Below are 57,671 nucleotides of genomic sequence, written 5' to 3' on the forward strand. Positions count from 1 at the left end.
GCGGATATCGAGCGTCCGGTCGCGGTGGTTCGGATGGGTCGAGAAGACGAAGATGCGATCAAGCTCCTTCTGCGACAGCAGCCGCAGGAAACGGACCTCGACCGTGTTGTTGGCGAAGGTCTTCATCAGCAGGCAGCCGACCTTGGTGATGCGCGCGTCCGGAATATCGAGATAGAACTGCTGCGGCAACGTATATTGCGTGAGGATGCCGAGAATGGCCCCGCTTTGGGAGATGCGCAGCACGTCGCAGCGGCGCTGCGCCATGTTCATCACACCCTTTTCGGTATACTCGATGCGGGCGGCATTCATGGTGTCTTCCATCTTGAACCGGGCCTCCCGGTCGTACATGAAAGACTCTTCCTTGTTCAAAAAATGATTTTTGGTCGGAGCAGCACTCACGACAAACCTCCTATTCTTCAATAGGAAAAGACTAGCCGGCGAAGTTTAACAGAAGGTTTGGAAGTCCCGCCCTGGAACAATTCTGCGCAGAGACCACAACAACATGGTAAACACCCCTTCACTCACGCAGTGCGATAAGTCTTACCCTGCGCGTCAAAAAGATGCAGTTTCTTCGGATCGGCCGAAAAGCGCATCGCTTCACCCTTGCGCACATTCAGGATGCCGGGAATTTTGACGATAATCGGCTCCTGATCGGCAAGGCCCTCGATATAAAGCAAGGTCACCTCGCCAAGCGCCTCGACGATCGAGACCCGCCCTTCAAAAAGATAGTCGTCACCGGTTGCGACCGAAAGATCCTCCGGGCGGACGCCAAAACTTGCCGTCTTGCCAGCTTCCGACGCGGCAGTGGCTACCGGCACATGCACCGCCTTGCCGCCCTTCAGGGCAACGGTCGTCACGTCGCCTGTCTCCGTGACGGTCGCGGGAATGATGTTCATCGCCGGCGAACCGATGAAGCGGGCAACGAAGAGGTTCTCCGGAGATTCGTAGAGTTCAAGCGGTGCGCCGACCTGCTCGATCCGACCGGCCGAAAGCACGACGATACGATCGGCAAGCGTCATCGCCTCCACTTGGTCGTGGGTCACGTAAATCATCGTCGTGTCCGGCATCTGCTCCTTGAGCTTGGCGATCTCAATGCGGGTCGCGACGCGAAGTGCCGCATCAAGGTTCGACAGAGGTTCATCGAACAGGAAGACCTTGGGATCACGGCAAATAGCGCGTCCGATCGCGACACGCTGGCGCTGGCCGCCGGAAAGCGCCTTCGGAAGCCGATCGAGATAGGGGGTAAGCTGTAGGATTTCCGCCGCTGAACGGACACGGCGGTCGATCTCCTGCTTGCTCTCGCGGGCGATCCGCATGCCGAAGGCCATGTTGTCGTAAACCGTCATATGCGGATAGAGCGCATAGGACTGGAAGACCATGGCAATACCGCGCCGCGAAGGTGGCACCTCGTTCACGAGCTGGCCGTCGATATACATCTCCCCGCCAGTGATGCTCTCCAGGCCGGAAATCATCCGCAGCAGCGTGGACTTGCCGCAACCAGAGGGGCCTACGAAGACCACGAACTCGCCCTGGCTGATGTCCAGGTCGATGCCATGCAGAACCTTCACCTGTCCATAGGCCTTGCGGATATCCTTCAGAACGACGCCAGCCATGATCACCTCCCCTTTTTGTTAGGCTTGACGGGCAAAGAACGCCCCCCAAGCCGGTAACTCCACTCGTCTGTCTTCCAGGCTGCTTTCAAATCCGTGACCGGTCAGAACTTCCCATTCGCCGACCGGAAGTTCCGTTATTGCTGCGGCCGCACTCATATTGAAAACGCAGAGCACAATTTCGTTGCCATGGCGCCGCTCGTATCCCAGGACTGTACCGTCTTCCGGCAGGAAAAGGATATCGCCCTTGGCGAAAGCCGGGTGCTGTTTGCGGAAGGCGAGGAAACGCCGGTACTGCTCCAGCACCGAAGCCGGATCGCCGTATTGAGCCCCCACAGCCCGAAGCTGATGCTCGACAGGAATCGGCAGCCAGGTCTTCTCGGCCGTAGAGAACCCCGCTTGCAGCGCCTGAGAATCCCACACCATCGGCGTACGGCAGCCATCGCGGCCCTTGAATTCCGGCCAGAACTGAATGCCGTAGGGATCCTGGAGATCCGCGTAAGCGATATCCGCCTCGGTAAGCCCCAATTCCTCCCCCTGATAGATGCAGACCGAGCCGCGCTGCGTCATCAGGATTGCGGAGGTCATCTTGGCATAAGCATCCCGGTCAAGAATATCGGAGCCCCAGCGCGTGACGTGACGCACGACATCATGGTTCGAGAAGGCCCAGCAGGCCCAGCCATCGGGTGCCGCCAGGGAAAACGCATCCTGGACCGCGACAACACGAGCCGGCGTCAAAGGATCGGGTGCCAGGAACTCGAAAGCATAGCACATATGCATCTTGTCGTTACCGGACGTATATTCCCCGACGATCTCCAATCCCCGCTGGCTGTCGCCGACTTCGCCGACCGCAGCGATCGCAGGGAACTCATCGAGCACCGCACGAAAGCGCCTCAGGAATTCCAGGTTTTCCGGCCGATTCTTGTCGTAGAGATGTTCCTGGAAGTTGTAGGGGTTCACCGCCGGCGCGGTGGAGGCGTTGCGCCGCGACGGTTCCAATGCCGGGTTGTCGCGCAGTTCCTTGTCGTGGAAATAGAAGTTGATCGTGTCGAGGCGGAAACCGTCGACGCCGCGCTGCAGCCAGAAGCGGGTCATGTCCAGCAACGCGTCCTGCACTTCCGGATTGTGGAGGTTCAGATCCGGCTGCGAGGTCAGGAAGTTGTGCATGTAATACTGCATGCGGGTCGGGTCCCACGCCCAGGCCGACCCACCGAAGATCGACAGCCAGTTGTTGGGCGGCGTGCCGTCCGGCCTGGCGTCGGCCCAGACATACCAGTCCGCCTTGGGATTGAAGCGGCTGGACCGGCTTTCGATGAACCAGGGATGCTGGTCCGAACTGTGCGACATCACCAGGTCGATCATCACCTTGATGCCGAGACGGTGTGCCTCGGCGATCAATCCATCGAAATCCGAAAGTGCGCCGAACATCGGATCGACATCGGTATAGTTCGACACGTCGTAACCGAAATCCTTCATCGGCGACGGGAAGAAGGGTGAAATCCAGACGGCATCGGCCCCGAGCGCGGCCACGTGCGGCAGGCGTGCCGTGATTCCCTTCAAGTCACCGATGCCATCGCCGTTCGAATCCTGAAAGGAACGCGGATAGATTTGGTAAATCACGGCTCCGCGCCACCAATCCTTATCGGGTGTTGCGGGGGTTTCTGCCGAAATGGTCATTCAATATCCTGTTGTTGTCAGATGAAATATCGGCTCAGCCGCCCTTGACCGAACCAGCAAGCAAGCCGCGCACGAGGTAACGCTGCAACGCGAAGAAGACAATCAGCGGCACGAGGATGGAGATGAAAGCAGAGGCCGTCAGGATTTCCCACCTTCCACCCATCGAGCCCAAAAGCGCGTTCAGAGCACCGGTCAGGACGAGCTGCTCCCTGTTGGTTCCGAGGAAGACCATGGCGACCAGGAGGTCGTTCCAAGTCCACAGGAACTGGAAGATCGAGAAAGATGCAAGGGCCGGGAACGACAGGGGAAGCACAATCCTGATGAAAATCTCGAAATCGCTTGCGCCGTCCACTCGGGCCGATTCGATGATCTCCTTCGGCAGCCCGGCGATATAGTTGCGCAGGAGATAAATGGCGAGTGGCATGCCGAATGCGGAATGCGCCAGCCAGATGCCGGCGTAACTTCTCGACGGCACGCCGAAGAACGTGCCGATCTCGTTGTACATCCGCAGCAGCGGAATGAGCGACATCTGCAACGGTACGACGATCAACCCCACGACCATTGCGATAATCAACGCACGGCCGGGAAACTCCATCCAGGAAAGCGCATAGGCCGCAAAGGCGGCGATCAGGATGGGTATGATCGTCGAGGGAACAGCAACCGTCAGCGAATTGACGAAAGACTGCCCGATCCCCTGGGATGTGAGCACGGTATTGTAATTCTGCGTGGTGAAAGTCGGCGGCGTAGCGATCGTGAGGTACACGCGTCGTCCGCGCTCGCTCTCGAATGGACCGTTCTTCGTGTAGGTGTAGCTACCATCCTCATTGACGGTCAATGTCTCCCCTTCTCCGAGATCTGCCGGCTGGCCGGCCTGGAACTCCCCTGGAGCAGCGACACGCGTGCCGAAAGCCCGCACGGTTCCGCCCTGCCCCGCCTCGAAAACCGAGCCGGAGATGACATAGTTCGGCCCTTCCTGCCGTGCGGCAGACGGGTCTGCCAATCGCGACGCCGTGGTTTGCGAGGCGCTACTGAAGGCGGTCCACCACCCCGACGATGTGATCTGCGCCGGATCGCGGAAGGAGGTGACGAGGATACCGAGCGTCGGGATCAGCCAGATGATGCAGATCAAGAGCACCGACAGGTGAACGATGAGACGGGGAAGTCCGATACGGCGAAGACCAGCAACAGCATTCATCTCAATGGCCTCCCGTTTCCTTGTTCGCCTGGCGGATATTCCAGATCATGATCGGTGTCACGGCGGCCATGATGACAAGCGCGATAACTGCACTTCGGCCGGAATCGCCTCCGCCCCGGAACATCCAGTCGAACATCAGGTTCGCGAGTACCATCGTGTTCCACTGGCCGTTGGTCATGGTCAGCACGATGTCGAAAACCTTCAGCACCAGAATGGTGATGGTCGTCCAGACGACGGCGATCGTGCCCCAGATCTGCGGCACCATGATCTTCCAGAAAATCTGCCAGCCGTTGGCGCCATCGATGACCGCCGCCTCGATCGTCTCCTCGGGAATGCCACGGAGCGCTGCCGACAGGATGACCATGGCAAAGCCGGTCTGTATCCAGATGAGGATGACCATGAGGAAGAAATTGTTCCAGAAGGGCATCGCTATCCAGACCTGCGGATTGCCGCCGAAGAACTGTACGACGGAGTTCAGGAGGCCGATCTGCGTCTCGTTGCTGCCGCGATACTCGTAGATGAATTTCCAGATGACCGAGGCGCCGACGAAGGAGATCGCCATCGGCATGAAGACGAGGCTCTTTGCGATATTGCCCCACCAGATGCGGTCGGTCAGGACAGCGATGACGAGGCCGAAGAAAGTGCAGGCCGCCGGAACGACGGCGAGCCAGAGGATGTTGTTGAAGATCGACTGGCGAAACTGATCATCGAAGAGCGCCCATCGGTAATTCGCAAAACCGACGAAACTGCCGCCGGACCGATCATAGAAGGACAGGATGAAGGTCGCGACGACCGGGTAGACCAGATAGACCCCGAGCAGGATCAGCGCCGGCCCCAGGAACAACCAGGGACGGACGACGGCCCGGCGATTGAGATTGACAGACGCCGTCCGGACATTCTCCTTCGGCACCGGAAAGATGATCTGGAGCAGCTTGTCGGAGAGCCAGTAATAGAGCGCACACGCAAAAACGCCGGCGATTACCACGCCGACGGCCGAGACGATCTGCGATACCATGTCCCCTCCTTGTGACCAGCATCGCAGGAGGATGCTGGTTCTTTTTGGCGGCTATCCGCCCGCTGTTATAGTCGAAGAACAGTCAATCTTTTGAAAATCAATCTGTTGGAAGCCGCGCCGGTCTCGCCGGCGCGGCAATAAGCGGATTTACTTCAGGCCGTCCCATGCCTTCTGAATGTCGGACGCGACCGTCTTGGCGTCCTTGCCGCCGACATAGTCGACCATGCCGGTCCAGAAGGCACCGGCGCCGATCTTGCCCGGCATAAGGTCGGACGCGTCGAAGCGGAAGGTCGTGGCGGTCGTCAGGGCCTCACCCTGCTTCTTCAGGACCTCATTGGCGTAGGCATCGGGATTGGCGCCCTTGAACGGCGTCAGGAACGATGACTGCGCCATCCAGACCTCATGCGCGATCGGCGTCTTCAGGAATTCGATGAAGGCCTTGGCGGCTGGCGAATCCTTGGTGATCGCGAACATCGTGCCCGCGCCGAGGACCGGCGTTCCCAGTTCCGGCTTCGAAGCATAGGTGGGCAGGTAGAAGAAGTCGGCATCGGTGCCGAGCTTCGTATCGGGCGGAAAAAAGGACGGAACGAAGGAAGCCTGGTGATGCAGGTAGCATTTCGGCGGAATACCGAAGAGACCCTTGGGGCTGTCGCGGAAATCGGTGGAAGCCACTGCCGCCACGCCGCCGCTGACATATTTCTCATTTTTTGCGAACTTGCCGAATTCCTCGATCGCGCCAACAACGGCCGGGTCATCGAACTTGACCTCGTTACTGACCCACTTGTCATAGACCTCCGGCTTCTGGGTCCGCAGCATCAGGTCCTCGACCCAGTCGGTCGCCGGCCAGCCGGTCGCGCCGCCCGAACCGAGGCCGATGCACCATGGAACGCCACCATCCTCAACGATCTGGTCGCTGAGCTTGAAGAGGTCCTCCATGGTCTTCGGGACCTCGTAGCCCGCTTCCTCGAAGTTTTCCGGCACGTACCAGACCATGGACTTGAAGTCCGCCTTGAAGGGGAAGCCGAAATAGGCCTCCTTGCCATCCTTGCCCTTGTAGGTGCCGTAGCGGATCCAGTCGGCGCCCGAGCCGTAATTGCTCTTGACCCAGTCGGAATTCTCCTGGCCGAGCGGGGTCAGGAGGCCCTTGGCGGCGAGATCGGCCAGCAGACCCGGCTGCGGAATGATGGCGATATTCGGAGGGGAGCCGGCCTGCGTATCGATGACGATCTGCTGCTCGTAATTTTCCGAGGAGGAATAACGGCCGTCAATGCCGGTTGCGGCATTGAAATAAGCGAGAACGCTGTTGAACAGGACCTCGTCTTCGCCACGCCAAGGGCCGAACAGCGTGAGGCTCTGTCCTTTCAGATCCGAGTGAGCGGCCTTGAAATCCTCATAGCTCTTCCAGTTGAAACGCGAATCCTCACCCGGTGCGAACTTAAGTTCCTGGGCGGCTACACTGCCTGCAAGGAGTGTCGCAAGCGCCGCGCCGATCCAAAATGATGTCTTCATAAAATCATCCTCCCATTGCCCCGGCTTTTGCTACCCTGCCGGGAGTTCCCAAAAACATAGGAAGAGATTTAACGCTCTGGCGACGGAGTCAAGCCCTCCGCCGACAGCATGTCGAAGATCGCAAACGCTCAATGCTACCCTAAAACTTCGGCGCCGGCTTTCCCGCGGCGCGATAGGCCGCGATTACCGTGTTGGCCATCAGCATGGCGATGGTCATAGGGCCGACGCCACCGGGAACCGGCGTAATCGCGCCTGCGATGTCAACGGCTTCGGCATAGGCAACGTCACCGACAAGCCGGGTCTTGCCCTCGCCCTTGTCCGGCGCCGGTACGCGGTTGATACCGACGTCGATGACCGTTGCGCCAGGTTTCACCCAGTCTGCCTTGACCATCTGCGGACGTCCGACTGCAGCGACGAGGATATCCGCGTTGCGGCAGATCGTGGCGAGATCCCTGGTCTTCGAATGCGCCATGGTGACGGTCGCATTGGCAGCGAGCAGCAGCAGCGCCATCGGCTTGCCAAACAGATTGGAGCGGCCGATGACGACGGCATTGAGGCCCGAAAGGTCACGGCCATGTATACGGTTGACGAGCAACATGGCACCGGCCGGCGTGCAGGAAATGAGACCGGTATCGAGATCGCCGGTGGCAATCTTGCCGGCATTGACGACATGCAGGCCGTCGACATCCTTTTCCGGCGAGATGGACAGGATCACCGGCTCGGCATTCAGGTGCTTCGGCAATGGGAGCTGAACCAGGATACCGTGGATGGCCGGATCGGCGTTAAGCTCGGCAACAAGCTTTTCCAGTTCCTCCTGCTTCGTGTCTTCCGGCAAGCTGTGCTGGATCGAGTTGAAGCCGCACTGCTTGGCCATCTTGCTCTTGGAATTGACGTAGGCATGGCTCGCCGGATCGTTACCGACGATGACGACCGCCAAGCCCGGCTGGACGCCTGTTTCCCTTTCGAGCGAAGCAGCTGCTTCGGTCACGGCCGCAATGACGGACGCTGCCGCCTCTTTTCCATCGATCACCACAGTCACGCGTACCTCCCGCTTGAACCGTTGCCAATGTATACACGGGCACGTATTAAATTTGCACGCCAACGCCTATGCTGGTCGCAGACGGCAAATGCAAGAGGATTCGATGTCGCGGGGCCTTATCTTGCGGATGCGCTCCGGCGGGCGGAGTGCAACTGCACACGGTCTCGTAGCTCGGTCATGTGACGGCGCAGCTCACGAACCTCTTCAGCCCTGCGAATATCCTGTTGAGAAACAAGCGGCCTCGCATGGCTCGTTTCTTCCGCGAGGCGGGCGGACGTAATGGCCGAGACCAGCGGCGGAAGGTCTGCCTCCTGCGCCGGCCTCCGGTTAGCCATCAATACTTCGCGGATATGATCGACGAGCGGGCGATCATTGGCGGGAGCCGGATAATGCGGGCGCCGAGGGTGTTGCGACTCATGGAAAGGATCATCGTAGGGCGGGTCATGGAGTTCTTCAAGAGCATTTTCCCGCACGGGAACGTCCTCCCGCCAGTCCGGTTCAACTGTCAGCTCTGGTTCAGTTGTAAATTCTGCTTCAGCGCCATCTACCGGAACCTCGACCGGTTTGCGACGCGTAAAAAAGACGAGCATCAAACCGAGGCAGAAGCCGGCCAATGCACCTGCACCCGATATCTCCGCGACCGACAGGCCGCGCGCTTTCACCCTCTCGACCGTTGCCGGAACGAGAACCTCAACCTTCGCTGCCGCAGTTTTCGGGTGCGTCTCGCCGCGCTGAAGCGCATCGAGATAGTTCCTGCGCGCCTCACCGACCGCGGCTTCGAGACCTGCGAGCCTCGCGGCGGAATCGACGATCTCCTTGTCACCCGGCTTTCTCGACTTCGCCGCCTTGAGTTCGGCCAGATGTATGGCAGCCGCCTTCTCCTGCTGGCCAAGTGAAGCCGAAAGCTGCTTCAGAGCCGTCTGAATGCCGGACCGCGCATCCTCGAGCGCCGCTCGGGCTGCGAGCAAGCGCGGGTGGCGAGGGCCGAGATCGCCTGCAAGCCGATCGACGGCGAGCTTTGCTTCGATATATCTCTGCCGCTGATAGTCGAGGCCGGTATATTCCAGGCTATCCGGCAACGGTTTGCTCAGAATGTCGTCGAATTTCATTTCAGACGCCTGCACGGCCTTCTGCTTCAGCTCTGCAAGCTGAGCTTCTGCGCCAGAGATCTCCGCAGTCAGTTGTTGTTCTTCGCTTTCCGCCCGGCGCAGTTGGGCAAGCTTTTGCTGGTCCGTTTTCGCGATGAAGCCGGAAAGCGACGCCTCGGCATGCTCAAGAGTCTGACGCAGCTTTTCCACCAACGGCTCAGACGCGCCGCCCCCCGAAATGGCGATCTCGTCACTCAGCGTGTCGCCGAGCATGTTGGCGATTTTCACCGCCTCGTCCGCTTCCGCGGCGGTGACTGAAACCGTGAGTTCGCCTGCCTGGCGGTCGTAGCTGGTCAAGATCGCCTGAGAAAGCCGGTCACGCAGCCGGTTCTCAGCCTGTGATACCGTCATCGCCTCGCCGGAGACGATATCGGAGGCCACACTTAGGAGGCTCGAACGATCAACGGCGAATTCGCTGCCGCCTCCCAGGTTGAGAGCGCGGATCAGATTGTCCAGACTCCGCTTCGAATGCAGCGCCGCAGCGGCATCGTTGATCGCGCGCTCGCTTGCTGCTTCGATCTTCAGCCGGGTTTCAGCTTCGAACTTCTGCGGAACCGAGGCAGCCATTGGAAACGCCAAGGCAGCACCAATCAGTGTAATGACGCTGACCTTGAGGAGAGTGAAGCGCATCGCGGCACGGATCGACCCGGCGTCGGCGGGTATGGCCGACGCCTCCGGATTCCGGTCTTCTATGATTTTCACCGACTGATACATGGATGACCACATAAATCCATGCCGCCGGCATCCTCGCAGGCAGCCTTTGATTAAGGCAGTCTAAATTTGTATGGCAAAGAAAGAGTTAACTTGTCAGGCGAAAGACGCTTTGGCCGGCATCGACGGAACTTTCGCTCCAACCCGAACCGGCGCGTCTTCGATGAAGCCGGATAAGCCAGATCCCGCCATGACGACCAGACCAGCGGGAACCGACGATAGACGCCGCTCCATCCGCCTTTCCGCAGCTGGGTTTGCCGCGTCGACGATGATGAGATCGCAACGCTGCACGATCTCATCATCGGGAGCGATCGTCACGATATCGTGCCAGGGGGCATGGCGGGCGAAATGGCCCCGCAAAGCGTCGATACGGGCGATGTCCTCGCCGGCGATACCGATCCGGCGGCCCTTTTCCAGGAACGTCAGCAGCGCGGGAACGAATGTACCCGCCGAGAACCGGACGGGCGTGGGCTTTGCCTGCAGCGCATTTGCCAACAGGCTAAAGATACGGCTTCCGCCCGGCAACAGCAGTCGACGGCTCAGCTGATCCCGATAAAGGGCATCGATAACCTGACGCAGAACCGTTCGCTCATCCAGAAATGCAAGCGTCGTGCGGTTGCCGCGCAATGAAATCAGCCCTTCCGCGAGACCGAGCACCGCGTTCCACCCGAGGTCGCAGGTGCGTAAGCCGAACAAAGTTCGGGATGACGCGGATACCAGGAATTCTCCCGATGCATTCATCGGTGCGCTCCACGATGAGGGACGAACAATCCCATCGACCCCTAAGGGAGCGCGCTGAAATTCCGCTTAAACCAATTGTTAAAATTCGAGCGATCCGTGCATTTCCGGGACTGCTCATGAACGAGGAGCCGACCCATAAGGCCGACCCCACCAGGTATCGCCGACATCATTCAATGGCCTGAGGACTGCGGCGCCTCGATTTTCACGCCTTCGACGATCTTCCGGCCCGGATTCGGATTCTTGTTACCGCGCGAAGCATTGTTGCGAATATCTTCCTTCGAAAGATAATCAAGCTGTTCGACCAGCACTTCTGCCACAAGGCCCTCGCCGAGCTTCCTGTTCATGCCATCCTTGATGCTCGAACGGAACTTTTCGAGATCGAAGGCGCCAGGCTTGCTGAGATCGACCATCTTGTTGCCGATCAGCAGGGTGAAGAGCTCATCGGTCGTCACTTCCGTTATCGGGAGCTTGACGCCCGTGATCTTCTGCTTGTCCATCATGAAGGAAACGCGACCCAGGAAGTAGCCGGTGATCGCGCCATCCGAAATCACCGGAATAGTGATCGATTCCCCAGGCACCAGTTCGAGAAGCTCCTTCTTCTTGGCCTCCTCATCGACCGGCGCCGGCGCAGCAGACATCTGCACGGAGAAATATACTGCTCCGAGCGTTACGACGCAGACCCAGAGACCTGTGAGAAGGAGCTTGATCATCAGACCTCGCTGTAGGTGAACTGTTCCTGGGTGTAGGTACCATCACCATCGGCATCGCGAGCAGCGCTCTTCAGGAGATCAGCGACTGCGCGCACAGCATGCAGATGCGCCTCGACCCGGCGAGCGTTGAGGGCAAGCTTGTCCTTCAAGCCATGCATCTGGTCGACATAACCGAGGGCGATTTCCCTGGGATCGGTGCCGCGGAAGAGCATGGTCAATTCATAGAGGCATCGGCTCTTGTGGGCGTTCGAGACCTTCAGATCAAATTCCGGGTCGCGGCCGATCCGCTGATTTTCATTGTCGATTATCATCTCCAACCGGCCAAGCACGGTCTTGATGCGATAATCATTCGAAACGACTTCCATATTTTCTGCCCCAGTCTGAGTCATGTCAGGCCTCATTGCTCTTGCCGACGCCGAGAACCTGACGTTCAAAATCGGTAATCATGCTCATCGCGCGGCTGCGATCATTCTCGTCGGTGGTGGTGTTGACCGTCCCGTGCCGTTCAGCCCGTGCGAGTGCCTGTGAATACATCTGCTCGGCGATGCCGATTCCACCCTTCTCGGACATCTCGTCAGCAATCTTCTCGGCCATCATGCTCTTCCAGAACTCACCCGCCGAGCCCTTGCCGTAAACCTCCTCGGTTTCCTTGGGGAGCATGGAATTCACGAAAGTCTGCAACACCGAAGCTTCGAACTTGCGGTATTCGTCCGGCATTTCGGCGATCTCTTTCGGCATGACCGGGTTGCCGAGGCCTGCTTTCGTCGCAGGAGTGTCGATGATGTTCATGGCGGCGCCGAAACCCTTGCCGACTTCCGCGAGACTCGTCGCAGCAAAAGCCGCCTTGCTCGCCTTCAGCTTCGCCTGCGCCTCTTGTACGGCGGCAGGGTCGGCGGCACGGACGACATCCAAAACCAGATCGCTTGGAGGTGAAATCGCCACGTCAGTTCCTTTCAATGAATGCCGTGAACTGCATCCAGGAAAGGCGCAGGGCACAGCAGCAAGTTTGCAACGGCACATGATCCTGTCGGAATCCGATTCGCATCGGGTGATCTGCGCAATGAGGGGACTATGGCGTCCGAAGCTTGCTGGAGGCTGGCGAGTCTATTTGATCATCTGCACGCCCAAGGTGATCTCGATGAGCTCACTTATGGTGTCATCAGCCGCCTCGCGGTCTTCGTGATCGCGGGCCTCCTTCATGTTCTCCTCCAGGCGATCGGCCTTGGTCCGCTCCTTGAGAACCTTCATCTCCTGAAGTTGCTGGATGCCCGCAAGCTGACGCTCCTTCATGGTCAGGCGACCGAAGCGCTCGGCATAATGCTGTGAGAATTGCCGATGGATGGGTTCCATCGAGCCGATAGCTCCGATCACGTCCTCCATCGACTGATTGACTTCGGCCCGGTGGCGGGTCGTCGCGGCAAGCTCGTGTTCGGCCATCTTCTCCATATGCCGCTGAACCGCCACCAGGCGCTTGAGTTTGTCCGACCTCTTTGCTGGACCTGCCATTTTCGCCTCTCCTAGAAGGATGTGAAGATCGGCACGAAGCCATCCACGTAGAGGCGAATGAAGGCGGCGATCGAGAGATAAAGAAGGAAAAGCCCACCCATCAGCAGAAAGGGCGTGGAAATAAAGTAAACCGGAATCTGCGGCGCGAGCTTGTTGATGAAGCCGATCGCGACGTTGAACATCAGACCATAGATCAGGAACGGGCTTGCCAGCCGCAGCATGATCATGGTCGAGGCACGCAACGTATCCGTCAGCGTAATCAGAATCCTCTGTGAATCGATCACGGCACCCACAGGCGTTGCCGCGTAGGAATCGACGAGGGCACGGAAAACGATGTGATGAAAATCCATCATGAACAGGAGCAGCAGACCGCTCAACGTCAGCAGGTTTGTCAGCTGGTTTTCCGAAGCATCTTCCAGAATGTCCTGGCCGCCTGGCGCAGTAAAACCGATCGACATGGTCAGAATCGCGCCGGCGAACTGCATGCTGAGGGTGTAGAGCCGGGCGATCAGGCCATAGCCGATGCCAATCAAGGCTTCGGTAAAGATCAGGCCGATATAGGTGGCATCCGGTGAAGACGCCTTCGGGTAGATCATATCCCAGAGAACCGGCAGTATTGCCATGGAAAGGGCGACGGCCAGGAAGAGCCTGACCTGTGCCGGCACGCGAGCGCTTCCAAAGCCCGGCAGGACCATAATGCACCCGCCCATGCGGCAAAACGCAAGGAAGAGTGCGAGAATGGTCCCCTGCGGGTCGGTAATCATAAAAAGTCCCTTAGGCCCTAGAGGCCGGCGGTCACGAGATCGCACCCAGAATCTTGATCTCGAGGCCTTTCGCCAGTTCCACATGTGACAGAACCGGCAATGTTGCAAAGAGTCGTTCGATGATCATGCGGACATAGGAGCGTGTTTCCGGGGACGTGACAAGCACGAAGGGCAGACCCCGATCCATGAATTCACGGATAACTTTGGTCGCCTGCTCACTGAATTCCTCAAGCGTGCGCGGATCGATGTCGAATTCGACCACTTCTCCCTTGGCATCTCGCTTGAGGGCCTGATGGAAAAGCATGTCCCACTTGTTACCGAGACGCAGCACGCGCAGCACGCCGTTGTCGGCAAGGTCACCGCAGAGCTGTTGCGCCATTCGCACGCGCACATGCTCGACGATCTGTTCCGTCTTGCGGACATGCGGCGCCAGTTCCGCCACCGCTTCCAGGATGAGATGCAGATTGCGGATCGAGACGCGTTCGGCCAGCAGCAGTTTCAGCACCGCCTGCAGACCGGAATAGGACATGTGCGATGAGCAGATTTCGTCAGCAAGCTTCTTGTATTCCGGATCGAGACGGTCGATCAGGATCTTGACGTCCTTATAGGAGAGAAGCTGCGGCAGGTTGTTGCGGATGACTTCCGACAGATGGGTCAGCACGACCGAAACGTTGTCGATCGGATGGAATCCTTCGCGCTTCAGGTCTTCGGCGAAAGTTTCAAGGATCGAGACCGCGGGCATTCCAAAGGCGGGCTCGCGGATTTCGTCGCCGGGAATGCTCGGCTTGCGGCCGGATCCGGTCACGACAAGCACATCGCCGACGCGCAATACGTTGGAAGCGATCGTCGTGCCATGGATGCGGATCTGGTAGGACTTTTCAGGGATGGCGATGTCGTCGCAGACCTTGATTTCCGGCACGACGAAGCCGTACTGGGTCGCGAACTTCTTGCGCATCTTGCCAACGCGAAAAGCAAGCTCCTGATGCTGGCCGAGCAGTCGGGTCGAGACCTGCTTGCCGAGTGCAAGTTCGATTTCAGCAGTCTTGAGGACCGATTTGACCGATTCCTTCTCGGCTTCCTTGCTCTGGACGACCTTCTTTTCCTCGTCTTCCCGGCGGGCCTTGTTCTCTGCCTCGACACGGCGCGGCACCAGCCAGGCACCGAAACCCAGAGCGCCACCCAGGGCAACGAAAGGCAGGAGGGGCAGACCCGGCACGATGGCAAGCAGGCCCATCAACGCAGCGGACATCGATAGGGCGCGCGGATAGCCGCTCAATTGATCGACGACAGCCTTGTCGGTGGACCCGGCCGTGCCGCCGCGGGTCACAAGGAGGCCGGCCGCGAGTGAGACGATAAGTGCCGGAATCTGTGAGACGATGCCATCGCCGACGGAAAGCTTGACGAAAACATCCGCCGCCTCGCCGATCGGCAAGCCGTGGCGGAAGTAACCGATGATGATGCCACCGAAAACATTGATAGCGGTGATGATGAGACCGGCAATCGCATCGCCGCGAACGAATTTCGACGCACCGTCCATCGCCCCGAAGAAGGAGCTTTCCTCTTCAAGCTCGGAGCGGCGGCGCTGGGCTTCCTTCTCGTCGATAATGCCTGCCGAGAGGTCCGCGTCGATCGACATCTGCTTGCCGGGGATGGCGTCGAGGGTGAAGCGGGCGCCGACTTCCGCGATACGCGTCGCGCCCTTGGTGATGACGATGAAATTCACGGTGACGAGGATCATGAAGACAATCACGCCGATCACGAAGTCGCCGGACATGACCAGGCCGGAAAAGCCCTGGATCACGTTGCCCGCGGCGCCATGACCTTCATGGCCGCGCGAGAGGATCACGCGCGTCGTTGCGATGTTGAGCGACAAGCGCACCATGGTCGCGATCAGCAAAACTGTCGGAAACGACGAAAAATCGAGCGGACGCTGGATCCACAGTGCCACCATCAGGATCAGCACAGAAAATGCGATCGAGAAGGCAAGACCGATATCGATGAGGAAAGGCGGTATCGGCAGGAAAAGGATGCAGAGGATGGCGACGATGCCGAGAGCAAAGCCGATGTCACGGCCGCTCGGAGCTACCTTCGGTATGGATAATGCAGGTGGTTGCGCCATGGATTTCCCGTCTCTTCATGAGATGGCGGCAGGACATTCTCCTACCAGTTCACATCCTGACTAACGGGCGAAGCTTGCGCGAAGGTGGGGTGGGAAAAGCCGGCGGGCAGCTATCGCTCAAAAGCCGGACTGCACCCGCGAAAAGACAAGATTGGCGAAAAGATTGATCTGACCGCCGATAAACGGTGCTGTGATGCCGATCGTAATCATGATCGCGACGATCTTCGGTACGAAAGTCAGCGTCATTTCCTGGATTTGCGTCAGCGCCTGGAGAAAGGCGATGGCCACGCCCACGACCATAGCCACGACAACCGCGGGGCCGGAAGCGATCAGGACCGTCCAGATCGCCGCCTGCATGATGTCCAGGGCATCGGCCTCATTCATCGCGCTTATCCTGATTCGCAGCTATTTCGATCAGGTATCTGTAGCGCCGTCGTCGGTATCAGTCGAGCCATCGGAAGTGTCATCCTCGGCCGGGAACGGCTCATCCGAGAATACGACGCCGGCCTGCAGCAGGATCTTGTTGTCGTCTTCCGTGATGGCGACGACGCCGTCGGAATAGACCTCGACTTCCTTGACCTTGCCGGTGAGCGTATCGTCGGCGCTCTTGACATATTTGCCGATCAGATCGCTCGCACGCGTCAACGCCTCTGCCTGCAACATGCTCTTCAGATGCGTGTTCGTCTGGATCGATTGCTCGACCTGCGAGAACGTCGCAAGCTGAGAGATCTGCTCGCTCGCATCCATGGGATCGGTCGGATCCTGGTACTTCATCTGCGCTATGAGAAGCTGCAGGAAGTTATTGTAGTTGAGACTGGCGTTATTCGCCGCATCGCTCGATGCACCGGCATTCGCCCAGGGGTTGGCCGCTGCCGATGTAACCGGATCTACCGCCATGGCGCGATCTCCTTGCGGATGCGCTCGACGGTCGCGGGCGCAATTTCCTGGTTATTGAGAATGCGGTCTTCCACCGGGTAGAGCGCTCGGATCGCCTTGAGTGCATCGAAGGCCCGGCCGGAAGCAACCATCCCGTCAATCCGTTTCAATTCCGCCAGAACCTCATCGTCATTGAAGCAGGTAAGCAGCATGGCGACAGACTTGCGGAACAACGTCATCGACTGTTCCCGGCCGTCCGGATTGATAAGCATCATCTGGGCGATGAAGTAGAGCTGACGAAGCGGTGTGGTCGCATCTTCCGGCTGAAGAACATGGTTTTCCAAAAGGAATGTGACGTCGTTGAGGAATTCCAGCGCGACCTTGCGATCAACGCGCAACACGGCGCCGTTGATGAAGATCCGCTCGCCGGATTTCAAGGAGATGCGAAGCGTACTTTTCATTTAAGTCCATCCCTGATGATGGTGGTCACGTCTATAACGCCCTGGAAATTGGCCGATTCGCGTTTTCTGATCTTCTCGCATTCCTTCAAGATCCAGATGGCGATGGAGATCAGATCCGCCCGCAATTCGGTAGCCAACTCGTTATCGGGTTGCCTCAAGTCTTCGATGAACCGGATCCAGACACGCCGGGTATAAAACAGAGCCTCGATCGTCGCGCGCGAGTAACCTTCTTCATCGCGAGCCGCGATCAGAAGTTCAATGGAGCGATCAAGGGCCTGCCGCTCGCGATCCTTGGCGTCTGCGACGCCGTCCTCCATGATCTCGGCGTATGAAAACTGGTACATTCATGTATCCTTCATCTTCACGACCTTCCTTTTAATCATCAAAGGAAGTTGGCGAGGCTCAGCTGCTGTATTTTAGCCGTCACTGTATATGCAGTTTCGAGAAGTGTCTTCAACGTATTGAGACGAGTAGCCGCCTCCTCCGGATCGACATTTTCCATGTCTCCCAGGCTCTTCGTCAGAATATCTTCTTGCGCCTGCAACCTTTCCTCAACCTTGGAAACCCGTTCGGTGGAGATACCAATCGTCGTCCGCTGCTGATTGATGCTGTCTACGCCGTTCATCGCCTTGTTGATGACAGCGTTGGTTCGCGAGCTTACGGCTTCACGGGCCTCCTGGCTTACGCTCGTCTGCAGGAGCTCCATCGAGACGATCGACGCGAACGCGAAATTGCGCATGCCGGCACTGTTGGCATTCGTCGAGCTGTCGATGACCTCGGTCGGGCTGATACGGCTCTTCATGTTCTCGTCGCTTGCGCTGGAGAAAAAGGTTGTCCAGAGATCCTGGCCCGCCAGCGCCGCCGGATGCGGCGGATCCGTGAGGGGAGCCGTCCCGTTGAACTTCGCCTCGAGGTCATCGAGGAAATCGTTCATCTGATCTTCCGTCATCGCCGACAGACTCGGTATGGGCGGGACCTGCGACGACATGTAATAATTGAGTTCGGTGTCGAAGGCCGCCTTCGCCGGTGATCCCAGTGCAAAGTAATCCTCCATCGGCTTCACGTCGGTATTGATGCCGGCGAAGATATATTCGCCCTTGACTGAAGTATTCGCAAAATCCGTGAATGCGGCAAGCGAGGCAGACATCGTCTGGCGCGCCGTCGCCAGGCTCGTCTCGTCGGTCGAACTGCCCAGCGTCAGAATTGCGCTCTGAATATCAAGGCCGAGCTTGTTCATGTTATCGAGCGAGAGTTCCGCGCTTTCCAATCGTGTGGTCGCAAGCGAGGCGGTATTGAGCAAAGATTCGATACGGCTGATTTCGCGCGAAAGGTCGAGCGCGCGCGATGTGCTGGCGCCCAAGGTAACACCAAGGTCCGCGTGCTTCATGGTCACGGACTCTTGGTTGGCCTTCACCATTTCGCGCTGCACGCCGGCGATCGAATTTCGCATCGTGGTCTGGACGGACAATGTGGAAATGAAAGAGGTCTTCATGATCAGCTCGCAATATCCAATAGGGCCTGCATCATCTCATCGACCGTCGCCATCAGCTTGGTACCGGCCTTGTACGATTGCTCTATATCGAGAAGCAGCGACAATTCCTCGTCGAGACTGACGCCCGTGTTGCTGGAATAGGCATCAAGGGTTCGGGTCAGCATGGCTGTTTTCGACTCGTCGGCCGCAGTCGCCGTACTGCGAAGCTGTTCCAACCAACCCATGGAATCGGATGCAAAAGATAGAAGGTCCGGAGCGTCGGCGATTTCCGTCAACGGGTCGAAGGTCATCGGCGTTTCGAGATTTTCATTATACTTGTCGAGCAGATCGCCATAGCTGCTGCCGCCGGTATTGACGACGTAGGCGGCTCCGTTGATGCCGCCATCACGCAGCTTGTCGGGCGTACCCGCCGGGGGAACCACCACCGGATTGACGAAGATCCGTGAGGCAAGACCCGGCACGATCGCGCCAGAAGCCGGAATTGCCGTCTGCTGGACGCCGGAGCTATCCTTATACGAAAAAAGACCGGTCATCGGCGCTAGAGCACCGGTTGGCCCTGTTTCCGCAAAAGCCGTGATGAGACCGCGGGCAATCTCGTCGAGCTGACTCTGGAAGGTCGGCGCGACTGTGTCGCGAAGCTGCAGCAACGCCTGGATCGAACCTTTGGCGCTCGTGTTGGCGGCTTCACCGGCTTTGAGAGCCACGCCATCAATGTAGACACCACTGCCGTTGGTCGAGGCGTCGAAAGCAGCCGTCGGCTGGAACGTCACCTTGCGGGGAACGGTCTCGAACAGCGTCACCCCGTCGGAGGTATAAAGCACCAGGTCGTTGTTTTCGCGAATATAAGACGTTACGCCAACGATTTCGGAAATCTGCTTTACGAGAGCTTCGCGCTCGTCGAGCGCGTCATTGGCGTCGGTGCCGCTTGCCGTTGCATTCTTGACCTGATTGTTGACGCTCTCCAGTTTGGAAAGCAGCGAGTTCAGCTCATCGACATCTTGCTTGATCTGATCGTCAGCATCCTTGCGGATCTGCTGGAGTTTGTCGGCAGCCGTATTCAAGCCCGTCGCCAGATCTTGCGCACTGGAGATGACGGAAATGCCCAGGCCGGTATCGTTGGCGGTTGAGGCAAATGCATCCAGATTGTTGCGGAAGGCCGTAATCAGCTTGGCGGGAGACAGCTCGTTGGAGTTGCCACCCATCAGGTTCTTGATCTCTTCGAGGCCATCCAGGAGCGTCCGCTGCCCGCTTGCAACCGACGAGCTTTCAATCGTCTGACGCAGGAGCGGCGCATTTTGGGAGCGGACGATATCGCCGATCATCGCCCCGTTTCCACCGGTCACCACCACTGCGGAACGACGGATATAATCCGGGTTCTGTGCATTGGCGATGTTCTTCGAAACCACGGCCGATTGCGTGCCGGAGTTGTTGAAAATGGATTGAGCCGTGGACAATGCTGACGAAAGCGACATTCTTTACTAGCCTCTTGAGATTTATTCTCTCGACTGTCCTGTCCGCTTACCTCTTCAGGTTGATGAGGACGTCCATCAAGTCTGAGCCGGTCTGAAAGACCTTGGAATTTGCGGTATAGACGCGCTGGGATTCGATCATCTCGGTCAGCTCGTTGGCGATATCGACGTTGGAGCTTTCCAGCGCACCGGAATAGATCTCACCAAAAGAGCCGCTCTGCGGGAAACCGATGGTGACGACGCCGGAATCATTGGTCGGCAGATAGACGTTGCCGTTCCGCGGCAGTAGCTTGTCGATCGCCGGCACGGTTGCCAGTGCGAGCTGATAGATCGCGCGGCGCCCGCCATCCTGATAGACCGCAGTGACCACACCATCGCCGCCGATTTCAACATCGGTGATCGGGCTCGGCGCGTTGCCGTCGATGATGCCCTTGCCCGGCGTGAAGTCGCTTGCGAACTGCGTCATGTCGGAGAGGTCGATCGTGATCGTCTGAGCCGGCGTAGCGCCGTCGTTCGGATCGGTGATTACAATGTCCGTCGGAGAACCCGACGCCAGCTTGTTGGTGTTGGGATCGAAGGTCAACGTCACCGTTTGCTGGACGAGGGTAGCCGGTGCCGTTGCAGTGTAAGGGAACCCACCGTTTGTGGACTGATCCTGACGGTAGACACTGACTTCCCAAGTATTCGTCCCGGTCTTGGTGTAGTAGAAATCGTAAAGCACCTTCGACCCGGCATGGTCGTATCCGGTCAGCGAGCTCTTATTCGTGTATGTGCTGGTCGCAACGTTGTCGCTCGGGCGGCTACCGGCAGCAACCACGTCCGCTTCCTTGTCCAGGTTGGCAGGGAAGCTGCCCTGGCTCGAAGGTGAAGACACCAGACCGAAGTCATTGATGTTGATGGCCTCGAGGCCGTTGAAGCCGTTGACGACAGCGGCTGGCGGGTTCGAACCATAGGGATAGCCCATGAGCTGATAGCCGGCCGTATTGACGAGATAACCGTTGGGATCCTTCTGGAAGGCACCGGCGCGCGTGAGATAAGGCGAACCGTTCGCATCACTGACGATGAAGAAGCCTTCACCCTGGATCGCAAGATCGGTGTTCGATGTCGTGTACTGGATGCCGCCCTGCTCGGAGATGCTGTAGCGAACGTTGGTTTCGACACCGCCCGATGAGTAGGAACCCTGGGTGGACGGAAGCACCAGCGAAGAGAATGCAGTCGATGCCCGCTTATAACCGACCGTGCTCGAGTTGGCGATGTTGTCACCAACGGTGCCGAGACGATTGGCCTGAGCATTCATACCCGAGACGGCCGTTTTCATCGTGCCGAAAATACTCATAGGAAATCTCCGTTGTGTCTTGATGGAGAGAGTAGGTGGTGGGCCTTGCGTGAAGCTGTCTGCTTTCCCGTACCCGCCGAAAATAAGCGGCAAGACCCTGCTGAAAATCAGTCCCAGTCGATGCAATAGCCAAGGAAACGCTTGGAATCGACAGGATCGAAGCCGAGCTTCTTGCGCAGTTTCTTGCGCAGCTTGCTGATGTGGCTTTCGACAACGTTTTCTTCGACTTCCTCGTCGAAGATGCCGTAGATGGCGTTGAAAATCTGAGTCTTCGAGACGCGCCGGCCGCGGTTGGCGACCAAATATTCGAGAATGCGGCGCTCGCGGCGCGGCAACGGGAAAACGTCGCCGTCGATCTCCGGATCCCGGCCATCGGAGAAGACGCGAATCGAACCGATGTCGGTGTAATTCGAGATCGCCTTCAACCGGCGACGGATCGCGGCGGCACGCGCCAGGATCTCGCGGGGGTGGACAGGTTTGCGAACGACATCATCGACGCCGCTGTCGAAAAAGGCCAGCGTAGCCTCGAGGGAGGGATGGTCGCTGACTGCGATCACCGGCGCCATGGAACGGTCCCGGATCGCCCGCGGCAGTTCGAGGGCGCATTCGCCCTGACCGATCAGGAAGGCTTCCACCGCGGCGATATCCATGTCCGCCGCCGTATTCACCCATTCGCCGAATTCTTTTGGATCAAACCCCGTGGAAGGAATTCCTTCCCGCCCGAAGAGAGAGGTGTACCCATCTTTCACGAGCTCGCGCTCATCAACCACTACGATCATTCGTCCGCCTCCGAATCAGTTGTGGTGTTTCAATAGGCCTATGGGTACGAATCAGCGGAATCGGAGGCAAGCTACGTGAAATTAACCAAACAAATTAATAGTTGATTAACACATGCTCCCTGATTTGCACTAGATGTAGTATGCCGCATCTAAGCAGGCACAATTCTTCAGTGGAAAAATTAACGCATCGTAAAAGAAGACTTGCGCTGCCACATTTGCCACATATGTGGCAGCGCTGCAATTTTGCGATTCTTTGATTTCTGAGTTCAATCCAGGATTGCTTACCCGTCGCAGAATCCGGAAGCCGTCGGAGTCCATTTTCCGTAGCCCGTTGCGACAAGATTGCTGATGACACGACAGACATATCTCTTCTGAGCAGGGTCGTTATTGGGTCCCGCGTGGTATCTCGCCACCGCCATCGTCCAGGTTTCATGCCTATCATGTAGATTGCGAAGGAATTTCGCTGCATATTCCACGTTGCGACGCGGATCGAACATATCCTCCGGTGACGCGAAATTCTCCCCGTGGAAATAATGATTGATCTGCATGCAGCCCATGTCGATCAGCTTTGCTCCCTGCCGCTTCGCGTCGTGGAATTTCGTCATCGCCACCTCCGCCGACGGCAGGAAATAGGCCTTCCCTTCGATGTTCATTGCATAAGGGCTAAGGCTTCCCTTTCGGCCAGTTTCCGTCAGGCCGACAGAATAGAGGATACCTTCCGGTATGCCGTATTTGGCCGCTGCACTCTGAATCTCGCGCTCGCAGACACCCGGATTGACGGGCACAGGCGACGGCGACGTCGCTGCAGATGCAGGTCGAACCGCGGCAGGTGCGGAAGGAGGCTTCACCGCGGCGTCGTTAGGCCCGCCCCATCCACCGGAACTGAACAGCGAACCGCCGTATGCGTCAGAGGTAAAGCTGACCAGAGCGAGCGTTACCAGAACCCGAAAGCTGGGTGTTCTCCGATACCGCTTCATTCGAATTCCTCGTTTGCTCCGCAGTCGCCTGCTCTTGACCGCGGCCAGTCTCATGCCCCTGCCTTCCGCCCTCTGCCATTGCCTGTTGTCCCGCCTGACCGGCTTGCCCCTGCTGGCCACCTGCCGCATCCGAGGCCGACGTCGGCGTTGGCGCAATGCTGATCGTCACCCGATCCACGGCAAAGCCCTGGGCACGGAGCGCATCCAGAATGCCGCCGCTGTCCTCGCTGAGCTGTCTGTAGGCGGCACGCGTTTCGACGGTGAGATGGACGTTCAGTTCATCGCCATGCAGACGCAATGTGGCCGTCACCATGCCGAGCTCATGCGGATTCATCTGCAGCTTGAGCATGTTCACGACGGTGCCGGTGCTGCTTTGCGCGGCCGCATTCGAAAGGGCTGAACTCGGATGCGCAGCGGCGGCCCATTCCGGATCACCCGCCAGCATCGCGGTCAGGTTCGCCCCGTTGGAATTGGGAGCAAGCCCGAGGAACCGCCGCGAGTCGAGGACCGCGACATTTTCGGCTGCACCATTCGAAGGCGATCGGAATTCCACCGTGGAATGCTCGTCTCGGCCTTTACCGACTGCCATATCGACCTTCTGACCTTCACCCCGCGCGTTGCTGAAGCGAAACAGTCTGGTCTCCTCCGCACCCGCATCCGGGCCGCCAGGCACCGACGGCAACTGATCTTCTCCCGCTCCGGTCAATTTGAAACGCTTTGGATCATTGACGGCAAAGGCGTCCACATTGTTGGACCGGGCATCTCCATCCTTGGCGCGCTTCACCTGCGCGCCTGCGATATTCTTCGGCATCATAGCGTTCAGTTCGCCGGACTTGGCCTCGCTGCCGATCAGAAGCGAGAACATCTCAGCGATCTTGGCGTCGTCCGCGTCAAGCATGGACGTATCCAGAGTAGCGTCCTCATCTTGCGGGTCGATCTTATCGGCAGCCACGCGCTTCTCCGTGGCGCCCTTCTCATGAAGTTCGTCGGATTTGCGCGCCAAGGCCTTTGCAGCCGCAAGAGCGTCACGAAGTTTCTTTTCAGCCGGCGTCATCTGCCGCTCTTCGGCTTTTCCCAGTCGTTCCTGCCCAGGAAATTCAACATTATTCTTCAATTCGTCCGGGGGGCGACGAAGGGATTCCGGCCTTATGTCAATGATCGGTTTTGACGTGGCGGATTTCACCTCGGCAGCCATCCGATCCCCGAGAGAGGATGACGTGCCCTCGTTCTCAAGGGCATCGTCATCCGATTGCTGCGGGGGCAGATCGCGATCAAGACCCGAAAGAGCATCGGAGAAGCTGTTCGAAGATGCGTCGGTATCCTTGCGGCCCGAAATCGCCTGTTTTGCGGACGAAGCCGCATCGGCCTTACCACCCAGAATGTCGGTAATCATTTGGACGGATTCTCCTCCTTCAGCATTTCATCGATAGCATTCAATTTCGAACGACCACTATCGACATATGTCTGGAAGGCCGGATCGAATTTGGCAGCTGCGCCAGCCGTCGGATCTTCCGTGGTGGCAGCAGGCCCAGCGATCTCATTTCTGGGCGACGCGACTGGGGATTTTGCGTCTTCTGTATTAGTCATATTGATTGGCTTTTCTTGTGCGAGGCTTTCGGCTGTCGGCCAGCCAACGACTTGCTCCGCCACAACTTTTGCCGCCTCACGCAAGGCCCGATCGCGCGGCGAAAGCGTCTCTTCGGGGATATCGGATATCGCCTGCATGGCTGCTCGAATGTCATTCGTCGGAATATCGGCAAGGCCGCCATAGAGCCGCGCAAGTGCTTCAGGCGTCGGATTCCCGGAAAGCGCTTCCACTTTTGCAGAGGCCAGACGAGCAAGGTCATTCTTGCCGGCGATGGCGGCTGCACGTGCAACACGGAGGAAGACCTCGCGGCGGCGGTCGACGTCCATGAATTCGAGTGCTCCGTCGATATCCTCTTCCGTAATCTCGCCGAAATGCCCCACGACAAGCTGCACGAAGAAATCGGCGAACTGGCTGGCATAAGGAGAATGTATGAAGCGTCGGGCGTATCTGCGCGCGTAAGAAAGCGCCTGCTCGACCATGTCGGCATCCACGGTGATCGCAACCGAACGGCGCAATGCGGCTTCCTCGATGATGGTACCGGGCGCCGTCAGCCGCGCCCAATCGTAAAAGACCAGCGCATCCTTCGGATCCGTCGCCACCATCACATTGCCACTGACCAGCGAGAGATAGGGGCCGATCTTCTCGTCTCGGTATTCCTTGGCCATTTCGCCCAGACTTTTTGCAACCAGAGTGCCCTTGCCGCTCAGATATTTCCTGAGCGCATCGGCAATGCGGCTGTCGAAATTTCCGGCAATGTCGCGCGCGGCGAGGAATTCGAGCGTGGCCGGATTGCCACCGCTCATGGCATAGATCAACGCGGCGTCGACATTGCGCGGATCCTCGAAGATCGACGGATTTGCCGCCCTAAACCTTTGATCGACCCTCTCCAGCATGAAACGCTGCATCTCCGCCGCCGAGTGATCACCGAGCACGACGGAATCCTGCACGAATTGCAGCGAGCGAAGCATGACATAGGGCGCAAGCTCGCCATGATCCTGGGCGGATGCCGGATATGCAAAGGCAGCCCCGAAAACGAGCGTAGTCGCCAACAGAGACCGTATGCCCGCAAGGACCATCTTATCCCTCGTCCGCCTGGATCAGGATCTCGATACGGCGGTTCGCCGCGGCAAAGGGATCACCCGGCACCTGCAGACGCCTGTCGGCGAAGCCCGAGACCTGCTTGATGCGATCTTCCCCCAGACCGCCATGCACCAGCATGTAGTAGGCGCTGTGAGCGCGGGCCATGGAAAGCCGCCAGTTGTCGTTCTGCGTGTCTTTGAACTGGCGACCGTCCGTGTGACCTCGCAGGATGACGCTTCCCTTGCGTTCCTTGAGGATCTGGCCGATCTTCTCCATCGCCAGCACCATTTCGCGGCGCGGTACGGCCGAGCCGATATTGAACATCGGATCATCCGTCTGATCGGAAATCATTACCAGCAAACCGCCTTCGGCAGGCGTGACGACGAGGCCTTCGGCGAGTTTGCCCGCAACGCCGGAAATCTGTCGCTCGATTTCCTGGCGCAAATCGTCCGCCGCCTTCTGCTCCGCTTTGGCTTCATCCTCCGCCTTGCGCCCGTCGATATCCGCCGACTTGCCTGCCTGCGTATCCGGCTGGGTCTGTGTCTTGTCCAATTGTGTCGGATCAGGACGCGGCATAGGAACGGCGGCCGCCATTTGCGTGACCGGTTGCTGCGGCTGGCCCTCAGCCGATTGTGGCGCCTGGGGAGATTGACCGATTTGCGCCTGCGGATCGTCACTCGGGACTGCTTTTACAGCTTGCTCAGGACCGTCGGCGCGCGTTACCTGAACCTGCCTGGTCCAAAAATCAGGATCGAAGGGATCGCGATAGGCTTGCCCGCCGTCTGCTCCGGTCGCGGGACCGGATTCGCTTGCTCCCCCTTCCCCTTTTGCACTTACATTGGCTTGCTGCCCCACCTCCTGCGCAATCTCGGCAAGAACGGAATAGGGGTTCTCAAAGAAATCCGCCTCGGAGTAGTTGGGTTCGTCGCCGGAGGTTGACGTCATATCCTCGCCGGTCGCCGCAGCCGAGCCTTGAACGTCGGCATCCGCTTTGACCCGCGAGCGCTCGCCGTCTTCCTGGCCCTCTGCTGCATCGACGGGCTTCTCAAGGCCCTTCTCGGCCGGGGTCTCATCGGAAAGTTTGATCGGGTTGAAATAGCTCGCCATCGAGGCCTTGGTTTCCTCGTTGGCTGCGTTGACCAGCCACATCACGAGGAAGAATGCCATCATCGCAGTCATGAAATCGGCATAGGCGATTTTCCAGGCACCGCCATGATGGCCGTCATCGTGCCCGCCGCCATGCCGTTTGACGATGACAACCTCATTCTTGCCGTGATGATGGTTCTCGCCCTCGCTCATCCCAGTACCTTCTTCAGACTCGCGGACCACGCGGACATGCGGGTCACAAGAGCGGTTTCACCTATATCGACTGCGATATCGAGGTCGGGCGCTTCGACATGGCGCAGGAGCGGCGTGGGGTCTCCAAGCGCTTCCTTCAATTTTTCAAACAGATGCAGCGGACCACGCACCGTCAGCGCCCCAAGATCGCCCTCGATCATGGCGCCGCGAATGATATCCGCCATATCGGATACCGCCTTCTGGGCAAGCGCGTCATCGAGCAGCGGTGCCAGAATTCCCGCCGTCTGATCGCTGACCGCCTGCGCCGTCAATCCGGCAATTTCCTGAAGCCGGGTCGCGATCATTGCTGCCGCCTCGGTTTCATATCTTTCGCGCAGTGCTGCCATTTCCTCAGCATGGGCAGAGAAAAGTGCCTGGCGCTCTTCCTCGAAACGTCGCTGCAGTTCCTCGGAGGCGGCATCATAGCCCTTCGAGTAGGCTTCGGCGCGTTCCGCCTCCACATCGACCGGGCTCTCGACCACGGAAGGGAGTGCCAGATCGTCGTCGAAACCCTGAGTTAAGCTGTCCGCCATCAACGGTAACGGAATGGCTTGCGGTTCGCTGAAGTCCTTCAGATAGCGGGCGAGCGAGGCACTCATCGGATACCCCGCCCTTCCGTGCCCACTTGCCGGGTACTCGTTACGAGCTCGCCGAAGGAGCGAAGTTCCGCTGCTGCAATCATCGCATCATTCCGATAAGGTTTTCATTCGTTCGTCGGTGGCGAGATGGCAATTTTCGCCAGACCACAGCGATACGGTAGGAAGTCAAACTTGCGCGAGGATGAAGATGCGGCAACAGCGCACCAGAGCATAAGGGCAGGTTCAACGACGTGCCGTATCGCAGTCGAGAAAAGTGCGGCACGGAGAAGGCAATCAATCTATACGTGTTATTGCCGGAAGAGCTGAAGGATGTTTTCGGCGTTGGTATTGGCGATCTGAAGCGACTGAATACCAAGCTGTTGCTGCGTCTGGAGCGCTTTCAGTCGAGTTGATTCCTCGTTCATGTCGGCATCAACCAATCGACCCACACCCTTGTCGATCACGTCGGTCAGCGAAGCGACAAAACTCTCTTGAAGATCGATACGTTTCTGAATGGAGCCGAGGCTGGAAGCGGCACTCGTCATCATCTGCAGTTGCTTATCGACGAAACGCTCCATCATATCCAGCACTGCATCGTTGTCCGGCGCAGAACCCGGAACCAACGCGTTCATCTGCGCCGCCACCTCATCCAGTTTGTCTATGTCAAGCGACGAGACGGAAATATCGAGCTTACGATTGTCCAGGTTATCGCCAACGCTCGTATCGAGATAATAATTCATCGCGCCAATCTGGTGAAGCGGGGTCGTCACGACCGGCGCAGTGGCGGGGTCAACCGTGGTCACCTGCACCCACTGACCTTCAGCGACCTTCATATAGAGAGTGCCGGCGAGATCATAGATACGCGAATCGACTGCAGTTGCACCAATCAGATCGGTTTCGGTGTAGAAAGGAACGGCATAGCTCGCGCTCGTCGGTGCCTGGGTGCCATTCGCAGTGGTAACGGTCACCGCCGCTTCGCCTTCAGCCACAAACTCGACCGGCGAATCCAGAATGCCGAGATTACCGCCGCTGAGATCGAAAAGAACGGTCTTGGAGTCCAGCGTGTAATCGACGGTCTTGACGGCGACCTCGCCCGAGGCGGTGCGCGTGAACGACGCTACAACCTGCTTGATAACCGGCTTCTCGTCCGCATTGGTGCCGCCGTTGCTGATATAATCCTGCAGCCAGTTCTCACCCGAAAACGTAGCGGATTCGGCAATGCTCTTGAGCTGCTCCTGGAGCTGCGTGATTTCTTCCTGGATCTTGTTACGGTTGGCACCGACGCCGTAAGCGGCAACGATCTTGGATTTGATCTCCATGACGGTGTCGATAGCGCTTTCCATGGCGGCATAAGCGGTATCCACCTTTGCCGCGCCGAGACCGAGAGCATCCTGGATCGTCGACAGCGCGTGATTATCGGAACGCATCGTCGTGGCGATCGACCAGTAAGCCGCGTTATCCGCAGCTGTCTGGACACGCATGCCGGAGGAGACCCTCGCCTGGGTTATCTCCATGTTGCGGTCGATCGAGCGCAGGGTCTGCAGAGCAGCCATAGCGGCAGCGTTGGTAAGGATACTGGTCATTGGCCGTGCCTCGGTCAGATATTCTGAACAATCCGGAGTGCAGCACCGGAAACGACGAGAGGCATCATGCTTACCGCCCCTCTGCATCGCGGATGCGGGCGGCCTGTCGTTCTTAACAAATCGTTAATACGACAGTTATCAAAGGCAATCGTGGATTGGCAAGTTGTTAATGAGGTCTGAATGCCCGAACGCGACGCCCGTGCAGGCTTCGCGCAAGCCACGCAGCCAATATGAAAAACCGCGCCTCCTGCGAGACGCGGTTTTCTCTCCTGAATATTGCTGTCGTGTCAGAGCGGGACGAACCGCTCCTAGCCAAGAGCGCCGCTTACTGACGGAAGAGCGACAGAATATTCTCGGAACTGGTGTTGGCGATCGAGAGCGACTGGATCGCAAGCTGCTGCTGGGTCTGCAGCGCCTTGAGTTTCGTCGACTCCTCGTTCATGTCCGCATCGACCAGGCGGCCGATGCCGCTATCGATCGAGTCCGTCAGCTTGGAGACGAAATCCTCCTGCATCTCGATACGCATCGAGATCGAACCAAGCTTGGCAGTCGAACTGGTGAGCGCTTCGAGCTGCGTATCCACAAAGGAGAGAAGCGCTGCCATGATGTCTTCGTCGCTGACATTGGTACCGCCCATGCCCAGATCGCTGGTGCCGCCGTTGCGGTAGTCATCGAGCTTGGTGATGTCCAGTTCGGCGACGGAAACATTCAGCGAATACGATGCACCGGCAGTGGCAGTCGCACCAGCCGAGAAGTCGTACCCCTTGGTGGTGTAGACGGCGTCGATATAAGCACCGCCGACCTTAATGAGGTAGGTGCCGCTTGCGCCGGTCGTGAAGACGCCGTTGGTGTCGCCCTTCATGAAGACGCCGCCACCGATGTCCTTCCACTGGGCGCTGGTGTCATACAGGGCAGTTGTATTGACCACGCCATAGTATTGGACATGATTGGTCGTGCCGTCGTCGTAGCTGATGGCGCGCGAACCCTTCATCATGTTCATGTCGAGAAGGCCGGCATTGCCGCCCGAAAGGTCGAAAAGGACATTCGTCTCGTCGAGCTTAACGTCGACCGTCTGGACCGCGATATTACCGTCGGCACCACGAATGAACGAAGCAACCACCTGTTTGGTGACAACATCCCCTGCCTGGATAATGCCATTTGCATTCGAAGCGCCGCCGATATCGGCCTGCAGCCAGTTTTCACCGGAGAAGGAGGCGGAGGAGGCGATGCTCTTCAGCTGATCCTGGAGCTGCGTGATTTCTTCCTGGATCTTGGCCTTGTCGACGCCGGCCTCGGTCGCGGCAACGAGCTTGCTCTTGATTTCCTTGACAACGTCAACGACGGTTTCCATCGCGGCGTAGGCGGTGTCGACCTTGGCGGCGCCAAGACCAAGGGCGTCCTGAACGGCGGAAAGGGCCGCATTGTCGGAACGCATGGTGGTTGCGATAGACCAGTAGGCAGCGTTGTCGGAAGCGGTACCGACACGTAGGCCGGTCGAGACACGGCTCTGTGTGTTTTCAAGATCGGAGCCGATCTGCCGCAGGGTCTGGAGAGCAGCCATGGCTGCGATATTGGTAAGAATGCTCGTCATTTTGAGTGCCCCTTGATTGGCTAGATGAAAGGGACATTCCGGGATTACACCGGCAATCGATGGCCTGGCTTGATGCCCGTTAACCTCTTCTTCGTCTTGGTTAACCCATCGTTTCGATGAGCCCATCTAAGGGAGAAATGGTTAACAAAGGTTAAACTGCCATTTACGAAAGTTAATAAAAAAATGACGGGCACGAAAAAGGCCGCGCCCGTCGAGCGCGGCCTCCTGATTGAGGCTCTATGACTTTCCGGATTAACGGAAGAGCGAGAGGATGTTCTGCGAGTCGGAGTTGGCGATCGAGAGCGACTGGATCGCAAGCTGCTGCTGGGTCTGCAGGGCCTTGAGCTTCGTCGACTCCTCGTTCATCTCCGCATCGACCAGGCGGCCGACACCGCTGTCGATCGAGTCGGAGAGCTTGCTGACAAAGTCCTCCTGCATCTGAACACGGCTCGAAACCGCGCCGAGTTTCGCGGCAGCGCTGGTCATCTGTTCCAGCTGACCGTCGACGAATGAGGTCAGAGCGGCCATGATGTCTTCATCGCTGACATTGGTGCCGCCCATGCCCAGATCGCTGTTGCCGCCGTTGCGGTAGTCGTCGAGCTTGGTGATGTCCAGTTCCGACACGGAGACGTTCAGTGAGTATGCCGCACCGGTCGTGGCTGTCGCACCGGCCGAGAAGTCGTAACCTTCGGTCGTGTAGACGGCATCGATGTAAGCACCGCCAACCTTGATGAGGTAGGTGCCGCTTGCGCCGGTCGTGAAGACGCCGTTGGTGTCGCCCTTCATGAAGACGCCGCCACCGATGTCCTTCCACTCAGCATTCGTGTCGTAGATCGCAGTCGTGTTGATCTGGCCGTAATACTGGACGGAGTTGGTCGTGCCATCGTCATAGTCGATCGCGCGCGAACCCTTGAGCATGTTCATGTCGAGAAGGCCGGCATTGCCGCCCGAAAGGTCGAACAGGACGTTCGATTCATCGAGTTCGACATTGACGGTCTTGACCGAAACATTGCCATCGGCGTCACGGATGAAGGAACCGACGATCTGCTTGGTGATCGCGCTGCCGGCTTCGATGACACCGGTGGTCGCGTTGGCGGCGCCGCCGATTTCGGTCTGCAGCCAGTTTTCGCCGGAGAAGGAGGCGGAGGAAGCGATGCTCTTCAGCTGATCCTGAAGCTGAGTGATTTCTTCCTGGACCTTCGCCTTGTCGACGCCGGGTTCGGTTGCGGCAACGAGCTTGTTCTTGATTTCCTGAACAACGTCGATTGCCGATTCCATGGCAGCGTAGGCCGTATCGACCTTAGCGGCGCCGAGACCGAGGGCGTCCTGAACGGCAGAGAGAGCACCATTGTCGGAACGCATGGTGGTTGCGATCGACCAGTAGGCGGCGTTGTCGGAAGCGGTGCCGACGCGCATGCCGGTCGAAACGCGGCCCTGCGTGGTTTCCATATCCTGGCCGAGCTGGCGCAGGGTCTGGAGAGCAGCCATAGCTGCGATGTTGGTAAGAATGCTTGTCATTCTGAGTGCCCCTTGAGTGGCTGATTACGGAAAGGGACATTCCGGATTCCACCGGGAACAGCGGTCAGCATCATGCTTGCTAACCAGTTAATTTTTCTGGTTAACTCGCCGTTTCGATGGCCTTAGGTAACCTCAATATAGTTAATGAAGATTGAAGCGCGGACGAAAAATTAGAAGGCCGCGCCCCGGCGAGGGCGCGGCCTTCCATACTCCTTGGCGCGGTCAGCCTCCGCGCCAATTCGCCGGCTCCGATTAACGGAAGAGCGAGAGGATGTTCTGCGAGTCGGAGTTGGCGATCGAGAGCGACTGGATCGCAAGCTGCTGCTGGGTCTGCAGGGCCTTGAGCTTCGTCGACTCCTCGTTCATGTCCGCGTCGACAAGACGACCCACACCCTTGTCGAGCGTGTCGGAGAGCTTGCTGACAAAGTCCTGCTGCATCTCGATGCGCTGCGAGACCGCACCGAGCTTGGCTGCAGCGCTGGTCATCTGTTCCAGCTGGCCATCGACGAACGAGGTCAGGGCCGCGATGACATCCTCGTCGCTGACATTCGTGCCGCCCATGCCCAGATCGCTGCTGCCGCCGTTGCGGTAGTCGTCGAGCTTGGTGATGTCCAGTTCCGACACGGAGACGTTGAGCGAATAGGAAACGCCGCTGGTGGCTGTCGCGCCGGCCGAGAAGTCGTAACCTTCGGTCGTGTAGACGGCATCGATGTAAGCACCACCGACCTTGATGAGATAGGTACCGCTTGCGCCGGTCGTGAAGACGCCGTTGGTGTCGCCCTTCATGAAGACGCCGCCGCCGACATCCTTCCACTGAGCGGTGGTGTCGTAGATGGCCGTCGTGTTGACGGTACCGTAGTACTGGACGGAGTTGGTCGTGCCATCGTCATAGTCGATCGCGCGCATGCCCTTCATCATGTTCGCGTCGAGAAGGCCGGCATTGCCGCCCGAAAGGTCGAACAGAACGTTCGATTCATCGAGCTCGACGTCGACAGTCTTGACCGCGACATTGCCGTCGGCATCGCGCGTGAAGGAACCAACGATCTGCTTGGTGATCGCGCTGCCGGCTTCGACGACGCCGGTGGTCGCGTTGGCGGCGCCGCCGATTTCGGCCTGCAGCCAGTTTTCGCCGGAGAAGGAGGCGGAGGAAGCAATGCTCTTCAGCTGATCCTGGAGCTGCGTGATTTCTTCCTGGATTTTGGCCTTGTCGGCGCTGCCTTCGGCAGCCGTAACGAGCTTGTTCTTGATTTCCTGAACAACGTCGATAGCAGCTTCCATGCCGGAATAGGCCGTATCGACCTTGGCTGCGCCGAGGCCCATCGCATCCTGGACGGACGAAAGAGACGCGTTGTCGGAACGCATGGTGGTTGCGATCGACCAGTAGGCAGCGTTGTCGGAAGCGGTGCCGACGCGCATGCCGGTCGAAATACGGTCCTGCGTCGTCTCCATGTCGGAGCTGATGGTCCGCAGCGTCTGGAGAGCCGCCATCGCGTTGATGTTGGTAAGAATGCTAGCCATGATTTGATTGTCCCTTTGAACGAAATACTTTTGGGGGGACATACCGGACTGGATGTTTTACCGGTCACTTCGGTCCGGCATCATGCCAACTCGGTTCCTTCGCTCGGAAGGGATACCAAACCCGTCGTGTGCGGAAAATCTCGCAGCCAATCCTTGCCAAGTCCTTTAAGCGAGACCGGTACGAAGAGCGTGTTGGCGGACGTAGTTAATCATTGGTTTATGTCGACGGGAATTTGCCGAAGTCGGCTTCATGCAAGCTTGGCCTGCCACGATGGGTGGAAAGCGGGCCTGTCGCGATGCCCGGCACAGCTATGATTTGGAGTGGGACGGTTGAACAGCATTAAGTTGAAACGGCAGTATCTCAATGCCCAGAAACATTTCGACAAAGCCCAATATCATGATGTCCTGGCCATTCTGAACAGGCTGCTGGATGTTCAAAAGGACCCAAGGCACTACGCGCTATTGGGTGCAACGCTCGTAAAGCTCAAGATGAAGGCCGAAGCTGCCCAGGCGTTTCAGCTTGCCGGAGAACAGAATTCTCCCCATCGGATCAAGTACCTGCGTGAAGCCATGAGACTTCATCTGTCGAACGGCGACGACATAAGCCTGCTTCGCCTCGGCAAACGGATTCTCAATGAAGCGCTCGCCGATCCGGACATGGCGCTCATGATGTCGGCCGCGCTGATGCGACAAAACCTGGAAGGGACGGAAGCCTTCCGGAAGACTCTCGGTGAAAGCACGGAACGGCCCCACCGGCAGCTTGCGGTGCGCTCGATCAAGCTCCAGGATCGCAGCGACGAGGAAAATCAGTTCATTCTGGATGTCTTCGCAAAGGACCGTGACGACAAGATCGTCCGCAATTTCTATCTCTCTGTCATTCGCGACAGCCTTAACTACGACGTGCTCGCGGAATATGACCCGATCCTCAAGCAGGAGATTGCGGCCGGCGACTTTGAAGCGATCCTGGACGAGGTTTCGCTCTACAACATCCGCTGGTGCGATGACGAAAAGGCAAACTCCATGGCGGGCGCCGGTCGCGGCGAAAGAAAGCCGTGGCATGGGTCTGCGAAAAGGCTCTCAATGCCTCACAAGTGGGGCGACAAGCTCCGCATCGGCTATCTCTCTGCCGACCTTTGGACAGAACACGCGGTTATGAAAGCCTTCCGCGGCGTTCTCGAAGCGCATGACAGGGACCGTTTCGAGATCACGATCTTCTGCAATGCCGACCCGGAGCATCTTCGCGACCATAACAAGGCCAATCGCGACGAATGGGGCAAGATCGTCAGAATTCGCGACATGACGGACGACGAGGCAGCCGACGCCGTCAAGGCCGAGAATATCGATATCCTCGTCGACCTGCACGGCCATACGGCCGAGAACCGGGTGTGGGTGATGAACCGCTTCACCGCGCCTGTGCATGCCACCTGGCTCGGCTACCCCGGCACCGTCTGCAATGTCGATATCGACTATCTGATCTGCGACCACACGGTGGTGCCCGAAACCTCGATCCCCAACTACTATGAAAAGCTCTGCTGGATGCCGGAGACCTTCTTTCCGAACGATGCGATCCATCGGCCGCTTCCGCGGTCGATCGATCGGGCAATCTGCAAGATGCCGAAGGATGCTTTCATCTACTCATGCTTCCACAGCCATTGGAAGTTCACTCCCGCGACCGTCCAACTTTGGATACGTATCCTGACGGAGGCTCCCGAGAGCTATCTTTTCCTCATCTGCCGGGAAAGGTTCGGGGCACGCAAGAATTTGCTCAAGGCGTTCACCGACGCAGGCATTTCCGCCGATCGCATCCTCTTCGGGGATCGTGTTCACGACTACGCTGCGTATCTCGATCGCGTGGCGGTTACAGATCTCGGCCTGGATACCTATCCTTACAACGGTCACACGACGACCTCGGAAAAGCTATGGGCCGGCCTGCCGATGCTCACCCACAAGGGCGTCAACTTCGCTTCCCGCGTCAGCGAAAGCCTGTTGAATGCCCTGGGCCTGCCGGAAATGATCGCCGACGACGCCGACGACTATGTCCGCCGCGCAGTTCATTATTACAACAACAGGGAAGAACTCGCACAGATCAGAAAGCGGCTGGAAGCCAACCGCTTCACGCATCCGCTTTTCGATGCCGAGCGCTTCTGCCGCCACCTCGAAACGGCCTACACAAGGATGGCGGACCGCGCGAAGGCAAAGTTGCCGCCCGATCACTTCGACGTACCCGTCTTGCCACCGCGGAACGGCCCGTTCATCTCGCGCGAAGCCTGACGCAAGCTCGAAACGGCCGGGAACCACCCGGCCGTTTCCTTTCGAAGGACCTTGCGGTCAGTTGAATGAGCGAATCAGGCTGCCGACCAGCAGATTCCAGCCGTCGATCAGCACAAAGAAAAGAATCTTGAAGGGCAATGAGATCGACGTCGGCGGCAGCATCATCATCCCCATCGCCATGGTGATCGCCGCAACAATCATGTCGATCACCAGAAATGGCAAGATGATCAGGAAGCCGATTTCGAACCCGCGGCGGATCTCCGACAGCATGAAAGCCGGGATCAATACTCGATAGTCGATCGCTTCAGGCGTTCCGACGGATTGACTACGCTCGCGGGCAATCTCGACAAAGAGTTCCAGATCCTTGTCACGGGTATTGGCAGACATGAAGGCACGGAAAGGTTCGGCAATCCGCTGCACGGCCTCAGCCTCCGTCACCTGGTTTTGCAGAAGCGGCTGAACGCCTTCATTCCAGGCGCGATCGAAGGTTGGTGACATGACATAAAAAGTCATGAACAGCGCCATCGAGACCAGCACCATGTTGGAAGGCGCCGTCGCAAGCCCCATGCCGGATCGAAGAATTGAAAAGGCGATCACGAAGCGTGGAAAGCTTGTGACCATGATCAGGATGCCCGGAGCGACCGACAGGACCGTCAGCAGGCCGAAAGTGCGAATGATCCACGCGGCAGCGGAGCCGTCGACCGGCAGATTGAGAAGGTCCGCAGGCGATTGCTGGGCAAGCGCAAGCCCGGGTGCCGCGATCAACGCGACGAATAGATAGATCAACCGAATCATGCGATCACGAAGGTCCTCGATGTCATCTTCGATAGCCACCCTCGCGGACGCAGGTCAACACTCAAAGGCCGGACGCGGAAGGTCGTGAACAGGAAGATGGTCCTGTCTGCGCTTCCCCTGCTGAGCGCACCGTCTCCATTCGCATTGGCCGAACATGCGCTTCAGTTTTGCGCAAGTCTCAACCGTTAGCGTCAGCTCAATAATCTCACAATGGCGCCGGGAGCCTGAATGCGAGCAACACGTGGTGCATCTGGACAAACGACTTTGCCGGGAGGGACGCCGGCACCGGAGGAACCTGCATCGCATCAACATGGCCGAGTTGCTCTCGACGAGTGCAAGCCGTGCCGCCTGGCAAACTCCTGTCGAAGGAAATATCAGTGAATTCGATCAAGCTCAGCATCTGCATTCCGACGTATAACCGAGCTCAGCATCTCCGCTCGTGTCTGGAACGCATCAAGGGGTTCGATTTCGAATTCCCTTACGAGATTGTTATCTCCGACAACGCGTCAACGGATAACACCGCCGAAATCGCCCGGGAATTCGCCTCGCAACTTCCGATCAACTATTATGTAAGAGCCGAAAATCATGGCGCGGTCGTCAACGTGAACGCCGTCTTTCGGCGAGCGCGCGGCGAGTATGCCGTCTACCTGGCCGACGATGATCGCCTCGTTCACGAGGGCCTCCTCAACGCCATGAAATTTCTCGATGAACACCCGAATGTGCTTGTCTGCCATGCTCCCTGGTATCTCTATGACGGCATTCTGGAGGCCGATACCGGGAAATTCTACGACATAAAGGAAGACGTCGTCTTCGAACGCCGGAGTTTTGGCCAAGTCTTCAACTTCATGGTCAAAGGGCATATTTTCCCGGAGATCGCCATCTTCCGCACCCAGGCATTAAGGACGACATGGGTGCCGCGCGATGTCTGCTTCTATGCTTTCCCCATGCTGGCGCATCTGCTCGACCAGGGGGACGTCGCGTTCCTGAAAGAGCCTTTCTACAAGCAGGTCGGCCGGTCCGAGCATGGCCGGGACAGGCGCCAGGGGGGCCACGACATTGCGATGTCCGGTTGGGACCAGTATCGCGGCGGGCTGGAATATTTCCTCTATTTCGGCATGAAACGAGGTCAGATTTCGCGCGACGCCGAGGACCGAGCGACGCAGGAACAGATGTGTCGAACGTTCACTTTGTTGCGCATGACGGTCGCGTTGCGATTGCTCATCAGCTTCAGAGAATTCGTCAAGGCCTACGAGGTATATACACGATTGTGCTTTGGCGGCTTCGATGATTTTCCGGAAGTCGTTGCGGCACGGGAAGGGTTGCTGATTGCAGCCGCTCTCGAAACGCTGGCCTGGCAGGTCAATGCCGCGGCGGAAATCGATCACCTCATCGTTCACGGCTTTCCAGACCCGCAAACCGTTAAAGAGCGTATCGCCAAGGTCAATTTCCCTGAACGAATCAAAGTCATCGACGAACCAGTCGAGCATACGCCGGATTTTGCAAACAAGACGGCAGTCCTCGTCGCACTGCCCAAACAGCGCGAGCAGTTTCTGGAGCTCGGCTATCCCCCGAATCTCGTTTTTGCCCAGGATGACCTCATACAGACCATCCTGCTGTAGGACTGCAAATCATCCCAATAGATGGGATAGGGACAATATGGGACTCCAAGACACGAGACCCGCCCCTGAGGGCTGAGAGAGAAAGAAGTGAAAGCTGTTATTCTGGCCGGCGGGCTCGGGACCCGCATCTCCGAGGAAACCCATCTGAGGCCGAAGCCGATGATCGAGATCGGCGGCCGACCGATCCTCTGGCATATCATGAAGCTCTATTCCGCCCACGGCGTGAACGAGTTCATCATCTGCTGCGGATACAAGGGCTATGTCATCAAGGAGTATTTCGCGAACTACTTCCTGCATATGTCGGATATCACCTTCGACATGGCCTATAACGAGATGCAGGTTCACCGCCGCACGGCCGAGCCGTGGAAGGTCACGCTGATCGATACCGGCGAAGCCACGATGACCGGCGGCCGCCTGAAGCGGGTCGCCGACTACCTGCGCCACGAGGATTGCTTCTGCTTCACCTATGGCGACGGGTTGAGCGATGTGAACATTACCGAAGTGATCAAGTTCCATCGCGCCCATGGCAGGCTGGCAACGGTAACGGCCGTTCATCCGCCTGGCCGCTACGGTGCCCTGGAGCGTGACGGCAGCCAGGTCACCGGCTTCGTGGAAAAGCCGCGTGGTGACGGCGGCATGATCAACGGCGGCTTTTTCGTCCTGTCTCCCAAGTCCATCGATCTCATCGACGCCGACAGCACGCCGTGGGAAGCCGCGCCGATGACATCTCTCGCCGCCATGAGCGAGCTGATGGCCTACGAGCACGAGGGCTTCTGGCAGCCGATGGACACGTTGCGCGAAAAGAACCTGCTCGAGGATCTCTGGGCATCGGGACAAGCACCGTGGAAGATCTGGCCGTGACAGCTTGTGTTCGGCCAAACTCCGATTTCTGGGCGGGCAAGCGTGTTCTGCTGACCGGACATACCGGCTTCAAGGGAACCTGGCTCTCCATCTGGCTTGCGCGCCTCGGCGCAAGCGTCACCGGCATTTCGCTGCCGCCGGAAACCGAGCCGAACCTGTTTACGCTCGCACGGCCGGAACTTGCGGCAAGCCATTTCCAGGATATCCGCGACGCGGCAAGGCTGGCCGAACTCGTCCGGATGGCCTCGCCCCAGATCGTGCTGCATCTTGCCGCGCAGGCCCTGGTGCGGCCGAGTTATCAGGACCCGCTCGGCACGTTCGCGACGAATGTGCTCGGCACGGCGAACCTGCTTGAAGCCGTTCGTTCGGTCCCGTCGGCGCGCGTCGTCGTGGCAATCACGACGGACAAGGTCTACCGGAACCTCGAACATGCCTTCCCTTATCGGGAAACGGACCAGATCGGCGGTCATGATCCCTACAGCGCCAGCAAGGCGGCGGCAGAGATCACCATTTCAAGCTATCGCGACTCCTTTCTGCGCGAGCAAGGCGTCGCTGTCGCCAGCGCCCGAGCCGGCAACGTGATCGGCGGCGGTGACTGGTCCATGGACCGGCTGCTGCCGGATGCGGCGCGGGCATGGCAGTCCGGCAAGGCCCTGCATGTCCGGCGGCCGGAGGCGAAACGCCCGTGGCAGCACGTGCTGGAGCCGCTTTCAGCCTATCTCGTGCTCGCGGAACGGCTCTACAACGATCCGACCCTTGCTCAGGCATATAACTTCGGACCGGTGAGCCACGAGGCGGCATCCGTGCGTCATGTGATCGAGATCGCCCGAGCCTCCTACGGCTCAGGAGACGTCCAATATGGCGATGGCACCGAGGGACCGCACGAGGCGCGCTGGCTTGCGCTGGAAACGGCCAAGGCGCGGCACATGTTGAATATCGAGCCGCGTTGGCTGCTTAAGGAAGCCGTCGACCGGACCATGACATGGTATCGCGCACAGCACGGCGGCGCCGATGCACGTGCGCTCTGCGAAGCCGAAATCACCGACTACGAGGCATGTCCTTGAGCCGCTTCGCAACTACCGATCTGCCGCTTGCCGGCCTGAAGCTCATCGAACGCCAGAACCTTAGCGATTCACGTGGCTTCCTGTCGCGCATGTTCTGTGCCGAGGAGCTCGCTGCGGCAGGCTGGGCCAAGCCGGTCGCGCAGATCAACCTGACGATGACCGCGCGCAAAGGCACGGTGCGCGGCATGCATTTTCAGCATCCGCCACATTCCGAAATGAAGCTGGTCAACTGCATCCGCGGCGCTGTCTGGGATGTCGCCGTCGATCTGAGGGCCGATTCGTCAACCTACCTCAAATGGCATGCGGAAGAGCTTTCCGCAGACAATCGCCGGTCGCTGCTGATACCCGAGGGCTTTGCGCACGGTTTTCAGACGCTTACCGGTGATTGCGAACTCCTCTATCTGCATTCGGTGCCCTACGTGCCAGGCGCAGAAGGAGCACTGAATTCGCAGGATGCGGCGCTTGGCATCAACTGGCCGCTGGAGATCACCGAAATGTCCGAGCGGGATCGTCGCCATCCATACCTGACAGAAGAATTTACGGGACTGACGCCATGAAATGCCGGCATTGCGGCAGCGCTCTTCGCTGCAACTTCCTCGACCTTGGCTTCGCGCCACCGTCCAACGCCTATCTCACCGCTGCGGACCTCTCCAAGCCGGAAGTCTATTTCCCGCTGAGGCTGAAGGTCTGCGAGGAATGCTGGCTCGTACAGACAGAGGATTACGCCTCTGCGGAATCGCTTTTCAGTGCCGAATATGCCTACTTCTCCAGCGCATCGAGGAGCTGGCTCGCCCATGCGGCCCACTATGTCGAGACGATTACCACACGGCTTGGCCTTGGTCAGCAAAGCATGGTCATCGAAGTCGCCTCGAACGACGGTTACCTTCTGAAGAATTTCGTCGCCGCCAACATTCCCTGCCTCGGGATCGAGCCGACAGCAAGCACGGCCGAGGCTGCAGAGGCATTGGGTATCCCGGTGCTCCGGGAATTCTTCGGTGAAGCCCTCGGCAAGACGCTTGCCGATGAAGGCAGGAGCGCCGACCTCATTCTCGGCAACAATGTCTATGCCCATGTTCCGGACATCAATGATTTCACACGGGGCCTGAAGGCGGCGCTCAAGCCCGGCGGTACGATCACACTGGAATTCCCGCATCTCATGCGGCTGATCGAGCAGAACCAGTTCGACACCGTCTATCACGAACACTTCTCCTACCTCTCCCTGTTCACCGTCGGACGGATCTTCGAAAGCGCGGGCTTGCGCGTTTTCGACGTCGAAGAATTGCCGACCCATGGCGGAAGCCTGCGGGTTTACGGCTGCCACACGGATGATCCGAGGCAGACGACCGATGCGGTCGGTCTGCTGCTCAGCGAGGAGGAATATCGCGGCCTGCGGACAGCCGCGACTTATGCTCAATTCCAGGTCAAGGCGGAGCAGGTCAAGAACGACGCGCTTGCCTTCCTGCTGCAGGCGAGACGCGAGGGAAAAACAGTGGCAGCCTATGGAGCTGCGGCCAAGGGCAACACGCTCCTGAACTTCGCGGGCGTCAAGCCCGATCTCCTGTCCTTCGTCTGCGATGCCGCTGCCGCCAAACAGGACAAGTTCATGCCCGGGAGCCATATTCCCATCCTGCACCCGGACGTCATTTTCGAGCGCCGGCCGGATTATGTAATGATCCTGCCCTGGAACATCGCAGCAGAAGTCCGTCAGCAGCTCGCCTCTTTGTCCGAGCAAGGAACGAAGTTCGTGACTGCGGTTCCGCATTTGGAAATCAGATAATGTGAGCTGCGATCGCGGTCGAAGGCCCCTCAAGAGGCCATGCGGTGCATTTTGCTATTCCATGCGGAAGAAAATTGGCTGCGGCTTAGCCGGCCGCGTGAGCCCAGGGATAAAGTCGACGGAAGCGTTCTGCCGATATCTCCATCCGCAGGTAGTCGAAACCGGCCGCCGAGCCGTGGTCGGCCTGCGTGGTGTAGCGGATCATATCCGGCTCATCGATGCGCCGGAGCGGCGTGCGCTCGACCTCTTCGAATCCCAGACGGTCATAGAGCCTGATCGCTCCCGTATTGAGCGAGAGCACGCACAGTTGCGTAACCGGCACCCGAAGCGTTCCGAATATCCAGGCGATGAGCGCCACGCTGCTATAGAACATCATGCGCCTTTCGCCGGAACGGCGCCCGCGCATGACGTTGTCGATCTCGGCCTTTTCGTCGGAGATGTTGCTGATCCCGATATGACCGATGCGTTCGCCGCCGGTGCTTCTGACGATAAACAGGATACGATCGGGAGCAGCGAGAACGACATTCCGGAGCCATGTGGCCGTTCTATCAGGCCTTGCCTCGAACTGCGTCAGGAATGACGTTCTGGCGGCGTTGCGCCAATCCGTCAGATCCTCGACCAGGCCGGTCTCGCTTGCCAGGGCTTTGTCCAGACATTGCAACTCTCCGAGCTGCCGGTCCGTCTCGTCGTGGATAGCAATGGCAAGCCGTGTGCTCGGATCGGCGTTGTCCTTGAACAGAAGCATATCGGAAAGCACCATCCGACGATGTCCTTCTGGCCAGAGAGGCCTCTTTCGCCTTACTTCGTGCTCTTGCGGACGCAATAGCCACCCGGCGAAGAGGACAGGACAAGTTTGCCGTTCAGCACCGGATCGACTTCGAAGAGGTCGTTTTCGGCCATGTAGTCCTTGAGTGCCTGCAACGGCTCATCACCCTGCAGCCAGACCTTCGAGCGCTTCGTGAAGGCCTGTTCGGGCGTCAGATGACCAATAAGCGTATCGGCCACGACCAGATAACATCCCTCCGTCACCAGCGGGCCGTAAGTGCGGCACTCAGCGAGAACATGATTACGCGAATGGTCGCTATCCAGAACCACCATCACGCGCGCGCCGGCAGGAATTTCGGCTTTCACCGCCTCGAGGATATCCGCATCCACCGAACCGCCCTGGATCATCGTGATGTGGCGGGAAAGCGGATGGGATTCGATCGCTTCGCGATTATGCGCGCGAATGTCTATATCGACGCCGATCACCTTTCCGTCGGTTTTGCCCATCGCCGCGAAGAGCGACGCCATGAAGATCAGCGAACCGCCGCGGGCAATGCCGGTCTCGATGATCACATCCGGCTTGGTGTTCCAGATCACTTCCTGGGTCGCCATGATATCCGCCGGCGTCTGGATGATCGGCAGTCCCATCCAGGACCACAGATAGAAGTAATCGTGTTTGTCGAGCGTGATGAGAGTATCCAGCGACTGCCGGAAAGCGGCTTCGTCCTTGCCCAAAGCCAGAGACATCTGCCTCTTGTGCTCTTCAAATTCGAGGCGATCATCCTTGGTGGTCATTTGATTCCGAAGCCCTGTCTTTAGGTGGATTATTCATTTCTTTCCGGCAACTGACCGGGATTGGCGGTCGTGGACCGCGAGGAGATCAAGAAGCGTGTTCGCCACTCGGTTGAGGTCGTCTTCCGTCATGTCATGGTAGCTGGGAAGATTGATGGCACGCTGCGGAATACTCCAGGCGTTCACATTATAGACATTCCCTTCGTGCCGCTGTTCCTCGAACATCGGCAAGCTCGACAGAGGGTGAAAGAAGACGCGCGCGTCGATATCCGCGGCGTGGAAGGCCTTCTGCAGATCCTCGCTGGTTATTCCCCATGTCTCGGAGAATACGACCGTCGGCATCCAGGCGCCGTTGACGGTCCCTTCGTGTTCCGGATTGAGCGCGATGCCGGAAATGCCGGAGAGCTTCGCCTTGTATATCTTCAGGATGTCACGCTTGCGCGCGGTCAGTTCCTCTATGCGTTCGAGCTGCCCGCAGCCTATGGCGGCCTGAACATTCGACATCTTGTACTTGAAGCCGATCATATCCGGCCAGAACTGCCTGGTCTGGCCTCGTGCCCTGCCGTGATTGCTGAGGGTGAGGACACGTTCGTAAAGATCGGCATCATTGGTGACGAACATGCCGCCCTCGCCGGTCGTCACCGTTTTCGTGCCATGGAAGGAAAAGGTACCGAAGCGGCCCATCGAACCGGCCCGCCTGCCGTTTATGGCCGAGCCCAACGCCTCCGCCGCATCCTCGATGACCGCGACACCATGTCTTTCCCCGATCGCGAGCAGCGCCTCCATATCACACAGATTGCCGTAGATATGGGTTGCAACGATCGCCTTCGTCCGGGGTGTGATATGCCGTTCGACCTGAACCGGATCCAGACACCAGGTGTCGGGGAGAATATCGACAAACACAGGCGTGGCGCCGAGATGTACGATCGGCGCTGCGGTTGCGATCCAGTTCGTATCGGCCAAGATCACCTCGTCGCCCGGGCCGACATCCAGCGCCGCAAGGCCCATATGCATGGCGCCGGTGCAGCTCGATGTCGCGATCGCGTAGCGCACGCCTAGATGTTCGCAAAAAGTCCGCTCGAACCGGTTAATGTAGTCGTAGCACTTCGCACCCCAGCCGGTTGCGACCGCATCCGCCGCATAGCGCATTTCCAGCTCGGTGATGGAAGGCTTTGTGTAGAAGATTCTGGCGGTCATCTTGCGGCACGGTTCCGGAGTTTCAGGGCTGAACTAAGCAGCACACACTTGCACGGGGCTTGTGGTGTTCATATGACTTTCCGTCCCAGCGACCGAATACGGCTGACATGCCCAGTTGCGCTTTCCCGGACTGACGAAACGGCAACCATCATTCGATCACGAACGTTCGGAACATCACCTTGGCAACCTTACCCTGCGAGCGCAGGTCGATGCGCTCCTGGATATCGTCCTTGAGGTACTGAAAGCCGCGCGGCCCCTCGATCTGCTGCAGCGAAACGGTACGCATATAGGCAAGGATATCCTGATGGATATTCTCCGCGAGGGGCAGTTCCGGCGGCCCCTTGAAAGCAAGCGCCACTTCAAGCCGTATCCAGTTTTCCGACGGATAGGCGAGATTGGTCGTGATCGGCTCCAGAAGAACGACGCCATTCTCCGGCGTGGAGATATGCGGAAGCCCTTCGTCCTTCTTGCCTTCGCCATGCTCGCCGCCTGCAGCAGCGGCCTCCTGCTGAGGCTCGGGGGCCGGTTCCTTCGGCGCGATCATTCCGCCGACAACCCAGCCGCCGCCGGCGCCAACCAGCGTCAGGATCGCGACACCCGCAAGCACCATCACGGTATTCTTCTTGCTGCCGGCTTCGGCTGCCTGTGTTTCTTCCGCCATGGTCTTCAAACCTTCAAATCAAGAGACCCCATCCGCACTCATCAGAAGGGCGAGAACAGATCGACGACCTGCTGCCCCACCGGAGGTTGCTGGACCTCCATCAGGCGACCGCGGCCACCGTAAGAGATGCGGGCTTCGGCGATTTTCTCATAAGAGATCATGTTGTTGGAATCGACATCCTGGGGGCGAACGATACCGGCGACGTTCAGAATGCGGATTTCGTGATTGACACGGACCTCCTGAGAGCCGCTGATCAGCAGATTGCCGTTCTCAAGGATGCCGGTGACGACCGCAGCCACGAGCAGCTTCAGCCGTTCGGAACGTTCCGTCGAGCCCTTGCCGTGTGAATCCGTATTGGAATCGGAACCGAGATCACCGGTCGCCTCCGCCTCCGGCGTCCAGCCGAAAAGGTTGCTTACGCCCAGTTGCCAGGAGAGGCCGGTGGAATTCTCACGGGTGCGCTCCGTCTCGTTGTCGAAGGAGGCACGGTCGTTGATCTGGATATCGACGGTCAGGATATCGCCGACGTTCAGCGCGCGGGCATCCTTGAAGAGCGCTGCCTGGCTGTCACTCCAAAGCGAATAACCGCTTGCAAGGTGACGCGGCTGCTTCGGATAGGAGGACATCTGCGGCGTCTGTGCATATTGCAGGCCGCTGCCGATCGGGCTCATCGCCGGCGCATTGCCGATCTCCTTGATGGTCTGGCTGTTGCAGCCTGCAAGAAGGAGACAAGCCATGATGGCGGGAATGCGTTTCGTCATGAGGGCGCTTTCGGAGTATTGGGAGGTGTTTTCGACGTATTTGGATCGGAAGCGCTGGAAATGATCGTCGAGATCATGCCGGCCTTTTGCGGGTCCATCTCGCTCAGGAACAGGGCGGACTGGCGCGCCGGAAGCTGCATGATGATCGCCGCGGCGATCTCCATCCGCATCTCCTCGAGCTGCGGCGCGGCGGCGTCCGGTTTCATCGTCTTGAAGATGTCGACCAGACCGGCCTCGGCGCGTGCCAGGAAATCGTTGCGGCGCTTCAGCCAGTCCTGATATTCAGCCGTGCGGTCTTCAAGCGTCCTGATACGCTCGTCGACATCCGACTGCAGCTTCTCAAGCTCCTGCTTCTGCAGGAGGTAGCGCTGGTCGCGCGCCGCATCTGCAATATTGGTGCAGAATTTCTGGATCTCGTCGCCGGTCGAGGTTTCGGAAATCATCGCCGGCTGTTGTGCTCCCACCTGAGAGACCAGCGTCAGGACAGCCGCGGCGGCAAGAACGCGGCGAGCCAGCGTTTTTGATATGGAAACGGTGAACAGGGTCTCGGTCATTGCAGGACGAGCTCCGCTTGAAGGGCGCCAGCGGACTTGATGCCCTGCAGGATGGCGATGATGCCGTCCGGCTTGACGCCGATGCTGTTGAGGCCCGCGACAAGCGTGCGCAGATCCGGTCCGTTCAGGATCGCGACCTGACCACCGTCCTTCATGGCCATGATATCCGTTTGAGGCTGTACCGCCGTCTGACCACGGGAAAACGGCTCCGGCTGGATCACCTGCGGCGTCTCGGTGACCTGCACAGTCAGCGTGCCGTAGCTCACTGCGACGCGCGATATCTTCACGTCCGAACCGATGACGATCGTACCGGTGCGCTCGTTGACGACGACCTTGGCCGGGGTATCGGTTTCGACCACCAGATTTTCAATCTCGGCCATCAGCCGGGTGAGGTCGGCGGTCTTCGGCTTGGCGATGATTACCTCCTGGCTATCGCGCGGGTCGGCAATCGGTCCGCCATAACGGCGGGCCGCAAAAGCATTGACGGCATCGGACACCCGCACCGCCGTCGAGAAGTCCGGATTGCGAAGCTGCAGAACCAGGTTGACGGAATCCTTGAACCTGGAAGGCAGCTCGCGTTCGATGATGGCGCCGTTCGGAACCCGGCCTGCGGTCGTGACACCTTCCGTCAGCGTCGCCGCCTGGCCCTGCGCCGAGAAACCCGACACGACCAGCGCACCCTGGGCCACCGCATAGATCTGCCCGTCCGCACCCGAAAGTGAAGTCATGACCAAGGTGCCGCCGCGCAGCGACGTCGCGTCACCGAGCGAACTGGCAGTTACGTCGATGCGGCTGCCCGGGCTCGCGAAAGGCGGCAAGTTGGCCGTGACCATGACAGCCGCGACGTTCTTGGCATTCGACTGGCTGCCCTGCATCGAAATGCCGAGGTTCTGAAGCATGGCCCGCATGGACTGGTCGGTGAAAGGCGACGAGCGCAAGCTGTCGCCGGTGCCTTGCAGGCCGACGACAAGACCATAGCCGATGAGCTGGTTGTCGCGGCCGGATTGCAGCGATGCGATGTCCTTGATGCGCGCGGCGATGGGTGCGTTCTGGCCCGCAGCCGGTACGGCGCCCAAAAGAGAGCCGACGAGGGCAAGAATGGCGAGGAAGCAGTTCTTTCTCATTTCGCCATCACCTGTATCGTACCGTCGGCCATAACGGTGCCGCTCACCGTGACGCCCGAATCGATGTTGCGAACGCGGATGACATCACCAATCGCAGCGTTCTCGAGCGGCGTTCCGGAAGCGGAAATGTTCAAGTTGCCGATCGTAAACACGAGCCGGACAGATGAGCCCCGGGTCACAGCAAAGGCTTCGCGAAGTGCCGATGGCGGAATGGTGCGGCCGGGCAGCAGGGTCCGCTTCGCCACCATGCCGACGACTTCCCTGGACTCTCGCGCATATTCGCCGGAGAGATTCGGATTGGTGACATCGACCTCTTCGACGCTGCCCCTGCCGATCTCTTCGCCGGGATAAATGGTCCGGATCGGCACGACGGCCGTACCCATCTGAGCCAGGACCGGTGTCCCAGCCCCGGCAAGGAGTGCGGCCAGAATGGGCGCAGCCAACCCGGCGCCAATCGCATTTTTCTGGCGAAACCTCATGTCTGCCTGCCTCCTGTTTTATTTCAGGTTCTTGCTGACGATCTGCGCCATCTCATCTGCGGTAGTGATGACCTTGGAGTTCATCTCGTAAGCGCGCTGGGCGGAGATCAGATCGGTGATTTCCTTGACCGCGTCGACGTTGGAGCTTTCCAGATAACCCTGCTTCAGGTAACCGAAGCCCGGATCCTCGGGCACAGCAACGATCGGCTCGCCGGATGCGGCAGTCTGCGCGAACAGATTGTCGCCGAGCGGTTGGAGGCCTGCCTCGTTGACAAAGTTGGCGACGGTGAGCTGACCGATTTCGGTAAAATCCGTGGAATTGCCGATGCGAACCATGACCTGGCCCGTGCGGGTGATCTGCGTTTCGCTCACATCCGCGGGGAAGGTAATGTTGGGAACGACCGCATAACCGTCGATCGTGACCAGTTGGCCCTCGGCATTCTTGTTGAAGGCGCCGGCGCGGCTGTAGAGCGTCGTGCCATCCGGAGCCTGGATCTGATACCAGCCGCGACCGACGATCGCGACGTCCAGATCGTTTTCGGTGTGCGCCAGTTCACCCTGTGTATGGATGTTGCGCACCGCAGACGTCTGGACACCGAGACCGATATTGGCGCCTTCCGGCACGATCGCCTGATTGGCGCGGTTCGGCACGCCCTGCGCGCGCTCGCTTTGATAGAGCAGATCGGAGAACTCTGCGCGAGCACGCTTGTAGCCCGTCGTATTGATGTTGGCGATATTGTTCGCAATGACTTCGAGATTGGTCTGCTGGGCATCCATGCCCGTTGCGGCGACGGAAAGCGCTCTCATGTCTTCGTCCTCAAAGCGTTAAATCGGCATTTTCGTGATTTCGAGATAGGCGGAGACGATCTTGTCCCGCAGCGCCATGGCCGTCTGCAGCGACTGCTGCGCCTCCAGCACCGCATCCACGACCTCACGCGTATTCGCCTTGCCCTGGATCGCCTTGAAGGACATCGCTTCGGCACCCTTCAGGCTGTTCATCGTGTCGGTTGCCATATCGCCAAGGACTTGGGCGAAGTTCATGCCGGTGTTCTGACCAGGCGTGAGCGCGGTCGATTCGAGCACGGAACTCTTCTCGGAAGAGATATCCTCAATCCCGTTGGAGAGCGAAAGGGAGCTTACGTTCTGAATCTTATCGATCATTGTCCGGCCTTCAGAAGGTCAATCGTCGCGGCGATCAGCTCACGCGTCTGCTTGATGGTCTGGAGATTGGCGTCATAGGAGCGGTTCGCTTCCCGCATATCGGCCATCTCGATGAGCATGTTGACGTTTGGCAGCTTGACCATGCCCTTCTCGTCGGCGGCCGGATGATCAGGATCATATTCCTCGACGAATTTGGACTGGTCGACGCCCAACTTCTTGACCTCGACCACGTCTACGCCGCTCGCCCGGTCCAGTTCGGCACCGAAGGTGATGAGCTTGCGACGGTAGGGGTCCGCACCCGGCGTATCGCCGGTGGAGCGGGCATTGGCGATGTTTTCGGAAACGATGCGCAGGCGCGTGGCCTGGGCCTCCATTCCCGATCCAGCGATCTTCAGGGAGGCTGAAAGCGGATCCATTTGCTTACCTCTTTACTGTCAGCAGCATCATGCTGTGAAACGACTTCACCAGACCTGTGCTCAGTTCGTATTGACGCTTGATTTCGCCCGTCTTCGACAGCTCTTCCGCAAGCGAGACGGTATTGCCGGATTCCTGCACGCCGATTTCTTCGTTCAGTTCCGATTCCTTGAGCTCGACCTCTTCGCTGAGATTGTTCGAGGCGATATGGCCGGGATGGGTGCGGGCCATGGGAATATATGCCTTGTCAAGAACGGCCTCGAACGGCGTTACGTCCTTCGCCTTGTATTTGGGCGTGTTGGCATTGGCGATGTTGCCCGCAACAACTTCCTGACGCACCGAGAGCCAATCGGCCTGACGTGCTGCCATTTCGAACAGTTGAATCGGTTGCATAGGCTTCTCTCCATCTTTTATCCGAAGCCTAGGCCGGTAACCTTGCGTCGGACTTACGGACCGGCCGCGCTTGTGTCCTGATAGACGTCTCCTGTGGACGTGATGATCACCCAGCGGCCGTCGCGCTGCTCCAGCGCGGCAAGCTTGCTATTGTCGGGCAGGCTCGAACCGACCCTAACCATGTACATACCGGAACCGTCCTCGATCAGCGCTCGACCGTTGGCTACATGCAGCAGCCGGAAACCGCCCCTTCCGGGAAGCGGCTGTTCCTCTCGAAAGGTTCCGTTTTCACGAGTCTCACCCAGCGAGGACGTGGTGGCCGTGGTCAGCGCATCAGCCGGCCCGATCGGAACAGGCCAGTCATCCTTGGAGCTGTCGGTCATGGCAAGTGGCGAGACGCTGACCACCGGCCGCCCTATGCCCGGAGGCAGGTCACGCGTGCGGCCAAGCGATTCGGTCCGGATTCCGAATTTGTCCGCGTTCAGGAAAACGTACCAGGGAAAGAAGGCGGACGCTGCAGCAAGTGCGATACCCGTCGCGGCCAACATCCTGTCGCCCGTCCGCGACGACGATCCTGCTGTTTCCCTGTTCCTGTCACCGCTCATCATATCACCTTCTTGCTATGGCGGAGGGCGGATTGCCCTGCCCTGCCGCAGCCCTGAGCGCGGTTGCGAGATCCGTATAGGCGTCGAGAGCGGGCTTCTCTCCCGGTGTCTGCTTCAGGACCTCATAGATGACCGGGACCTGCTTGATCGCCATGTCCAGGTCAGGATCGCTGCCGGCCCGATAACCGCCGATCAGACGCAGGTCGCGCGTTTCCTCGTAGCGATGCACCAGCGACTTCAGCCGCGACACCAGCTTTTCCTGGTCGTCCGTCCAGGCCTTGCGGGCAAGACGCGAGATCGAGGCGAGCGGATTGATCGGCGGATAGCGCCCTTCCTCGGCAAGCGAGCGGTCGAGGACGATATGCCCGTCCAGAATGCCGCGCGTCGAATCGGCGATCGGATCGTTGTGGTTATCGCCGTCGACGAGGATCGAGATGATTGCCGTGATCGTGCCAGTGCCTTCGACGCCCGGACCGGCCCGTTCAAGCAGGCGCGGCAATTCGGTAAACACGGAAGCGGGATAGCCGCGGGCGATCGGCGGCTCGCCGGATGCGACCGCCACCTCGCGGATCGCATGGGCAAAGCGGGTGATGCTGTCGGCGATGAAGAGGACATTGTCCCCCTGGTCGCGGAAATGTTCTGCGATGGTGATTGCCACCAGCGGCGCCATCTTGCGCAGCATCGGACTCTCATCGCTGGTCGCGACGACCGCGATCGACTTCGACATGTTGTCGCCCAGCGTATCCTCGATGAATTCGCGAACTTCGCGACCGCGTTCGCCAACCAGCGCGATCACCACCTTGTCGAAGGCGTCGGCCCTGGCGAGCATCGACAGAAGCGTCGACTTGCCGACGCCGGAGCCGGCAAAAATGCCAAGACGCTGGCCGAGGCAGAGTGGCGAAAATATATCGACTGCCCTCACCCCGGTCTTGAAGCCCTTTTCGACGCGGCTGCGCGACATGGACGGCGGCGCGGTATTGGCGATCGAACGCGGAGCAAGACCGCGCGCAAGCGGCCCCTTTCCGTCAATCGGCTCCCCGAGCGAATTGATCGTCCGGCCGCACCAGCTATTGTCCGGTGCAACGCGAAAGGCGCCCTTGCGGATAACCGTGTCGCCGATGCCGATCGGCTCTCCCGGTTCGATCGGGCAGACGAAGACCACGTCCGGCTCGACGCGCACCACCTCGCCCAGGTGAATGCCGGTCGCGCTGCGGTGCGCGACGAATTCCCCAAGCCGCACATGTTTCGAAAGGCCCGCAACCGTGTAATGTCCCGCCGCGATGGTCCTGACATGACCACCATGGGCGACGGAGAACACAGGATCTGCATAACGCGCGGAAAGGCCCGCAAGCTGTGCCAGCTTGCCGCCGTTGACCGCATTGAGGATAGCCGCTTCCATCATGGCGGGCCCATTTTCCTGTTGTTAGCTGTTGGAGCCGCCGAGCGTCCTGATGGCATCGTTCATCGAAGACTCGCTGTCGCGCATGAGTGCCGAAATGCTCTCGAAGGCCCGGTTGACCTGGATGAGTTCCGTCATCTCGCCGATACCGTTGACGTTGGACTGTTCGACATAGCCCTGGACCACCGAGTTCTCCATGCCTTCCAGAACCGGCTGCGGGGTATCTACGAAGATGATGCCTGAATTCTCGTAACGGTTGAAACCCTTGGAAAGGTCGGCCGTGAAGAGACCAACGGTGGCAACCGGCTGGTCGTTCTGCATGATGATGCCATCCGCACCCACCGTCGGCGGGCCGGCTTCGCGGTTGAGCTGGATCGGTGCGCCCCCCGCATCGAGAACCGGAAAACCCTGGCTGGAGCGAAGCTGCCCGGTCTCGTCCATGGTGAAGCGACCGTCGCGGGTCAGCACTTGGCCGGCCGGGGTGTCGATCGCGAACCAGGCATTGCCCTTGATGGCGAAATCCAGCGGATTGCCCGTTCTCTGGAGTTCACCGGTGCGGGTCGACAGATAATCGTTGCCCTGGGTGACGAAGGCAATCTTCGCGCTGATATCGTTCTGGGTTTTGCTCAAGACCTCGTCGAACTTGACTTCCGTCGAACGGAAACCAACGGTGTTCATGTTGGCCATGTTGTCGGCGATCGTGTTCAAGCGGCGCTCGAGCGCGATTTGTGAAGAAATGCCGACATAAAGTCCGGACTGCATATCATTTGCCTCCGAGTTTCAGGTTATTGATCGAGATCAGAAGGTCCGTTGAAATCCCGTTCGAGGGAGCATTGAATGGCGCCAGGGGGTCAGAGGTGTCGGACGGATTTTCGAGTTCCCACATGGCGGTGAAGCGCTCCAGGAATTTGCCGACCTTGGCCGGATCCTGAAAATCCTCGATGCTGACGGCATCTTCGATATACTCGGCCTGACGGTCGAGATCGGCGCCGATGATCTCGTCCGGGAGTTGCAATGTGGTGCGCAGGACTTCCGAGAGCGCGTCGTCGGCGAGGATTTCCATGCCCGACTTGATCGTCGGCGCCATGCGTTCAAAATAAAGGGCAAGGCGAACGCCCATGTTGTCCTCGCCCGCCTCCTCTTCCAGCGTCTGGCGCTGGAACTTGTCGACAACGCCTTTCTGCGCTTTGTCAAAGGATGTGGCTGTCGATCCGTAGGCGGCGAAATTCAGAGATTCGACCAGCGACGCATAACGACTGTCGGAGAGCTTGTTGGCAAAGGCGTTCTCATCGGCGGTGCCTTCCGTCAAGGCCTTGCGGATGAAGGCCTTGGCGTAGGCCATGTCCTCGAGGCCATGAGCCTTCAGCGCGTAGTTGTAGACGCGCGTGTCGGCCATGAAATCGTCGACCGTCTTGATGCTGCCTATCCTGGAAAGGTAATATTCCGTCTCACGCGCAACATCCGGCTTCTCTGCAACGCGGGCCAGCGACTTCGGCAGATCGCGGCTGATCATCGTGTAGCTGGTATAGGTCGTGATCACGATGGCTCTCTACCCCGGGTCCGCGGAGCGGCGGACGGCGCTGCGGAGCGGGCAATCCGATCCGATCATGGCGAGAACTATGCGCGAAGACTTGTGCGAAGCTGTTCCTGTCCCCTTCGAATTCGCGATTCCTCAACCAGCCTCACGCAAGCCAGAAGCCGTATCCCGAGACCATACGAAAACGATCGGGCACAGGTACGCGATGAATATTATTATCGGATTTGTCATCTCCGTTGGCTGTATTCTCGGTGGCTTCATGGCCATGGGCGGCCATGTCGACGTGCTTGTTCAGCCCTTCGAGCTCATGATCATCGGCGGCGCAGGCGTAGGCGCCTTCATCATGGGCAATCCGATGAAGGTGGTGAAGGATTCCGGCAAGGCGATGGGGGAAGCCTTCAAGAACGCCGTTCCCAAAGAGCGCGATTACCTCGACGTTCTCGGCGTACTCTATTCCTTGATGCGCGACCTGAGGACCAAGTCGCGCAACGAAATCGAAGCACATATCGACAATCCGGACGAATCTTCGATCTTCCAGACCGCCCCGACCGTGCTGAAAAACAAGGAACTCACCGCATTCATCTGCGACTATGTGCGGCTGATCATCATCGGCAACGCTCGCTCCCACGAGATCGAGGCCCTGATGGACGAGGAGCTCGACACGATGCTCCAGGACAAGATGAAGCCCTATCACGCGATCATCGCAATCGGAGATTCCTTCCCGGCCATCGGTATCATCGCGGCCGTCCTCGGCGTCATCAAAGCAATGAGCAAGATCAATGAATCGCCTGAAGTCCTCGGCGGCCTCATCGGCGCGGCGCTCGTCGGCACCATGCTCGGCATCTTCCTGTCCTACTGCGTCTGCAACCCGCTTTGCTCGCAGATCAAGATCGTCCGCAACAAGCAGCAGCGGCTCTACATCATCGTCAAGCAGACCCTGCTTGCCTACATGAACGGCTCCGTACCGCAGGTCGCGCTCGAATACGGACGCAAGACGATTTCCAACAAGGAACGACCCTCGATCGACTCGGTCGAGCAGGAAATGATGAATCCTGGTGGTGAAAAGGCGGCATGATGACGACCAATCAAACGACCCAGCCAACTGCGCCGGGGATGGACCTGGCGCTTCTCGCAAAGCTGACCGGCGGCCTCGGCGACAAGAAGACGATCGAAAGCATCAGCAGCGAATTCGCACAACTGTATATGGAGTTCCTGCCGGACGTATTTCACAGCGAAACCGGCATACGGATCGGCGTCTCCTACGTGAGCTGCACGTCGGGCCTGATGAACGACCTGATTGCCGATCTCGGCGACGGTTTCGCCCTATCCGATGGGAGCCTTCGCAACTGGTCTCCGAATTTTGTACTCGCCTGCGGCAACAGTTTCGTCATCGCGCTGATGGAATTGATGCTGGGTGCCGCCGCCGACACGGTCACGCAGCCCATAGACCGCCCGCTCTCCGATATCGAACTCGATCTTGCCGTGATGGTTTTCGAACGGATCGCCAATGTGCTTCGTTCGGGCGTCAACGCGCCGGGCGGTTTCGAAGCCAGCCTGGAGCGCCCCCACAACGCAGAAGACAGACCGAAGCCTGAAGAAATTGACCGTCCCGAGTTCGGCGTGGCGATCCGCATGGCACTCGAACTTGGAGCAATTACCTCGGAATTCGCGCTCATCATCCCGCAGAGCGCATTTCTCAAGACAAAGGTTGTGGCACCGAAAGCCAGGGCGCAGGTGTCGAAGGCCAGGCAGGAGTGGGCGGATCGCATGAACGAGCAGGTTCGCCGCTCGCATGTGACCCTCGAGGCCCGCATCCGCCTGCAGAAGCTGACGCTTGGCACGATCGCGCGGCTCGCTGCCGGCGACGTGATCGCCTTCCAGGACAAGGGGGATGTCCGTGCCCAGGTCAGCGCCAACGGCAAAGATATGTATTCGTGCGAATTTGGACGATCCGGCGAGCGTTATACAGTCCGTGTAAAGGATAATATCAGTACCGACGATGAAATTTTAAGGCACCTGATAGGCTAGACCCGGTTCCGTCCGCGCCATGACAAGGCAGGCTGACGCAAGTTTCAACAGGAATAATGATCGCATGGCTACGAAGAAGACATCTTTCACCGACGACCCGCTGATGCCTGTCGGCAATGAGGCCGAACTGGATCAAGCAATCGATGATCTGCGCGGCGTCCTGAAATCTGACGCCGACGGCGGAGTGCCGGGCTTCGATGCCGATTTCAGCGCGTCCGGCACCAGCGATTTTTCAGCCGATGCTCCATCGTTTGGTGGCGGTTTCGAAACCCAGGCTGCAAGTTTCGGCGAAGATGCGGATTTCGGCAGCAGCGATTTCGGCGGCAACGAGTTCGGCAGTTCATCAACCGGTGCCACCTATCAGGAGCCGGGCAGTGCCCTTGATGCCAACCTCGACCTGATCATGGATATCCCGATCGACGTTGAAATCGTGCTCGGAACAAGCCGCATGCAGGTCTCCGGCCTGATGAGCCTTGAAGAAGGCGCCACGATCGCCCTCGACAAAAAGATCGGCGAGCCTGTGGAAATCGTGGTCAATGGCCGCCGCATCGGCAAGGGCGAGATCACCATCCTGGAGAATGATGACACCCGCTTTGGCGTGAGGCTGACGGAAGTGCTGAGCACGAGAAGAACCTGATCCCTGTTCGGGACAGAGAAGGAAGACCATGATGGACTTTGAGGATTTCGGCGGTAGCGCACTTTCTACGACACCGCTGTCCCAAGCCGAAAAAGCGGCTGCAATTCTTCTCGCCATGGGCAAGGGCGTCGCCGGCAAGCTTCTCAAATATTTCACCCAGAGCGAGTTGCAGAATATCATTGCTTCGGCACAGGCGCTCCGCGCGATCCCGCCCGATGAACTTCTTCAAGTCGTGAACGAGTTCGAGGACCTTTTCACCGAGGGTACCGGCCTCATGGACAATGCGGCAGCGATCGAGGGCATTCTCGAAGCTGGCCTGACCCCGGAAGAGGTGGATGGGCTGCTCGGCCGTCGCGCCGCCTTCGAGGCCTACCAGGCCAATATCTGGGACCGGCTGCAGGATGCCGAGCCTGCGTTCGTGGGCAAGTTCCTGTCGCGCGAACATCCGCAGACAATTGCCTACATCCTTTCGCAGATGCCCTCCAGTTTCGGTGCGAAAGTCCTGCTTCAGCTCCCCGAGAGCCGTCGTGCCGACATTATGAACCGTGCCGTCAACATGAAGGAAGTCAGCCCCAAGGCGGCGCAGATCATCGAAAACCGGGTGATCGAGCTGATCGCCGCAATCGACGCGGAGCGCAACGCCAACGGCTCGAACAAGGTTGCCGAGCTCATGAACGAACTCGAGAAGAACCAGGTCGATACCTTGCTCAACTCGCTCGAAACGATCAGCAAGGAATCGGTCAACAAGGTTCGCCCGAAAATCTTCCTCTTCGAAGACCTCCTGTACATGCCGCAACGCAGCCGCGTCATGCTGCTCAACGACGTGGCGGCAGACATTCTCACCATGGC

59 protein-coding genes (2 of these 59 cut by a window edge) are annotated in these 57,671 nt (G+C 58.7%); 10 read left to right on the forward strand and 49 right to left on the reverse strand.

The annotated features are described in order from the left end of the window. The 32 genes from ABK249_RS01895 to ABK249_RS02050 all read right to left on the reverse strand — a co-directional run. Positions 1-348: the 5' portion of a hypothetical protein gene (locus ABK249_RS01895; RefSeq protein ID WP_037158662.1), read on the reverse strand. It extends 9 nt beyond the left edge of the window; the window shows 348 of its 357 coding nt (coding positions 1-348); it begins with the start codon at positions 346-348; the stop codon falls past the left edge of the window. Between the two features lie 173 nt (positions 349-521). Next, the gene (locus ABK249_RS01900) at positions 522-1,613 is read right to left on the reverse strand and encodes an ABC transporter ATP-binding protein (protein WP_348862049.1); all 1,092 of its coding nucleotides are present in this window, start codon (positions 1,611-1,613) and stop codon (positions 522-524) included. Between the two features lie 18 nt (positions 1,614-1,631). Then, a complete protein-coding gene (bglA, locus tag ABK249_RS01905; protein WP_348862050.1) occupies positions 1,632-3,287 on the reverse strand; it encodes a beta-galactosidase BglA in 1,656 nt (551 codons plus the stop codon). A gap of 34 nt (positions 3,288-3,321) precedes the next feature. After that, complete coding sequence (locus tag ABK249_RS01910) at positions 3,322-4,482, reverse strand: carbohydrate ABC transporter permease (protein WP_348862051.1); 1,161 nt, start codon at positions 4,480-4,482, stop codon at positions 3,322-3,324. Position 4,483: 1 nt separating this feature from the next. Beyond that, on the reverse strand, positions 4,484-5,497 hold the full coding sequence (locus ABK249_RS01915; protein ID WP_348862052.1) for a carbohydrate ABC transporter permease: 1,014 nt from the start codon (positions 5,495-5,497) through the stop codon (positions 4,484-4,486). 147 nt (positions 5,498-5,644) lie between these two features. After that, on the reverse strand, positions 5,645-7,006 hold the full coding sequence (locus ABK249_RS01920) for an ABC transporter substrate-binding protein (protein ID WP_227701935.1): 1,362 nt from the start codon (positions 7,004-7,006) through the stop codon (positions 5,645-5,647). 139 nt (positions 7,007-7,145) lie between these two features. Continuing rightward, positions 7,146-8,045 (reverse strand): bifunctional methylenetetrahydrofolate dehydrogenase/methenyltetrahydrofolate cyclohydrolase FolD, encoded by a 900-nt coding sequence (gene folD, locus ABK249_RS01925; protein WP_348862053.1) that lies wholly within the window; start codon positions 8,043-8,045, stop codon positions 7,146-7,148. A gap of 116 nt (positions 8,046-8,161) precedes the next feature. Next, positions 8,162-9,907, reverse strand: coding sequence for a GumC domain-containing protein (locus ABK249_RS01930; protein ID WP_348862054.1), 1,746 nt, complete (start codon positions 9,905-9,907; stop codon positions 8,162-8,164). Positions 9,908-10,000: 93 nt separating this feature from the next. Next, entirely contained in the window at positions 10,001-10,645 is a 645-nt protein-coding gene (locus ABK249_RS01935) for a hypothetical protein (RefSeq protein ID WP_348862055.1), read from the reverse strand. A gap of 170 nt (positions 10,646-10,815) precedes the next feature. Then, positions 10,816-11,355 (reverse strand): hypothetical protein, encoded by a 540-nt coding sequence (locus tag ABK249_RS01940; RefSeq protein WP_227701931.1) that lies wholly within the window; start codon positions 11,353-11,355, stop codon positions 10,816-10,818. Next, complete coding sequence (locus tag ABK249_RS01945) at positions 11,355-11,720, reverse strand: hypothetical protein (RefSeq protein WP_227705067.1); 366 nt, start codon at positions 11,718-11,720, stop codon at positions 11,355-11,357. The genes ABK249_RS01940 and ABK249_RS01945 overlap by 1 nt, the downstream gene beginning before the upstream one ends. 25 nt (positions 11,721-11,745) lie before the next feature. Further along, positions 11,746-12,297, reverse strand: a complete 552-nt coding sequence (locus tag ABK249_RS01950) for a rod-binding protein (protein WP_037158690.1) — start codon at positions 12,295-12,297, stop codon at positions 11,746-11,748. 162 nt (positions 12,298-12,459) lie between these two features. Beyond that, complete coding sequence (locus ABK249_RS01955) at positions 12,460-12,861, reverse strand: hypothetical protein (RefSeq protein ID WP_037158692.1); 402 nt, start codon at positions 12,859-12,861, stop codon at positions 12,460-12,462. An 11-nt stretch (positions 12,862-12,872) separates the two neighbouring features. Then, a complete protein-coding gene (gene fliR / locus ABK249_RS01960) occupies positions 12,873-13,625 on the reverse strand; it encodes a flagellar biosynthetic protein FliR (protein ID WP_037158695.1) in 753 nt (250 codons plus the stop codon). Positions 13,626-13,656: 31 nt separating this feature from the next. Next, entirely contained in the window at positions 13,657-15,744 is a 2,088-nt protein-coding gene (flhA, locus tag ABK249_RS01965) for a flagellar biosynthesis protein FlhA (protein WP_037158698.1), read from the reverse strand. 117 nt (positions 15,745-15,861) lie between these two features. Continuing rightward, the gene (fliQ, locus tag ABK249_RS01970; protein ID WP_037158701.1) at positions 15,862-16,128 is read right to left on the reverse strand and encodes a flagellar biosynthesis protein FliQ; all 267 of its coding nucleotides are present in this window, start codon (positions 16,126-16,128) and stop codon (positions 15,862-15,864) included. Between the two features lie 30 nt (positions 16,129-16,158). Next, positions 16,159-16,641: a flagellar hook assembly protein FlgD gene (gene flgD, locus ABK249_RS01975; protein WP_037158704.1), complete on the reverse strand. Its 483-nt coding sequence runs from the start codon at positions 16,639-16,641 to the stop codon at positions 16,159-16,161. Beyond that, complete coding sequence (gene flbT / locus ABK249_RS01980; RefSeq protein ID WP_037158707.1) at positions 16,632-17,081, reverse strand: flagellar biosynthesis repressor FlbT; 450 nt, start codon at positions 17,079-17,081, stop codon at positions 16,632-16,634. The genes flgD and flbT overlap by 10 nt, the downstream gene beginning before the upstream one ends. After that, positions 17,078-17,425: a flagellar biosynthesis regulator FlaF gene (gene flaF / locus ABK249_RS01985; protein ID WP_037158710.1), complete on the reverse strand. Its 348-nt coding sequence runs from the start codon at positions 17,423-17,425 to the stop codon at positions 17,078-17,080. The genes flbT and flaF overlap by 4 nt, the downstream gene beginning before the upstream one ends. A 38-nt stretch (positions 17,426-17,463) precedes the next feature. After that, positions 17,464-18,573: a flagellar hook-associated family protein gene (locus tag ABK249_RS01990; protein WP_348862056.1), complete on the reverse strand. Its 1,110-nt coding sequence runs from the start codon at positions 18,571-18,573 to the stop codon at positions 17,464-17,466. Between the two features lie 2 nt (positions 18,574-18,575). Then, positions 18,576-20,045: a flagellar hook-associated protein FlgK gene (flgK, locus tag ABK249_RS01995; RefSeq protein WP_348862057.1), complete on the reverse strand. Its 1,470-nt coding sequence runs from the start codon at positions 20,043-20,045 to the stop codon at positions 18,576-18,578. A gap of 46 nt (positions 20,046-20,091) precedes the next feature. Then, a complete protein-coding gene (locus ABK249_RS02000) occupies positions 20,092-21,378 on the reverse strand; it encodes a flagellar hook protein FlgE (RefSeq protein WP_037158717.1) in 1,287 nt (428 codons plus the stop codon). 107 nt (positions 21,379-21,485) lie between these two features. Continuing rightward, on the reverse strand, positions 21,486-22,157 hold the full coding sequence (gene rem / locus ABK249_RS02005) for a transcriptional activator Rem (protein WP_037158720.1): 672 nt from the start codon (positions 22,155-22,157) through the stop codon (positions 21,486-21,488). A 281-nt stretch (positions 22,158-22,438) separates the two neighbouring features. Beyond that, positions 22,439-22,942: a transglycosylase SLT domain-containing protein gene (locus ABK249_RS02010; protein WP_081953026.1), complete on the reverse strand. Its 504-nt coding sequence runs from the start codon at positions 22,940-22,942 to the stop codon at positions 22,439-22,441. 121 nt (positions 22,943-23,063) lie between these two features. Next, complete coding sequence (fliK, locus tag ABK249_RS02015) at positions 23,064-24,527, reverse strand: flagellar hook-length control protein FliK (protein ID WP_348862058.1); 1,464 nt, start codon at positions 24,525-24,527, stop codon at positions 23,064-23,066. Then, positions 24,524-25,798 carry a chemotaxis protein MotC gene (gene motC, locus ABK249_RS02020; protein ID WP_415926413.1) on the reverse strand — a complete coding sequence of 425 codons (1,275 nt, stop codon included), beginning with the start codon at positions 25,796-25,798 and terminating at the stop codon, positions 24,524-24,526. The genes fliK and motC overlap by 4 nt, the downstream gene beginning before the upstream one ends. Before the next feature lies 1 nt (position 25,799). Then, complete coding sequence (locus ABK249_RS02025) at positions 25,800-27,101, reverse strand: MotB family protein (protein ID WP_348862060.1); 1,302 nt, start codon at positions 27,099-27,101, stop codon at positions 25,800-25,802. Further along, positions 27,098-27,739, reverse strand: coding sequence for a hypothetical protein (locus ABK249_RS02030; RefSeq protein ID WP_037158728.1), 642 nt, complete (start codon positions 27,737-27,739; stop codon positions 27,098-27,100). The genes ABK249_RS02025 and ABK249_RS02030 overlap by 4 nt, the downstream gene beginning before the upstream one ends. Positions 27,740-28,026: 287 nt before the next feature. Then, positions 28,027-29,301, reverse strand: coding sequence for a flagellin N-terminal helical domain-containing protein (locus ABK249_RS02035; protein ID WP_348862061.1), 1,275 nt, complete (start codon positions 29,299-29,301; stop codon positions 28,027-28,029). 325 nt (positions 29,302-29,626) lie between these two features. Then, positions 29,627-30,892: a flagellin N-terminal helical domain-containing protein gene (locus ABK249_RS02040; protein WP_037158735.1), complete on the reverse strand. Its 1,266-nt coding sequence runs from the start codon at positions 30,890-30,892 to the stop codon at positions 29,627-29,629. Between the two features lie 252 nt (positions 30,893-31,144). Beyond that, on the reverse strand, positions 31,145-32,410 hold the full coding sequence (locus ABK249_RS02045; RefSeq protein WP_227701923.1) for a flagellin N-terminal helical domain-containing protein: 1,266 nt from the start codon (positions 32,408-32,410) through the stop codon (positions 31,145-31,147). Positions 32,411-32,662: 252 nt separating this feature from the next. After that, a complete protein-coding gene (locus ABK249_RS02050) occupies positions 32,663-33,928 on the reverse strand; it encodes a flagellin N-terminal helical domain-containing protein (protein ID WP_227701922.1) in 1,266 nt (421 codons plus the stop codon). A 330-nt stretch (positions 33,929-34,258) separates the two neighbouring features. Between ABK249_RS02050 and ABK249_RS02055 the strand changes: the two genes are divergently transcribed. Continuing rightward, positions 34,259-36,199 carry an O-linked N-acetylglucosamine transferase, SPINDLY family protein gene (locus ABK249_RS02055; protein WP_152601294.1) on the forward strand — a complete coding sequence of 647 codons (1,941 nt, stop codon included), beginning with the start codon at positions 34,259-34,261 and terminating at the stop codon, positions 36,197-36,199. Positions 36,200-36,256: 57 nt separating this feature from the next. Here ABK249_RS02055 and fliP read toward each other — a convergent pair whose 3' ends face one another. Next, positions 36,257-36,994, reverse strand: coding sequence for a flagellar type III secretion system pore protein FliP (gene fliP, locus ABK249_RS02060; RefSeq protein WP_037159943.1), 738 nt, complete (start codon positions 36,992-36,994; stop codon positions 36,257-36,259). A gap of 377 nt (positions 36,995-37,371) precedes the next feature. On the opposite strand from fliP, the gene ABK249_RS02065 reads away from it, so the two are divergent. The 5 genes from ABK249_RS02065 to ABK249_RS02085 all read left to right on the forward strand — a co-directional run bounded on the left by ABK249_RS02065 (position 37,372) and on the right by ABK249_RS02085 (position 42,315). Further along, positions 37,372-38,613 carry a glycosyltransferase family 2 protein gene (locus ABK249_RS02065; RefSeq protein WP_037158742.1) on the forward strand — a complete coding sequence of 414 codons (1,242 nt, stop codon included), beginning with the start codon at positions 37,372-37,374 and terminating at the stop codon, positions 38,611-38,613. A gap of 87 nt (positions 38,614-38,700) precedes the next feature. Then, positions 38,701-39,474, forward strand: coding sequence for a glucose-1-phosphate cytidylyltransferase (rfbF, locus tag ABK249_RS02070; RefSeq protein WP_348862062.1), 774 nt, complete (start codon positions 38,701-38,703; stop codon positions 39,472-39,474). Next, a complete protein-coding gene (rfbG, locus tag ABK249_RS02075) occupies positions 39,471-40,538 on the forward strand; it encodes a CDP-glucose 4,6-dehydratase (RefSeq protein WP_348862063.1) in 1,068 nt (355 codons plus the stop codon). The genes rfbF and rfbG overlap by 4 nt, the downstream gene beginning before the upstream one ends. After that, entirely contained in the window at positions 40,535-41,095 is a 561-nt protein-coding gene (locus ABK249_RS02080; protein WP_415926414.1) for a dTDP-4-dehydrorhamnose 3,5-epimerase family protein, read from the forward strand. The genes rfbG and ABK249_RS02080 overlap by 4 nt, the downstream gene beginning before the upstream one ends. After that, positions 41,092-42,315 (forward strand): class I SAM-dependent methyltransferase, encoded by a 1,224-nt coding sequence (locus tag ABK249_RS02085; RefSeq protein ID WP_348862065.1) that lies wholly within the window; start codon positions 41,092-41,094, stop codon positions 42,313-42,315. Before ABK249_RS02080 ends, ABK249_RS02085 begins: the two co-directional genes overlap by 4 nt. A gap of 85 nt (positions 42,316-42,400) precedes the next feature. Here ABK249_RS02085 and ABK249_RS02090 read toward each other — a convergent pair whose 3' ends face one another. From ABK249_RS02090 to ABK249_RS02165, 16 genes are all read right to left on the reverse strand, one after another. Next, entirely contained in the window at positions 42,401-43,075 is a 675-nt protein-coding gene (locus tag ABK249_RS02090) for a GNAT family N-acetyltransferase (protein WP_348862066.1), read from the reverse strand. Positions 43,076-43,113: 38 nt separating this feature from the next. Continuing rightward, complete coding sequence (locus tag ABK249_RS02095; protein ID WP_348862067.1) at positions 43,114-43,875, reverse strand: cephalosporin hydroxylase family protein; 762 nt, start codon at positions 43,873-43,875, stop codon at positions 43,114-43,116. A gap of 33 nt (positions 43,876-43,908) precedes the next feature. Further along, on the reverse strand, positions 43,909-45,069 hold the full coding sequence (locus tag ABK249_RS02100; protein ID WP_348862068.1) for a DegT/DnrJ/EryC1/StrS family aminotransferase: 1,161 nt from the start codon (positions 45,067-45,069) through the stop codon (positions 43,909-43,911). A 148-nt stretch (positions 45,070-45,217) separates the two neighbouring features. Continuing rightward, on the reverse strand, positions 45,218-45,730 hold the full coding sequence (locus ABK249_RS02105; protein ID WP_037158759.1) for a flagellar basal body-associated FliL family protein: 513 nt from the start codon (positions 45,728-45,730) through the stop codon (positions 45,218-45,220). A gap of 41 nt (positions 45,731-45,771) precedes the next feature. Beyond that, complete coding sequence (flgH, locus tag ABK249_RS02110) at positions 45,772-46,491, reverse strand: flagellar basal body L-ring protein FlgH (RefSeq protein WP_037158762.1); 720 nt, start codon at positions 46,489-46,491, stop codon at positions 45,772-45,774. Further along, on the reverse strand, positions 46,488-47,045 hold the full coding sequence (locus tag ABK249_RS02115) for a MotE family protein (protein ID WP_052183160.1): 558 nt from the start codon (positions 47,043-47,045) through the stop codon (positions 46,488-46,490). Before ABK249_RS02115 ends, flgH begins: the two co-directional genes overlap by 4 nt. Continuing rightward, a complete protein-coding gene (locus tag ABK249_RS02120; protein WP_037158765.1) occupies positions 47,042-48,169 on the reverse strand; it encodes a flagellar basal body P-ring protein FlgI in 1,128 nt (375 codons plus the stop codon). The genes ABK249_RS02115 and ABK249_RS02120 overlap by 4 nt, the downstream gene beginning before the upstream one ends. Next, a complete protein-coding gene (flgA, locus tag ABK249_RS02125; RefSeq protein WP_415926415.1) occupies positions 48,166-48,648 on the reverse strand; it encodes a flagellar basal body P-ring formation chaperone FlgA in 483 nt (160 codons plus the stop codon). The genes ABK249_RS02120 and flgA overlap by 4 nt, the downstream gene beginning before the upstream one ends. Before the next feature lie 18 nt (positions 48,649-48,666). Continuing rightward, positions 48,667-49,455: a flagellar basal-body rod protein FlgG gene (gene flgG / locus ABK249_RS02130; RefSeq protein ID WP_037158771.1), complete on the reverse strand. Its 789-nt coding sequence runs from the start codon at positions 49,453-49,455 to the stop codon at positions 48,667-48,669. Between the two features lie 18 nt (positions 49,456-49,473). Next, the gene (locus ABK249_RS02135; RefSeq protein WP_348862069.1) at positions 49,474-49,809 is read right to left on the reverse strand and encodes a flagellar hook-basal body complex protein FliE; all 336 of its coding nucleotides are present in this window, start codon (positions 49,807-49,809) and stop codon (positions 49,474-49,476) included. Further along, a complete protein-coding gene (gene flgC / locus ABK249_RS02140; RefSeq protein WP_037158777.1) occupies positions 49,806-50,225 on the reverse strand; it encodes a flagellar basal body rod protein FlgC in 420 nt (139 codons plus the stop codon). Before flgC ends, ABK249_RS02135 begins: the two co-directional genes overlap by 4 nt. 4 nt (positions 50,226-50,229) lie before the next feature. Continuing rightward, entirely contained in the window at positions 50,230-50,616 is a 387-nt protein-coding gene (gene flgB / locus ABK249_RS02145; RefSeq protein WP_227701912.1) for a flagellar basal body rod protein FlgB, read from the reverse strand. Between the two features lie 53 nt (positions 50,617-50,669). Then, positions 50,670-51,224 (reverse strand): flagellar protein, encoded by a 555-nt coding sequence (locus ABK249_RS02150; RefSeq protein WP_152601295.1) that lies wholly within the window; start codon positions 51,222-51,224, stop codon positions 50,670-50,672. Position 51,225: 1 nt separating this feature from the next. Further along, complete coding sequence (gene fliI / locus ABK249_RS02155) at positions 51,226-52,623, reverse strand: flagellar protein export ATPase FliI (protein WP_348862070.1); 1,398 nt, start codon at positions 52,621-52,623, stop codon at positions 51,226-51,228. 21 nt (positions 52,624-52,644) lie between these two features. Beyond that, complete coding sequence (gene flgF, locus ABK249_RS02160) at positions 52,645-53,382, reverse strand: flagellar basal-body rod protein FlgF (RefSeq protein ID WP_037158783.1); 738 nt, start codon at positions 53,380-53,382, stop codon at positions 52,645-52,647. Between the two features lies 1 nt (position 53,383). Beyond that, positions 53,384-54,160: a DUF1217 domain-containing protein gene (locus tag ABK249_RS02165; protein ID WP_227701911.1), complete on the reverse strand. Its 777-nt coding sequence runs from the start codon at positions 54,158-54,160 to the stop codon at positions 53,384-53,386. Positions 54,161-54,362: 202 nt separating this feature from the next. Here ABK249_RS02165 and motA point away from each other — a divergent pair, with 202 nt between their 5' ends. The 4 genes from motA to fliG form a co-directional block, all read left to right on the forward strand. Next, positions 54,363-55,232, forward strand: coding sequence for a flagellar motor stator protein MotA (gene motA / locus ABK249_RS02170; protein WP_037158790.1), 870 nt, complete (start codon positions 54,363-54,365; stop codon positions 55,230-55,232). Next, positions 55,232-56,185 (forward strand): FliM/FliN family flagellar motor switch protein, encoded by a 954-nt coding sequence (locus ABK249_RS02175; RefSeq protein WP_037159960.1) that lies wholly within the window; start codon positions 55,232-55,234, stop codon positions 56,183-56,185. Before motA ends, ABK249_RS02175 begins: the two co-directional genes overlap by 1 nt. A 64-nt stretch (positions 56,186-56,249) precedes the next feature. Then, a complete protein-coding gene (fliN, locus tag ABK249_RS02180) occupies positions 56,250-56,822 on the forward strand; it encodes a flagellar motor switch protein FliN (RefSeq protein ID WP_348862071.1) in 573 nt (190 codons plus the stop codon). Positions 56,823-56,850: 28 nt separating this feature from the next. Further along, positions 56,851-57,671 carry the 5' portion of a flagellar motor switch protein FliG gene (gene fliG / locus ABK249_RS02185; RefSeq protein WP_037158796.1) on the forward strand. It continues 232 nt past the right edge of the window, so the window shows 821 of its 1,053 coding nt (coding positions 1-821); the start codon lies at positions 56,851-56,853; its stop codon lies beyond the right edge, outside the window.

Source organism: Neorhizobium phenanthreniclasticum (genome assembly GCF_040066075.1).
GTDB classification, from domain to species: Bacteria; Pseudomonadota; Alphaproteobacteria; order Rhizobiales; family Rhizobiaceae; genus Neorhizobium; species Neorhizobium petrolearium.

Coding starts and splice junctions, on each gene's coding strand:
- ABK249_RS01900 (WP_348862049.1), bottom strand. CDS start 1,613: ATGGCTGGCGTCGTTCTGAAGGATATCCGCAAGGCCTATGGACAGGTG.
- bglA (WP_348862050.1), bottom strand. CDS start 3,287: ATGACCATTTCGGCAGAAACCCCCGCAACACCCGATAAGGATTGGTGG.
- ABK249_RS01910 (WP_348862051.1), bottom strand. CDS start 4,482: ATGAATGCTGTTGCTGGTCTTCGCCGTATCGGACTTCCCCGTCTCATC.
- ABK249_RS01915 (WP_348862052.1), bottom strand. CDS start 5,497: ATGGTATCGCAGATCGTCTCGGCCGTCGGCGTGGTAATCGCCGGCGTT.
- ABK249_RS01920 (WP_227701935.1), bottom strand. CDS start 7,006: ATGAAGACATCATTTTGGATCGGCGCGGCGCTTGCGACACTCCTTGCA.
- ABK249_RS01930 (WP_348862054.1), bottom strand. CDS start 9,907: ATGTATCAGTCGGTGAAAATCATAGAAGACCGGAATCCGGAGGCGTCG.
- ABK249_RS01935 (WP_348862055.1), bottom strand. CDS start 10,645: ATGAATGCATCGGGAGAATTCCTGGTATCCGCGTCATCCCGAACTTTG.
- ABK249_RS01940 (WP_227701931.1), bottom strand. CDS start 11,355: ATGATCAAGCTCCTTCTCACAGGTCTCTGGGTCTGCGTCGTAACGCTC.
- ABK249_RS01945 (WP_227705067.1), bottom strand. CDS start 11,720: ATGGAAGTCGTTTCGAATGATTATCGCATCAAGACCGTGCTTGGCCGG.
- ABK249_RS01955 (WP_037158692.1), bottom strand. CDS start 12,861: ATGGCAGGTCCAGCAAAGAGGTCGGACAAACTCAAGCGCCTGGTGGCG.
- fliR (WP_037158695.1), bottom strand. CDS start 13,625: ATGATTACCGACCCGCAGGGGACCATTCTCGCACTCTTCCTTGCGTTT.
- flhA (WP_037158698.1), bottom strand. CDS start 15,744: ATGGCGCAACCACCTGCATTATCCATACCGAAGGTAGCTCCGAGCGGC.
- fliQ (WP_037158701.1), bottom strand. CDS start 16,128: ATGAATGAGGCCGATGCCCTGGACATCATGCAGGCGGCGATCTGGACG.
- flgD (WP_037158704.1), bottom strand. CDS start 16,641: ATGGCGGTAGATCCGGTTACATCGGCAGCGGCCAACCCCTGGGCGAAT.
- flbT (WP_037158707.1), bottom strand. CDS start 17,081: ATGAAAAGTACGCTTCGCATCTCCTTGAAATCCGGCGAGCGGATCTTC.
- flaF (WP_037158710.1), bottom strand. CDS start 17,425: ATGTACCAGTTTTCATACGCCGAGATCATGGAGGACGGCGTCGCAGAC.
- ABK249_RS01990 (WP_348862056.1), bottom strand. CDS start 18,573: ATGAAGACCTCTTTCATTTCCACATTGTCCGTCCAGACCACGATGCGA.
- flgK (WP_348862057.1), bottom strand. CDS start 20,045: ATGTCGCTTTCGTCAGCATTGTCCACGGCTCAATCCATTTTCAACAAC.
- ABK249_RS02000 (WP_037158717.1), bottom strand. CDS start 21,378: ATGAGTATTTTCGGCACGATGAAAACGGCCGTCTCGGGTATGAATGCT.
- rem (WP_037158720.1), bottom strand. CDS start 22,157: ATGATCGTAGTGGTTGATGAGCGCGAGCTCGTGAAAGATGGGTACACC.
- fliK (WP_348862058.1), bottom strand. CDS start 24,527: ATGATTACCGACATTCTGGGTGGTAAGGCCGATGCGGCTTCGTCCGCA.
- motC (WP_415926413.1), bottom strand. CDS start 25,798: ATGGTCCTTGCGGGCATACGGTCTCTGTTGGCGACTACGCTCGTTTTC.
- ABK249_RS02025 (WP_348862060.1), bottom strand. CDS start 27,101: ATGAGCGAGGGCGAGAACCATCATCACGGCAAGAATGAGGTTGTCATC.
- ABK249_RS02030 (WP_037158728.1), bottom strand. CDS start 27,739: ATGAGTGCCTCGCTCGCCCGCTATCTGAAGGACTTCAGCGAACCGCAA.
- ABK249_RS02035 (WP_348862061.1), bottom strand. CDS start 29,301: ATGACCAGTATCCTTACCAACGCTGCCGCTATGGCTGCTCTGCAGACC.
- ABK249_RS02040 (WP_037158735.1), bottom strand. CDS start 30,892: ATGACGAGCATTCTTACCAATATCGCAGCCATGGCTGCTCTCCAGACC.
- ABK249_RS02045 (WP_227701923.1), bottom strand. CDS start 32,410: ATGACAAGCATTCTTACCAACATCGCAGCTATGGCTGCTCTCCAGACC.
- ABK249_RS02050 (WP_227701922.1), bottom strand. CDS start 33,928: ATGGCTAGCATTCTTACCAACATCAACGCGATGGCGGCTCTCCAGACG.
- fliP (WP_037159943.1), bottom strand. CDS start 36,994: ATGATTCGGTTGATCTATCTATTCGTCGCGTTGATCGCGGCACCCGGG.
- ABK249_RS02085 (WP_348862065.1), top strand. CDS start 41,092: ATGAAATGCCGGCATTGCGGCAGCGCTCTTCGCTGCAACTTCCTCGAC.
- ABK249_RS02090 (WP_348862066.1), bottom strand. CDS start 43,075: ATGGTGCTTTCCGATATGCTTCTGTTCAAGGACAACGCCGATCCGAGC.
- ABK249_RS02095 (WP_348862067.1), bottom strand. CDS start 43,875: ATGACCACCAAGGATGATCGCCTCGAATTTGAAGAGCACAAGAGGCAG.
- ABK249_RS02100 (WP_348862068.1), bottom strand. CDS start 45,069: ATGACCGCCAGAATCTTCTACACAAAGCCTTCCATCACCGAGCTGGAA.
- ABK249_RS02105 (WP_037158759.1), bottom strand. CDS start 45,730: ATGGCGGAAGAAACACAGGCAGCCGAAGCCGGCAGCAAGAAGAATACC.
- flgH (WP_037158762.1), bottom strand. CDS start 46,491: ATGACGAAACGCATTCCCGCCATCATGGCTTGTCTCCTTCTTGCAGGC.
- ABK249_RS02115 (WP_052183160.1), bottom strand. CDS start 47,045: ATGACCGAGACCCTGTTCACCGTTTCCATATCAAAAACGCTGGCTCGC.
- ABK249_RS02120 (WP_037158765.1), bottom strand. CDS start 48,169: ATGAGAAAGAACTGCTTCCTCGCCATTCTTGCCCTCGTCGGCTCTCTT.
- flgA (WP_415926415.1), bottom strand. CDS start 48,648: ATGAGGTTTCGCCAGAAAAATGCGATTGGCGCCGGGTTGGCTGCGCCC.
- flgG (WP_037158771.1), bottom strand. CDS start 49,455: ATGAGAGCGCTTTCCGTCGCCGCAACGGGCATGGATGCCCAGCAGACC.
- ABK249_RS02135 (WP_348862069.1), bottom strand. CDS start 49,809: ATGATCGATAAGATTCAGAACGTAAGCTCCCTTTCGCTCTCCAACGGG.
- flgC (WP_037158777.1), bottom strand. CDS start 50,225: ATGGATCCGCTTTCAGCCTCCCTGAAGATCGCTGGATCGGGAATGGAG.
- flgB (WP_227701912.1), bottom strand. CDS start 50,616: ATGCAACCGATTCAACTGTTCGAAATGGCAGCACGTCAGGCCGATTGG.
- ABK249_RS02150 (WP_152601295.1), bottom strand. CDS start 51,224: ATGATGAGCGGTGACAGGAACAGGGAAACAGCAGGATCGTCGTCGCGG.
- fliI (WP_348862070.1), bottom strand. CDS start 52,623: ATGATGGAAGCGGCTATCCTCAATGCGGTCAACGGCGGCAAGCTGGCA.
- flgF (WP_037158783.1), bottom strand. CDS start 53,382: ATGCAGTCCGGACTTTATGTCGGCATTTCTTCACAAATCGCGCTCGAG.
- motA (WP_037158790.1), top strand. CDS start 54,363: ATGAATATTATTATCGGATTTGTCATCTCCGTTGGCTGTATTCTCGGT.
- ABK249_RS02175 (WP_037159960.1), top strand. CDS start 55,232: ATGACGACCAATCAAACGACCCAGCCAACTGCGCCGGGGATGGACCTG.
- fliN (WP_348862071.1), top strand. CDS start 56,250: ATGGCTACGAAGAAGACATCTTTCACCGACGACCCGCTGATGCCTGTC.